Source organism: Sphingomonas faeni (assembly GCF_024273235.1).
Lineage (GTDB): Bacteria > Pseudomonadota > Alphaproteobacteria > Sphingomonadales > Sphingomonadaceae > Sphingomonas > Sphingomonas faeni_A.
On sequence record NZ_JANBVH010000023.1, the window covers coordinates 1 to 57,671 of the forward strand.

Below are 57,671 nucleotides of genomic sequence, written 5' to 3' on the forward strand. Positions count from 1 at the left end.
ACGAAGCGCGGGGGACGGCCGAATCTGCTGCCCTGCGTTCCGATAGCACCACCCCGGCGGAGGCCGGGGCCCAGTTGGGAGCCGGTGATGATGACGGCCGGCACTCCGTTACAGCGACCTCTCCAACTGGGCCCCGGCCTCCGCCGGGGTGGTGCGCGTGCTGGGCAAACGCTCATCCTAAAGCGGCGCAGAGAGCAGCGGCGATAGCGCCCCGACCCGAGCCCAGCGCCACCCCCTCCCGTTTCCCCGCCCGCCGCTGTACAGCAACCCGAATGACACTCCTTCGTCACCTCGCCGCGCTCCTCCTGCTCGCCACCGCGCTACCCGCCCTCGCGCAGGACGAAGCCAAGGTCGCGACCGTCGCCGCCAGCCTCACCAAGGCGTCGGCGGAACTCCAGGCGATCGACGACGCCACCCCCGCCGCGCGCGACGACAAGGCGCGGCAGGTGCTCAGGGATCGCGCGCAGGTCGTGCAGACCACCGCCGCCGATGCGGTCCGCACGCTCACGCCGGAGATGGCGCTGGTCCAGGCGCGCGTCGCGGAACTCGGCGCCGCCACCCCGGGCGTTGTCGAGGCGCCCGAGATCCGCACCGAACGCCGGCTCCTCGCGCAGAGCCAGTCGTCGATCGACTCGGCGATAAAGCGCGCGAAGCTGATCGGGATCGAGGCCAAGCAGCAGATCGACGATATCGGTGCGGCCGAGGCGGAGGAACTCGGCCAGCAATTGTCCGAGAACACCGGATCGCCGCTGTCGCCGACGCTGTGGGCCGCGATCGTCGATCACTTGCCCCGCGACACCGCGCGGCTGACGCGGTTCGCCAATACCGAAATGCGTCAGTTCGGTGCGCGGCTCGATACCCGCGCCGGCACCGGCCTGCTCGTCGGGATGCTCGCCGCGCTGGTGCTGATCGTGCCGCTGCGCCGCTGGCTGCACGGTGTCGGTCGGCGATACGCGACCAACCACGCCCCCGGCGGCCGTCTCCGGCGTTCGGCCTATGCGCTGTGGCTGGTGGTGATCGGGACCGCGCTGCCGGGGCTTGCGGCGTGGGCGATTGTCGCGTCGCTGCGCTGGGGCGGGCTCGTCTCGCCCGCGTGGAGCCGGTTCGGCGCGATCTTCGTCGGGATCTCGTGGTTCGCGGCTTTCGTCTCGTCGCTCGGCGGCGCGCTGTTGCTGCGGACCCAGCCGACCTGGCGGCTGCTGCCGATCGGCGACGCCGCCGCGCAGGCGCTCCGGCCGTATAGCTGGATGGCCGCGGCGTTGATCTTCGGCGGGCAGCTGCTGATCGCGACCAACCTGCTGATCGGCGTCAGCGCGCCCGCGTCGAGCGCCGCCAACGCGCTCGTCGCGCTGTTGCACATCGTCCTGCTCGGCGCGATCCTGGTGACTCTCGGCCGTCTGCGCGCCGCCGCGCTGCCCGATCCGGCCAAGCCCGCGCGCAACACGCTGCTCGCGATCGTCGCTACTCTGGTCTGGCTGGTGCTGGTCGCTGCGTTCTTCGCCGGGCTGATCGGCTATGTGAATTTGGCGCTCAAGGTCGCGACGTGGCTGGTCTGGGGCGCGATCGTCGGCGCGACCTTGTACCTGATGATGACCTTCACCGACGACGCCTGCCGGACGTTGCTGTCGAGCGGCAACCGCCTCGGCCGGTCGGCGAACAGCGGGTTCGGCGTCGACAACAAGACCGTCGACCAGATCGGCGTGCTGCTGTCCGCGGTGCTGCGGCTGTTGCTGATCATGCTCGCGGTCGGCGCGGTAATGGCGCCGTTCGGGGCGGGCGTGGGCTCGGCGTTCGAGCTGTTCGGGACGGTCGCGAACGGCATCACGATCGGCCAGGTCACGATCTCGCCGGGGGCGGTGCTGCGCTCGATCGCGGTGCTGTTCGTCGCGCTCGCGATCATGCGCGGGCTGCAGCATTGGCTGGTGAACAGCTACCTACCGACCACCGCGATGGACGCCGGCGCGCAGAATTCGGTGACGATGGTCGCGCGCTATGCGGGGATCATCGCCGCGGTGCTGTGGTCGCTCGGCGCGCTCGGGATCGGCATGGAGAAACTCGCCGTGGTGCTCGGCGCGCTGTCGGTCGGCATCGGCTTCGGCCTCCAGGCGATCACGCAGAACTTCGTCTCCGGCCTGATCCTCCTCGCCGAGCGCCCGGTGAAGATCGGCGACCTCGTCCGGATCGGCAACATGGAGGGCGACGTCAAACGCATCAACGTGCGCTCGACCGAGATCGAGGTGGCGGACCGCTCGACGCTGATCGTGCCCAACTCGGAGCTGATCACCAAGACGATCCAGAACATGACGCTGGCCGCGCCGATCGGTCGGATCCAGCTGCAATTCTCGGTGCCGCTCGAGGAGGATCTCGATGCGGTGCGGACGATGGTGCTGGCGGCGTTCGCGGAAAAGCACGAGGTGCTCGATCATCCCGAATCCAAGGTGTTCATCGACTCGATCGATGCCGGTCGCGCCAAGTTCAACTGCTTCGCCTATGTGGCTAGTCCCCGCGATGCGTACCCGATCCGCAGCGAACTGCTGTTCACGCTGCTCCGCCAGTTCCGCGAGGCGGGGATCGAAGTCGGCTCGACCGCGACCAAGATGGAACTGGTCGGCTCGCTGCCGGGCTCGCCCGTTGCCGATCAGAGCGTCGATCAGAACCCCGGTCAGAATAGGGCGTAAGGCAGCGACACGATGAATTTCGACCCTGCCGCCATCGTTCCGCGCGGTCTGATCCGCACGTTGGTGACCGATCTGGGTGCAGCGCTTGGATCATAGGTCCAACTGCCGCCGTTGTTCGACGAGAAATCCACATCGTCGGTGGTGCTGGACGGGCTGGTATAGGTGACCGCCAGCGACGAGGCCGGAGACCCTTCCGCCGTCACGACATATGCGGTCGACGCGGTGCCGTCGCCGTCCAGTGCCACCTGGAGGCGGGCAGGGGTGGGCAGCGTGAATGCCAGCGTGTTGCCGTCCAGCGCGAACGGATTGGGGTTCTCGATCTGCATCGTCATGCGCAGCTTCGCACCGGGAATCGCCTTTGGATTGACGGTCGCGGCGGAGGCTTCCCAGGTGGTGCGTTGTGAAACCGTGACGACCGCGTCCCTTGCGACCGTCATCGTCACGTCGACCAACGCGATCCTGCTGTCCTGATCGTTCCTGCCGAGCAGGCATAACCCCAGCGCCCCGACGCCGTCGCAGAATTTCCAGGCCCAACGGACCTGGAAGCTGCCCTTGTAGATTCCAGCGGGCGGGGCGGAGGCGCTCACCGGCTTGATATAGATCGGCACGACGGCCCTGCTGCTGCCCAGCAATGACAGCGTCGTCCCCTCGAAGTACGAACGGCTGGTATTGGCGACCAAAGGCGCGGTGCCGCTCGAATTTGCCGATAGCGAATAGCCGACCGACCCGCCGGTGGGTGCGGTAAGCGTCAGCGTTCCCGTCGTCAGCAGCGTCGCGCGCAGGTAATCGTCGGCGAGCAGCGACAGGACGTCGGCGTTCGCGCAGGTGAAGGATCCGGTCGTCGCGATGAAGCCCGCGGTCGTAACCGCGGCCGGCGACAGGGTGCCGAGCCTGGCGGTCGAGGGCGTGACGACCTCGCAGGCGAACGCTGGCGCCGCGGCGAGCCCGAGGGACAGGACCAGCGCCGCGACCAGCCGCTTCACGCCGCGCGGAGTCTTCATGCCCAGCGCAGTCTTCACGCCCCGCGCCATCGCCAGACCATGTTCGATACCCACCGCATCCCTCGCACCCGTTTCGATAGGCCAGGGCTATTCCCGCAATCGTTAATGCGTTTTGAAAAACCGGAATCGGATGTTTTCGTCCGTCGAAACGGCGAATGTCGGGCGTCGCGGCATGGACGCGGTCTTGCCCGGCGCGCCGAAACACTCGAAACAGCCGGCATGACGATCGCCCCCTCCAACGCCCGCCCCAGCACCGTCCTGATCGCGAGCGTTGCCACCGCGGCGCTGGCGGGGCTGTTGTTCGGCTTCGACACCGCGGTGATCGCCGGCGTCACCGGCGCGCTAAAGGCGAAGTTCGCGCTGAGCGAGGCATGGCTCGGCTTCACCGTGTCGTCGGCATTATGGGGAACGCTGATCGGCGCGCTGTTCGTCGGCATGCCCGGCGATCGCTATGGCAGCCGCAACGTGCTGCGGATGCTCGCCTTCCTGTACGTCGTCACCGCGCTCGGCTGTGCATTGGCGTGGAACTGGCACAGTTTCCTCGGCTTCCGCTTCATCAACGGCATCGCGATCGGCGGCTCGTCGGTGCTCGCGCCCGCCTATATCGCCGAGCTGGCGCCACCTGCTCAGCGCGGCAAGATGGTCGGCGGATTCCAGTTCGCGGTCATTCTCGGCATCCTGCTCGCCTATGTGTCGAATGCGATCATCGGCTCGCTCGGGCTCGGCGATGTCGAATGGCGATGGAAGCTCGGGATCGTCGCGCTGCCGTCGCTGGTGTTCTTCGCGCTGCTGTTCCGCATCCCCAATTCGCCGCGCTGGCTGCTCGCCAAGGGGCGCGATGCGGAGGCGAAGGAGGTGCTGGCGATGGTCGGGATGAGCCCGGACATCGCGCGGCGCGAACTCGATGCGCCGAAGGGTGACGCCAAACTCTCCTGGTCGCGCCACCGCAAGCCGATCACGCTCGCCTTCCTGGTCGCGATGTTCAACCAGTTCAGCGGCATCAACGCGTTCCTCTATTACCTCAACGACATCTTCAAGGCGTCGGGCGGCAGCCTCTCGCCCGATCTCCAGGCGGTGATGATCGGCGTCGCCAACATGGTCTTCACATTGCTAGGCATGCTGCTGATAGACCGGATCGGGCGGCGCACGCTGCTGCTCTGGGGCTCGGCCGGCATGACCGCGGCGCTGACCGTCGGCGGGCTCGCGCTGCTGGGAGTCCTGCCGAACTGGCTGCTGCTGCCGTCGCTGATCGTGTTCATCATGTTCTTCGCCCCCGGTTCGGGCGCGGTGATCTGGGTGTATATCTCGGAGGTGTTCCCGCAGAACGTACGCGCGCGCGGATCGAGCATCGGTTCGTCGAGCCATTGGGGCTGGAACGCGGTGATCGCGCAGGTCTTCCCCGTAGCCGCGGCGTGGTCGGCGGGCGTGCCGTTCCTGTTCTTCGCGGCGATGATGGCGGTGCAGTTCGTGACCGTGTTCTTCTACTTCCCTGAGACCAAGGGCGTGCCGCTGGAAGACATGGACGCGCATCTCGCGCGTTGAACGGGCATAATCCTGCGACAATTGCCCTTTAGTCGAGCCCCCTGATCGACGGCGATCATCGGGAAATAGCGACTATGCGTACATTGGGTCTGGTTCTGGCGGTAAGCGCGCCTGCGATGGCGGCGGCGCAACAGGCCCCGTCGACACCTGCCACGGCCGCGCCCGCCGCGCAGACCGCGGAGCAGGACGAAGCCGCCGATGCCGAGGAGATCGTCGTCACCGGATCGCGCAAACTGCCCGGTTCGGTGATCGGCGACATCCCGCCCGACCAGAGCCTGGGCCAGGCCGAGATCCGCTCCTACGGCGTCAGCTCGATCGCCGACCTGCTCAACGAACTGAGCCCGCAGACCACCAGCGGACGCGGCAGCGGCGGCGCGCCCGTCGTGCTGCTCAACGGCCGTCGCATCTCCAGTTTCGCCGAGATTCGCGACATCCCGACCGAGGCGATCCAGCGCGTCGAGATCCTGCCCGAGGAGGTCGCGCTCAAATACGGGTATCGCGCGGACCAGAAGGTCGTGAACTTCGTCCTGCGCCGCCGCTTCCGCGCGGTGACCGTCGAAGCCGTCGACAAGATGCCGACCGAAGGCGGCAGCAATTCGCCCGATGGCAAGCTCGACATGCTGAACATCGCCCGCGACCGTCGGGTCAATCTGCACGCGGAATACACCTCCACCTCCGCGCTGACCGAGGCCGAGCGCGACATCAACGCGCCAACGGCCACCGCGACCAGCGCGGTCGGTGCGGACAACGCCATCGTCGACCAGCGACCGTTCCGCACGCTCCAGTCCGCGAACAGCACCTTCACGGTGAACAGCGTGTATGCGCGCAACATCGGCAAAGTAGGCGCGACGATCAACGGTCGTCTCGAATCGACCGACAGCCGCAGCCTGAACGGCTTGCCCGTCGCGACGCTGGACCTCGCCGATGGCACGAGGCTCTACCGTGCTCTCAACGACGACGGGTTCCAGCCGCTGACCCAGCGCGCCTCGTCGATCGCCGCGCATCTCGGCACCACGCTCAACGGCGATGTCGGCACGTGGCGCTGGAACGTGACGGGCAATTACGACCGCAGCGACACGCAGACCTTTACCGAGACGGGTGTCGACACGACCGCGTTCCAGGCGCGGTTGAATGCGGGCGATACGACCGCCAACCCGTTCGCCCGCCTCACCGCGAGCGACTTCGGCGCCTCTCCCGCCAATCGGGCTTATGCGACGCAGACCTCGGGCGAAGTCGACGCGGTCGCCAACGGCAACCTCTTCAACCTGCCCGCGGGCGCGGTCTCGACGACGGTCAAGCTCGGCGCCGAAACCGCCGATTTCAAGAGCCGCTCGTACACCGTCATCGACCTTGTCGGGCGCGATACGCAGGGGCAGGTGTCGCGCGATACCGTCAACGGCCAGGTCAATGTCGACGTGCCGATCGCCAGCCGGTCGAAGGGCGTGCTGCCGTTCCTCGGCACCTTGTCGGCGAACTTCAATCTGGCCGAGGACCATCTGTCGGACTTCGGCACGCTGACGACGCTGGGCTACGGCATGAACTGGTCGCCGATCGACGGCGTGCGCCTGATCGCCTCGGTCACCGACACCGACGAGGCACCGACCGCGCAACAGCTCGGCAACCCGTCGATCACCACGCCCAACGTCCGCATCTTCGATTACGTGAAGGGGACGACCGCGACCGTCACGACGATCAGCGGCGGCAACCAGGGCCTGGTCGCGGACAATAATCACGTCCGCAAGCTGGGCCTGACGCTGAAGCCATGGTCGGCCAAGGACCTGTCGATCACCGCCAACTATGTCGACAGCCACACCGACAATCCGATCGCGTCGTTCCCGAGCGCGACCGCGGCGATCGAGGCCGCGTTCCCCGATCGCTTCACCCGCGATGCGGGCGGCAATTTGCTGCAGGTCGATCAGCGGCCGATCAATTACGCGAGCAGCGACCGCTCCGAACTGCGCTGGGGGATCAATTTCTCCGCGCCGCTGAAGTCGAAGATCCAGCGAGAGCTCGAGGCGTATCGCGCGGGGACCGGCCCCAATCCGTTCGAGGGCATGCAGCCCCCGCGCGGATTTCGCCCGCCGCCGGGCGAGGACGGGCCGCCCGGCGGTGCGCGGGGCGGTGCACAGGGCGGTGCGCGTGGCGGCGATTCTGGTGGTCCCGGCGGCGCCGATGGTCCACCCCCGGGCGGGCCGCCGCCGGGTGGAGGCTTTGGCGGTGGTCGCGGTCGCGGTGGTTTCGGAGGCCGCGGTGGCCAGGCCGGTGGACGGATCCAGTTCGCGCTCTATCACACCTGGCACTTCACCGATCGCGTGCTCGTCGCGAACGGCGGGCCGAGTCTCGACCTGCTCAACGGCGACGCGATCGGCAACAGCGGCGGCCAGGCGCGGCACGAACTCGAGGCGCAGGCCGGCTATACCAATAACGGCCTCGGTGCGCGTCTCTCCGCCAATTACGCGACCGGTACGCGCGTGAACGGCGGCACCGCCGCCGCGCCGGAAACGCTCAACTTCGGCGGCCTCGCGACCGCCAATCTCCGCCTGTTCGCCGATCTCGGCCAGCGCCTCGAATGGGTCAAGGCGCACCCGTGGCTGCGCGGCATGCGCGTGAGCTTCTCGGTCGACAACGTCCTCAACACGCGCCAGCGCGTGACCGACGCGACCGGCGCGACGCCGAACAACTACCAGCCGGATTACCTCGACCCGCTAGGCCGCACCGTCCGCCTCAGCATCCGCAAACTGTTCTTCTAAAGCCATCGGCGCGGTGCTTGGCTTGGCGGTCGGCGGCGGACACGGACTGCGCCGGGGCAGGGCGTCGATCCTTCGGAAATCGACCCATCAATCCTGTTGCCCGGCGACGAAGCCCGCTTATGCTGCGACGACATCATTCGAATTCGGGGTATCGTTCGACCATGACACGCAAACTGGGCGCGCTTGCCGGCGTCGCTGCAATCGCCCTCGTCTCGCCCGCGTTTGCGCAGGCGCAGCGGCCGACGCCCGCAGCCAAGCCCGCCCCGGTCGCCGACCTCGTCAAGTCGGTGGATATCCCCTACCAGCAGTTCACGCTGAAGAACGGCCTGCGCGTCGTCGTGCATACCGATCGCAAGGCGCCGGTCGTGGCGGTGTCGGTCTGGTATAATGTCGGGTCGAAGTTCGAACCCAAGGGCAAGACCGGCTTCGCGCATCTCTTCGAGCATCTGATGTTCAACGGCTCCGAGAACGCGCCCGGCGATTTCTTCGAGCCGCTGAAACAGGTCGGTGCGACCGACTTCAACGGCACGACCTATTTCGATCGCACCAATTATTTCGAGACGGTGCCGACCGCGGCGCTCGATCGTGCGCTGTTCCTCGAATCCGACCGGATGGGCTATCTCACCGGCGCGATCACGCAGGGCGTGCTCGACGAGCAGCGCGGCGTCGTCCAGAACGAAAAGCGCCAGGGCGACAACCAGCCCTACGGCCTGACCCAGTACAAGATCACCGAGGGTCTGTTCCCGGCGGATCATCCGTACGGCCACACCACGATCGGCTCGATGGCGGATCTCGATGCGGCGTCGCTGCAGACCGTGAAGGACTGGTTCAAGGATCATTACGGCCCGAACAACGCGGTGCTGGTGCTGGCCGGCGACGTCGATGCGGCGACCGCAAAGACGCTGGCGGAGAAGTATTTCGGCGGTATCCCGAAGGGGCCGGAGAGCATCGTGCCGCCGGCGCCGATCCCGACCCTGCCTGCGCCGGTGAGCGAGACGATCAAGGACCGCGTCGCCGCGGTGATGATCAGCCGCAACTGGGTGGTGCCCGGCCTGAATGACAAGGACGGCACCGCGCTGGATGTCGCGGCGGGCGTGCTCGGCGGGCTCGCCAGCAGCCGGTTCGATACCGCGTTGGTCAAGAAGGAGAAGCTCGTCGTCAGCATCGCGGCGTATAACCGCAGCTTCAGCCAGCTCGGGATGTTCGGTATCCGCGCGATCGTCCGGCAGGGGGTCGACCCCGCGCTCGTGTCGAAGCGCATCGACGAGATCATGGCGGACTTCCTCAAGAACGGGCCGACCGCCGACGAAGTCAGCCGCGTCGCGACGACGACCGCGGCAAACACGATGGAGGGCCTGGAATCGGTCGGCGGCTTCGGCGGCAAGGCGGTGACGCTGGCCGAGGGCGCGCTGTATTCGAACGATCCCGGCTTCTACAAGAAACAGCTCCTGCAACTGGCCGCCGAGACGCCGGCGAGCGTCCGCGCGGCGGCGGCGAAGTGGCTGTCGCGCCCGGCCTATTCGCTGACCGTCGTGCCGGGGCCGCGCGATGCCTATGCCAACGCGGTGGTGCCGCCCAAGGCCGACGTTCCGCCTGCGCCCGATGTCCCGTTCAAGGGTACGCGGGGGCCATTGCCCGCGGTCGGCACCGTCGCAGGCCTCAGCTTCCCGACCGTCGAGCGCACGCGCCTCGCGAACGGCATCGAGGTCGTCTACGCACAGCGCGCCGCCGTGCCGGTGACGCAGGCGGTGTTGAGCTTCGATGCAGGCGTGGCGGCGGACGTGCCGGGCAAGCTCGGTACGCAGCAACTGACGCTGGCGATGATGGACGAGGGCACGCCGACGCGGGATTCGGTCGCGCTGGCAGAGGCCAAGGAGCGGCTGGGCGCGGATATCGGCACGGGCGCGTCGAACGACCGGACCTTCCTGTCGCTCCAGGTGCCGAGTGCGAACCTGGCGCCTGCGGTCGACCTGTTCGCCGATATCGCGCAGAATCCGGCGTTCGCGGATGCCGAGGTCGCGCGCGTCAAGAACCAGCAACTCGCGCAGATCGCGCAGGAGCTGACCAGTCCGCAGGGGCTGGCCACGCGCGTCCTGCCCAAGCTGCTCGGGCCGACCTCGCCCTATGCCAAGGCGCAGGGCAGCGGCGATCCGAAGGCGGTGGCGGCGCTGACGCGTGCCGATCTGGTCGCATTCCAGCAGGCCTGGCTGAGGCCGGACAAGGCGAAGATCTTCGTCGTCAGCGATCGTCCGCTCGCCGAGGTGAAGGCAGCGCTCGATACGCGGTTCGGGACGTGGCGGCCGACCGGCGCGCCCGGCGTGAAGGCCTTCCCCGCGACCGTGACGCCGTCCGCGCCGAAGATCGTGCTGATCGACCGGCCGGACAGCCCGCAGTCGCTGATCCTCGCGGGCGTGCCGACGGGCTTGAAGGGCACGCAGGACCTGTTGCCGATCGCGACCGCGAACGATGCGCTCGGCGGCAGCTTCCTCGGCCGCGCCAACATGGATCTGCGCGAGACCAAGCACTGGTCCTATGGCGTCTCGGGGCGGTTCCAGCAGAACGAGCAGGCCGCGCCCTATGTCCTGTCGGCGCCGGTGCAGGCGGACCAGACCGGCCCGTCGATCGCTGCGCTTCGCGACGACATCGGCGCGTTCCTCGGCAAGGAGCCGATGACGCAGGCGGAGTTCGACCGTGCGATCAACGGCGCGATCCGCTCGCTGTCGGGCAATTTCGAGACGTCCGACGCGGTGCTGGCTGCGATGCAGCAGAACGACCTGCTCAAGCGGCCCGACGATTACTACGCGACGATCACGCAGCGCTATCAAGGGCTTAACCTGCCGCAACTCAACACGGCGATCCAGCAGGCGCTTGATCCGAAGAAGACGATCTGGGTCGTGGTCGGCGATGCGAAGACGGTGCGGCCGCAGCTTGACAGCATCGGCCTGCCGGTCGAGGTCATCCCCGCGGCGTCGGTTGCCGGCGCCAATTAATCGAAAGAGCCCGGGCGTTCCGGGCGGTAATCGGAGAGAGAGCAATGGCAAACGTCGATGGCAGCTGGGATTGCGTGGTCAAATCGCCGCTGGGCGACCAGAAGATGACGCTGACCGTCAACAGCGCCGGCAGCAATTTCACCGGCGCGGTATCGGGCGCGATGGGCGGCATGGACGTCACCGGCGAGGTCGATGGCGACACGATCACCTGGAAGCAGAGCATGACCGTGCCGATGCCGATGACGCTCGACTGCAAGGCGACCGTCGAGGACGACGTCCTCAAGGGCAGCGTCGCAGCCGGCGCCTTTGGCAGCTTCCCGCTGACCGGCACGCGGACGGCGTAACGGTCTGGCGTGGCGACCGTGAACCTCTGTCTGCCCCGCCTGCCTTCGTCCGTCTCGCGACCGTCATCCCAGCGAGAGCCGGGATCTCACCGAGCGGCCACCGGCGCTCGCCAAGCGGGAGACCCCAGCTTCCGCTGGGGTGACGATATTTGGCGGAGGGTGATCACGCGATCGATACACTAGCTACACTATGGGAGGGGCTCGTCTTTCCGACACGGCAAGGCGAGCCTTTTTCTTTTTCAGTCCGGGAGGGAAGGAAGAAGAAAATGAAGTTTACGCCCCGTTTGCTCAATGCCTGCGCGATCGCCGCGCTTGCTGCCGCTACAATCACCCCCGCGACCGCGCAGAATTACGACGAACGCCCCGCCAAGATGGCGCCGCGCGACGTCGGCTACGACTATGTCCGCAAAGTCGTCGAGATCCCGATGCGCGACGGGGTGAAGCTGCACACCGTCATCATCGTGCCCAAGGGCGCGAAGGACGCCGGCATCCTGATGACGCGCACGCCCTATGACGCCGACGGCCAGACCAAGGTTGACAGCGGCACCTATGCGGGCATCCTCGCGCACGGCGATGGCGCTGGCGACGTGATCGCCGCGGCGGGCTATATCCGCGTGATCCAGGACGTCCGCGGGATGCACGGGTCGGAGGGCATCTACATGATGAACCCGGCGCGCGCCGGCACGGCCCAGAACCCGACCAAGACCGACGACTCCACCGACACCTACGACACGATCGACTGGCTGGTTAAGCACGTCCCGGAATCGAACGGCCGCGTTGGGATCAGCGGGATCAGCTATGACGGCTTCCTCCCGCTGATGGCGCTGATCAACCCGCATCCGGCGCTGAAGGTCTCGGTGCCGATGAACCCGATGGTCGATGGCTGGCGCGGCGACGACTGGTTCCACAACGGCGCCTTCCGCGAGGGGATGATGCCGTACATCCTCGGGCAGGAGGCGACCAAGGACGCCGGCACGCCGTGGATCACCGACACCGCCGACGATTACGACTATTACCTCAAGGGCGGCTCGGCGGGCGCGATCGGCAAGGCGCAGGGCCTCGACCAGCTCGGCTTCTGGCGCAAGATCACGCAGCATCCCGCCTATGACTCGTTCTGGTCGACGCAGGCGATGGACACCGTGCTCGCCGGCCAGCCGCTGAAGGTGCCGACGCTGATCGTCGGCGGCCTGTGGGATCAGGAGGATATCTACGGCGCGCCCGCGGTGTATCGCGCGCTCGAGCCCAAGGACACCGCCAACGACATGGTCTATCTGTCGATGGGCCCCTGGTATCACGGGCAGGAGGTCGGCAACGGCAGTGCGCTGGGCGCGATCAAATGGGATGCAGACACCGCCAAATGGTGGCGCTGGCACGTCCTCGCGCCGTTCCTCGCGCATTATCTGAAGAGCGACCAGCCGGCGATGGACGTCGCGCCGGTGACGATGTTCCAGTCCGGGCGCAACGAGTGGCAGAAGCTCCAGAGCTGGCCGACCGCGCAGACTCTGGGCACGCCGCTCTACCTGAAGCCCGGCGGCGCGCTCGGCTTCCAGGCGGCGGCGGGCGCGGCGACGACCGCGGACTATATCTCCGATCCGGCAACCCCGGTCAGCTACCGCGTGCGCCCGACGCTGCCGACCTATGCGAGCGGATCGACCTGGAAACAGTGGCTGGTCGACGATCAGCGCGCGGTGTCCGGCCGTCCCGACGTGCTGACCTTCACCACCGACGCGCTGACTGCGCCGACGACGATCGCCGGCGTTCCGGAAGTGAACCTGACCGCCTCGACCAGCGGCACCGACAGCGACTGGGTGGTGAAGCTGATCGACGTGTATCCGGACGTCTATCCCGGCGACAAGGCGATGGCCGGCTATCAGTTGTCGGTCGCGATGGACATCTTCCGCGGGCGCTACCGTGAGGATCTGGCCGTTGCCAAGCCGATCGCCGCCAATGTGCCGCTCAAGTACAAGTTCGCGCTGCCGACGACCAATCACGTGTTCCTGCCGGGGCACAAGATCATGGTGCAGGTTCAGTCGAGCTGGTTCCCGCTCTACGATCGCAACCCGCAGACCTTCGTCCCGAACATCTTCTTCGCGCAACCCAAGGATTACGTGAAGGCGACGCAGAAGATCACCGTCGCGGGCCCCGATGAGAGCTATATCAGCCTGCCCCTGGTACGCTGAAACTCCTGCATCGCACCGGGTGCGATCCGGGGTGATGTAAGGAAATGACTATCCTGCATATATTGGCGTTTGCTCGCGTAACTGGTTCTTAGGAGGCGGTGGGGCATGGACCTGTCGTACAACAGACCGGATCGCCGATGAAACGCCTCCCCCTGATCGCGCCGAACCCGCCGCGGCTGAGCGAGCATCTCGATGCACTGCGCCGGGTCGAGGCGTCGGGGGTGTTCAGCAACAACGGTCCCGAGGTTCGCAAGTTCGAGGCCGGGGTGACGGACGCACTGTTCGGCGGGCACGGTGCGTGTCTCGCGGTCGGCAACGCCACATTGGGGCTGATGCTCGCGATCCGCCACGCATCGGGGATGCGGACGGGCGGACTGGACCCCAAGCAGGGCACGTTGGCGCTGATGCCCGCACTCACCTTCGCCGCGACCGCGCAGGCGGCGGCGTGGGCGGGGCTGACGCCGCTGGTCTGCGATATCGATCCGGACGACTGGGGTGCCTGCGCGCTGGAGGAGGAGCGGTTGCTCCAGCGTCATGGTGAGCGGATCGGCGTGGTCGTGCCCTATGCGACGTTCGGCAATGCGATCGACCTCGACCGCTACGTGCATTTCCAGCGGCGCTACGGCGTCGGCGTGGTCGTCGATGCGGCCTCGTCGCTCGGTACGCTCGACGATGCGGGGCTGGGCTTCGGTGCCCGTGCGCCGTTCGCGGTGGTCCATTCGATGCACGCGACCAAGACGTTCGCGGTCGGCGAGGGCGGGCTGATCCACAGCGGCGACGTCGACCTGATCGCGACGCTGCGCTCGATGGGCAATTTCGGGTTCGAGGGCAGCCGCAACGCGACGCTGCCGGGGATCAATGCCAAGCTGCCGGAGATCACCGCGATCATCGCGCAGGCCAAGCTCGCCGAGATCGACGCGATCGCCGATCACCGCGCGGTGCTGGACGACACCTACCGCGCGACGCTGCCCGATTTCCAGTTCCAGGCGGTCTCGGGGCGGCGGCGCGCGATGCAGTTCATGCCCGTTCTCCTCCCCGAGCATATCGCGCATCACCGCGACGCGATCGTCGAGAGCATCGAGGCGGACGGCATCGGCTGTGGCCGCTATTTCAGCCCACATCTCGGCGAACAGCCCTGGTTCCAGGCGACCGCGATGATCGAGCCGACCCCGGTTGCGGACAGGATCGCGGGGCGGATGCTGTCGCTGCCGATCACCGACGCGATGTCGATCGAGGACGCGCGGCGGGCGGCGACCGCGCTGGCCTCGGCGTGCGCGGCGATTCTCCGGCCGCGCGATCGGCGGGCGTCGGTGCGCGGCCCTGGTGGCGCCATCGCCTCGGTCGTCGTGATCGGCGGCGGTCCCGCGGGGACGGCGATGCTGACCTCGGCGACCAAGCGCGGCCTGCTCCCCGATCTCGCCGCGTCGGGGCTGATGGTGATCGAGCGCGGCAACGCGATCGGTGGCGGGCGGCTCGGGCGCTATGCGATCACCTCCGATTCGACCGCGCAGACCTTCCTGACCGCGGTGCGCGCCAACGTGCATCCCGAACTCGCGCGGCTGGTCGATCACCCCGCCGGGCGTGCGGTCGCGGCGCATGAGGGCGCATTGGGCGTGCCGCTGACCGAGGTCGGGCCGCTCTTGCGCGCGACCGGCGACCGGCTGACCGACATCGTCCGCGAGAATGGCGGCACCGTGCTGACCGGGCACGAGGCGCTGGGTGCGAAACGTGTCGGCGACGGCTTGTGGAGCGTCCAGGTCCGCCGGCTGGCCGATGGCCACGTCTTCGACCAGCTCGCGCGCAACGTCGTCGTCGCGACCGGCGGTCACCAGCCGCTCGACCGGCTCGCGACGCAGCGCGTTGCGGGGGCCAGCCTGGTCGATCTCGCGAGCGGACGGCTGCTCCAGTCGGACGACGTGCTGACCGTCGGCGGGTTCGAGAAGGTCGCGGATATCCTGACCGGCAGGCGCAACCCGAAGATCGCGGTGATCGGCGGCTCGACCAGCGCGCTGACGACGATCGCGCTGCTGCTGAAGAGCCAGCCGGCGCTGCCGCTCGGGGCAGGGGCCGTCACGCTGTTGCACCGCCGGCCCCTGCGCCCCTTCTATCATTCGGTCGAGGCGGCGCATGCCGAGGGGTTCACCGATTTCGGCCCCGACGACATCTGCCCGGTGTCGGGGTTCGTCTACCGCCTCGCCGGCTTCCGCCTCGAGGCGCGCGATCTGGTGCTGCGGATGCTCGGCATCGACGGTCGCGCGCCCGATCCCCGCGTGACGCTGCACCGCATTTCGGGCGACGACGACGCTCGCGCACGGGCGGCGATCGAGGAAGCGGATCTGGTCGTTGCCGCGCTTGGCTATCGCCCGATCGGCATGCCCGTAGTCGATCGCGACGGGACCCAGATACCGCTCGCAGCGCATGACGGTCAGCCGATGGTCGATCGCCATTGCCGCGTGGTCGATGCCGACGGCGCACCGATCCCCGGACTCTACGGGCTGGGACTGGCGGCGGGTTTCGTGCCATGGGGACCGCTTGGCGGCGAGAGCAGTTTTTCGGGCCAGGCCAATGGCTTGTGGCTATGGCAGAACGATGTGGGGCTGATGATCATCGATCAGGTGATGGCGTCGAAGGCACTGGCGGCAGCGTGACGTCGCGCGATCGAAACGCCGATCCCGCGGTCAGCGTGGTCATGGCCGCGTATAATGGCGCAGGGTTGATCGAGGAGACGCTCGCCAGCCTCCAGGCGCAGATTTTCGGCGATTTCGAGGTGATCGTGGTCGACGACTGCTCGACCGACGACACGCGCGAGGTGGTGCGCGCCTGGCCGGATCCGCGCGTGCGACTGGTCCAGATGGCGAAGAACGGCGGCCCGGTGCTCGCGCGCAACCGCGGTTTCGCGGAGGCGCGCGGGCGCTACATCGCCGCGCTCGACCATGACGATATCTGCCGCCCCGATCGCTTCGCGCGGCAGGTGGCGTATCTCGACGCGCATCCCGACACCGTGCTGCTGGGCACCGCTGCCGAACTTCTGACCGCAGGCGTGGTCGGCCCGTCCAGCTATGCGCCGACCACCACGCCCGCGCTGGTCGCGTGGCTGACCTGCATCGAGAATCCGCTGGTCTGGTCGTCGACGATGATGCGGACCGAGGTGGCGCGGCGGCTCGATCCGGTGACACGGCCCGAGCTCCTGTATGCCGAGGATTTCGACCTGTATCAGCGGATCCAGCATTTCGGCGCGATCGCGCGGCTCGACGAGGCGCTGGTGCTGTACCGCGTCCATCCCGGCGGCGTCTCGAAGCGCTTCGTCGATACGATGGAGGCGGCCTCGGTCCGCGTCCTAACCGAACGCTATGCCCGGCTGTTCGACGATCGCGCGGAGCGGGTGGCGCGGCTGATCATGCTGCACAACATGGCCAAGCGCCCGGTCCCCGATCGCGCTGCGCTGGCGACGCTCGGCAGTGCGCTGAGCGTGATCCAGGCGGACTTCCTCGCAACGCACGACTGTTCCGCACACGACATCCGCCTGATCCGTTGGGAAACCGCGCGACGCTGGGGCGATATCGGCCGGGCGGGTCTGCGCGCGGGAACGGTGCGGCTGGCGGACGTGCTGGCGGTGCGGCCCGATCATCTCGGGCTGGGCTATGCCGGACTGGAGGCGCTGCTCTGGTCGGGACTCATCGGCGGCGTCCGCCGCGCGCGCCGGCGGATGGAGCGGAGCCGGATGGCGGAGACTGCGGGGTAGCAACCGCTCCAAAATCCCGTCACCCCAGCGAAGGCTGGGGTATCTCACGTGTCAGGTGACGCCCACCAAACCGAAATATCCCAGCGTCCGCTGGGATGACGGTGACGGGCCTTGGGTACGCGGCGTTATTCCAAATCCCGACATCCTCGCCAAGATCGTCACCCCAGCGAAGGCTGGGGTATCTCACGTGTCAGGCGACGCCCGCCAAACCGGGATATCCCAGCGTCCGCTGGGATGACGGGCCTTGGGTAGGGCGCGTTATTCCAAATCCCGACATCCTCGGCAAGATCGTCACCCCAGCGAAAGCTGGGGTATCTCACGTGTCAGGCGATGCCCGCCAAACGGAAATATCCCAGCGTCCGCTGGGATGACGGGCCTTGGGTAGGGCGCGTTATTCCAAATCCCGACATCCTCGCCAAGATCGTCACCCCAGCGAAGGCTGGGGTATCTCACGTGTCAGGCGACGCCCGCCAAACCGACATATCCCAGCGTCCGCTGGGATGACGGCTAAACGCTCAGACCTTCGCCGCGTAGATCATCCGGCCGGCACCGAGCCGGGCGAACACCTGGTCCAGATCGCGCTCGCCGACTGCGAAGCAGCCCTGGCTGCGGCCGAGCATGCCGTGGGTCTCGATCATGTCCTTGTTCGCATACCAGGCCGAATGCACGACGATCGCACGGTCCAGCGCGTTGTCGTTGGTCGGATCGAGCCCGATCAGGCGCTGCGAGCGGCCATGCTTGCCGACATAATATTCGTCGGTGACGAACGCGCCCTCCGACGAGGCGTTCGAGCCGAAGCGGTTGGAAAAGCGCTCCAGATACCCGGTATGTGCCGGATCCGATCCGCTGCCGTGCGCGACCAGCAACGACGTGCTGCGTCCACTGGCTAGATCGATGAAGTGAAACCGCGGCTTGCCCGACGGCGCCGCGAAATCGGCGATCGCGATGCGGTCATGATGCTGGATGCGGCTGCCGTGGCGGCTGAGCGACGCCATCGCCTGGCGCAGCAGGTCGGGGCGAACCACCTTCGGCGACGTCACCGCAACCGTCGTGCGTGGCAGCGGTGGCTGCGACATCGGCTTCAGGTCGCGCGCCGTCAGCGGGCGGCCGAGCCGTGTGGTCGCGGAGACGGCACCCGGTACCGCCAGAGCCCCCGCCAGTACCAAACCGTTCTTCAGAAGCGCGCGTCGCTCGCGCACAAGACCTTCGTCGTGCATCGATTTTCCCGTAATTGCCCCAGTTCCCGTGAACCGGGTATAGCCGATTTTCGGTCAATATTCTGCAACCATTTCCACTGGTTGTGGGTCTGTTCCCTCGAACTACCCCGGCTTGGGGTCGGTTCGTCGACTCAATCCGCCGACGGCACGTTTTAGAGAATCGCGCGTTGGGCGGATTATCGAGACGGATCTGAAGACTCAGGGGCAGACGGTAGGATGAGCAGGGTGGTACGGTCGGTTGCGGCAATGGGGCTGGCCTTCGCGCTGTTGGCGGGCGCAAACCCCGCTCTGGCCGCGTCTGCTGCCGCGATCGCTGCGCTGCCGATCGAGCAGGCCGCGACCGAACTTTCGCCCAACCAGTTCGTCTGGAGGGACAATGGGTCGAGCGAGCCCGTCAGCATCGTCATCAGCCTGCTGGAGCAGCGCGCGTTCGTCTATCGCGGCTCGACGATGATCGCCGCGACGACGATCTCCAGCGGCAAGGACGGCAAGGATACGCCGCTCGGCACCTATCCGATCCTGCAGAAGAACGCGGTCCACAAGTCGAACCTGTATAACGATGCGTCGATGCCGTTCATGCAGCGGCTGACCTGGGACGGCATCGCGATCCATGCCGGCCGGAACCCGGGCTTCCCCGATTCGCACGGCTGCATCCGGGTGCCGCTCGGCTTTGCGAAGCAGCTGTTCGGGGTGACGACGCTGGGGACGACCGTGACGGTGACGGACGATTTCGAGGGCGGCGTGATGCCGGAGCCGCCGGTCCCTGATCAAGAGACGGCAATCGCCAATTTGCGCCAGTCGGTCTCGCTCGATCGGTGATTGGAGAGATGCGAGGGCAGTAATCCCTTCCTTGTTCTCCCGCGAAGGCGGGAGCCCAGGCTGGGTCCCCGCCTTCGCGGGGAAACAAGTTACGCCGCGATCGGGAGCCCGAGCTCGACCAATCGTGCACGAAAATCCGCCGCGTCCGTGAACAGCACCGATTCGATCCCCAACGCCTGCGCCGCCGCCACGTTCGCGGCATTGTCGTCGACGAACACCGCGTCCGCCGCCGCCAACCCGAATCGCGCCAGCGCCAGTCGATAGATCGCCGCATCCGGCTTCACCATCTTCTCCTCGCCCGACACCACGATATCGCGGAACCGGTCGAACAGCCGTGCCTCACGCGCGCGGAAGGGTGGCCAGAACTCGTGGCTGAAGTTCGTGATCGCGAACAACGGGACGCCGGCCGAATCGAGCTCCTCGACGATCTCGTGCATGCCCGCGATTCGCGCACCGATGCTGTCGTTGAATCGCGGCCCCCAGGCGGCGATCAGCGCGGCATGCTGCGGATACAGCGCGGCCAGCTCCGCCGAGGTGTCGGCGAAGTCGCGGCCAGCGTCGTGCTGGAAATGCCAGTCGATCGTCACGACATCGTGCAGGAACGCGTCGAGCGCCCGATCGTCATCGATCAGGCGCTCGTACAGGATCCGCGGATCCCAGTCGTAAAGGACGCGACCGACGTCGAAAATGACGGCGGTCTTCAGGAGTTTAGCCCTGGCGTGCCTTGAAGCGACGGTTGGTCTTGTTGATGACGTAGGTACGGCCACGACGACGGATCACGCGGTTATCGCGGTGACGATCCTTGAGCGACTTCAGGGAATTGCGGATCTTCATGATCGATTCGCTTCTTTTCAAATCTAGGTGTGCGGAAAGACGGGATCGCCTAATGGCGGGGTGTGTCCAAGTCAAGCAACGGACACGCTTCTGCCAGCAGAGGGCCTCCCATCCGGGAACCCACTCGGCTGGTCGAAGCGTTACTATAGCGCAACATTCTAAGGAAGTCCCGATGGCGGTACGTTCGATCCTGGTCCTGGCGCTGGCAGGCGCATCCCTCACCGCGTGCGCGACCGGCCCGTCGCTGCCGCCGACCGAGGTGCTGCGCTATCATCTCGGCGAACCGATCGACCGCGGGACGATCGCGGTCCAGCCGCTGACCTCCGGCGGCCCGGCCAGCATCGAGTTCAAGACCTATGCCGCCGCCGTGCAGGGCCAGTTGCTCCAGGCCGGTTACAGCGTCCCCGCACCCGGCGCGAAGCCGCTGCTCGTCGCGACCGTCGGCTTCACCCGCACCACGCAGGCTGGCCCACCCAAGCGCTCGCCGATCAGCATCGGCCTGGGCGGCGGCGGCTTCAGCGGCGGTCGTGGCGGTGGCGGCGTCGGTCTCGGCGGCGGGGTCGGCTTCCCGATCGGCGGCGGCGGCAGCACCGCGATCCTCGTGTCCGAGCTGTCGGTGACGATCAAGCGTACCGCGGACCAGTCGCCTGTCTGGGAAGGGCGCGCACAGTCGTTCGCCGACGCCCGCAAGGAGGACGCACGCACCGATATCCAGGCCGACAAGCTCGCGCGCGCCTTGTTCATGGGGTTCCCCGGCGAGTCCGGTCGCACTATTCAGGTGAAATGACCGCAGAAACCATGAGTCCCGCCGCTACTCCCGTTACCATCAACGCAGCCTTCGATGGCGGCAACATCCGTGTTGTCGCCATCGAAGGGGACCGAATCGACCTGGAGATCGTCACGGATCACCAGTCCGACTTCTTCCAGTGGTTCTATTTCCGCGTGGCGGGAGCGGCCGGGCGGACGCTGACCTACCGCATCCTGAATGCGGGCAAGTCGGCCTATCCGTTCGGCTGGCCGGGCTACAAGACGCGCGCCAGCACCGATCGCCAGGCGTGGCGGATGATCGAGACGCGCTATGCCGCCGGCGTGCTCGAATTCGATTTCACCGCGGATACCGATCTCGCCTGGTTCGCCTATTTCGCGCCGTACACGATGGAGATGCACGAGGCGCTGGTGGCGCGCACCGCGTTGCTGCCCGGCGTCACGCACCGCGAACTCGGCCAGTCGCTCGACGGGCAGGCGATCGACTGCTTCACGATCGGCAATGGCCCCAAGCAGGTCTGGATCTACGGGCGCCAGCATCCCGGCGAATCGATGACCGAATGGTGGATGGAAGGCGCGCTGGAGCGTCTGACCGATTTGGCCGATCCGATCACCGCCGCGCTGCTGGCGAAGGCGACCTTCAACGTCGTCCCGAACATGAACCCCGACGGCACGCGTCGTGGTCATCTGCGCACCAATGCCGTGGGCGTGAACCTCAACCGCGAATGGGATACGCCCAGCCTCGAGAAGAGCCCCGAAGTCCTCTGCGTCCGCAACGCGATGGACCAGACCGGCGTCGACGTCGCGATGGACATCCACGGCGACGAGGCGATCCCCGCGAACTTCATCGCCGGCTTCGAAGGCATTCCGTCCTGGACCGACGCGCACGGCGAGAAATTCTACGAATACGGCCGGCGGCTCGCGGCGCACACGCCCGATTTCCAGACCGAGAAGGGCTATCCGAAGTCAGCGCCCCGGTCTGCGAACCTGTCGATGTCGACCAACCAGGTCGCCGAGCGCTTCGGCGCGGTGTCGATGACGCTGGAGATGCCGTTCAAGGATCACGATGCGAACCCCGATCCCGAGTTCGGCTGGTCGCCCGAACGCTCGAAACAGCTCGCGCACGCGATGCTCGAGACGCTCGCCGACATGATAGACGATATCTGACCTTCGAAATCCTCCCCCGCCTGGGGGAGGTGGCAGGCGCAGCCTGACGGAGGGGGCGGCAGGCGAAACCTACGTTGCGTGTCCTCCCCCTCCGTCACCTCCGGCGACACCTCCCCCTGGCGGGGGAGGATTGCTGGAGAGGCGGTCCGTCCCAATGTTAAAACAAGGAGCCCGCATGCCGACCCTAGTCCTGATCCGCCACGGCCAGTCCACCTGGAACCTCGAGAACCGCTTCACCGGCTGGTGGGACGTCGACATGACCGCAAAGGGCGAGGCCGAGGCCAAGGCCGCGGGCGAGCTGATGGCCGCCAAGGGCCTCGACTTCGACCAGACCTTCGTCAGCCTCCAGACGCGCGCGATCAAGACCCTCAACATCGCGCTCGAAGCGATGGGCCGGCTCTGGCTCCCTGTCGAGAAGGACTGGCGCCTGAACGAGCGGCATTATGGCGGCCTCACCGGCCTCGACAAGGCTGAGACCGCGGCCAAGCATGGCGACGCGCAGGTCCACACCTGGCGCCGCAGCTTCGACGTCCCGCCGCCTGTCCTGGAGGACGGCAGCGAGTTCGACCTGTCGAAGGACCGGCGTTATGCCGGCATCGCGATCCCGAAGACCGAGAGCCTGAAGGACACGATCGCCCGCGTCCTCCCCTACTGGGACGAGCGCATCGCCCCGGCGCTCAAGGACGGCCAGCGCGTCCTGATTTCCGCCCACGGCAATTCGCTGCGCGCGCTGGTCAAGCACCTCTCCAACATCCCCGACGACGAGATCACGAGCCTGGAGATCCCGACCGGCCAGCCGATCGTCTACGAACTCGACGCCGAGCTGAACGCCACCGACCGGTATTACCTCAGCGAACGCTGACGCCACCGTCCCCTACTTCACCCCTCCCTGAAAGGGAGGGGCCGGGGGTGGGTCGGCCAGTTGGCGCGCGTGTCGGATCCCAACAAACCAACCCACCCCCAACCCCTCCCTTCCAGGGAGGGGAGCAGGGAAGGGGGCGATAGCCACGAAGAGCCCGCCATCCATCCACCAAAACATTGCCCTAGCCCCCGCCCATCGCTAGGCACGGCGCTCCTTTGATCCGGGGACGGAAATGGCTCTAGTCGGCATCATCATGGGCAGCACTTCCGATTGGGAGACGATGCGCCACGCCGCCGAGACGCTCGACGCGCTCGACGTCGCCTACGAGACCAAGGTCGTCTCCGCCCATCGCACCCCGCAACGCCTCTACGACTATGCGACCACCGCCGCCGACCGCGGCCTGAAAGTCGTGATCGCAGGCGCAGGCGGCGCGGCGCATCTCCCCGGCATGGCCGCCTCGATGACGCATCTCCCGGTGCTCGGCGTGCCCGTCGAATCGAAGGCGCTCAAGGGCATGGATAGCCTGCTCTCGATCGTCCAGATGCCCGGCGGCATCCCGGTCGGCACGCTGGCGATCGGCAAGCCCGGCGCGATCAACGCCGGCCTGCTCGCCGCGGCGATCCTCGCGACGTCGGACGATGCGCTGGCCGAACGCCTGAAGGCATGGCGTGCCGCGCAGACCGACGCCGTCGCCACCGACCCCGCCTGAAAGACCAGAGCATGACGCCGCTTCCCCCCGGATCGACCATCGGCATCCTTGGCGGAGGCCAGCTCGGCCGTATGCTCGCCACCGCCGCGGCGCAGCTCGGCTATCACACGCATATCCTCGCGCCCGACCAGGAGAGCGTCGCCGCGCAGTCCGCCTCGACGATGACGCGCGCGGACTATCACAACCGCATCGTGCTCGCCGACTTCGCCGATGCCTGCGACGTCGTGACCTACGAGTTCGAGAACATCGACGTCGACCCGGTCGAATGGCTCGCAGACCGCGTTCCCGTCCACCCGAGCCCGCGTGCCCTCCGCGTGGCGCAGGAGCGGATCGGCGAGAAACGCTTCGTGGAGAGCGTCGGCGGCCGTCCGGCACCATGGGCTGCGGTCGACAGCCTCGAAAGCCTGCAGGTGGGCCTGAAGGCGATCGGCACCCCCGCCATCCTCAAGACCGCCCGCTTCGGCTATGACGGCAAGGGGCAGGTCAAGATCGACGCTCCGGACGGCGCGCGAGCCGCGTGGGACGCCATCGGCGGCCCCGCGGTGCTCGAAGCGTTCGTCCCTTTCGAGCATGAATTCTCGATCCTGATCGCGCGCGGCCACGACGGGCGCACGGCACGATATGATTCGCCGCTCAACGTCCACCGGGATGCGATCCTCCGCCACTCCACCGTCCCCGCACCCGCTGCCGTGCTGGCCCAGGCCGACGAAGCCGCAGCGCTCGCCGAACGGATCGCCGCCGAACTCGACTATGTCGGCGTGCTGGCGTGCGAGTTCTTCGTCGGCGCCGACGGCCCGGTCTTCAACGAGATGGCACCGCGCGTGCACAATTCGGGGCATTGGACGATCGAAGGCGCCGAATGCTCGCAATTCGAAAACCACATCCGCGCGATCTGCGGCCTTCCGCTGGGCGCGACGACGCTGACCGGACGCGAAGCGACGATGGAGAACCTGATCGGCGACGATGCCGATCGCTGGGCGGAAGTGCTGGCCGAACCCGGCGCGCACCTGCACCTTTACGGCAAGGGCATTGCCCGACCGGGACGGAAAATGGGCCACGTCACGCGGGTCCGCCGCTAAAGGCTCCCCATCAGAGGGCTACCCCGCCCATTTCGTTCGAGACTCCCTCCGTTCGCCCTGAGCGAAGTCGAAGGGTGTGCCCCAAGTGAAGGTGCTTCGACTACGCTCAGCACGAACGGGTTGGGGGGCGGTAAGCGCCTATGCGGATGAACCCGCACTCAAATCATATGAAGAGAAATGGTGCCCGGAGACGGGGTCGAACCGCCGACACTGCGATTTTCAGTCGCATGCTCTACCAACTGAGCTATCCGGGCACGTCCGGTCTGGGACCGGAGAAGCGTCCGACCTTGCGATCGGAAGGGCGCGTTTAGTCGGGGTCTTCGGCGCTGTCCAGCCCCGTTTGCGAGATTGGCCGCCCGGGAATGCGATAGCCTTCGCCGAGCCACTGCAACAGGTCGCGGTCGCGGTGTCGGCTTGAGCAGAACGGCTTGTATTCAGGCACTGCGGGCTGGTCGCAGATCGGGCATTTGACGGTTGTCATCGGGCACTCTCCAGTTCGTGGACGACGCCCGTGCGACGCGCGAGTTCCGCCAGCCAGTCGGCGCGCGTCATCAGGCGTGCATGGACGGCCACAGGCAAAGTGTGGCGCCGCGAGGCGGTCGGTGGGGTGCGTTCGAGCGTGCGGAGCGCTGCACGGGTCGCTGCACCGACCGGATCGCTGCGGAGGATCTCGGGGATCGACGCGCGGGGGCGGGGGCGGACGATCTGCAGGAAGCCGAAGCCGTTCATCGCGGTGCGCTCGAACGGCTGCGGCAACGATTCGTCGATCGCGGCGGCGACGGCGTTGCGCTGAGCCTTGCCCTGCAACGTCGGGAAATCGATGCCGATCGAGCCACCGATGCCGTGTCGGCGAAGCGCGCGGGCGACGGCATGCGCGGCGGCGATCGCGAGCGTGTCGAGCGGCGGCGCGCCATCGACGTCGAACAGAGTCATCGCCGGCGTCGGCGAGAGGCGGAGCGCGCCGAGCGGGAAGACGATCTCGCCACTCACGGCCTCGTCGAGCAGCTCGGACCAGCCCGCCGCCTCCAGCGCGTCGGGTTCGTGCGCACGGGGGCTGCGGACGGGCAGGCCGGTCGCGATGAGGCGCTCGTACAGCGTCGGAGCCGGGCACGGCGGCAGATCGCTGGGAACGGCCTTGGCGAATTTCGCACGGCCGGCTTCGGGGAGGGCCTCCCGGACGATCTCGACGGTCAGGCTCGCGCCCTGCGTGATGCCGGGGGGGAGATGGTTGATCAACGCCTCGCCGCCTTCGAGCGCGACGCGACCACGACGGCCGGGCAAGAGTTCGACCAGTCGCGCGCGGGCGATCAGGCCGACCTTGAGCGCGTCACTGTCGAGTTCGATCGCGGCTTCGATAATCCGATCGTCGTCCACCAGCGCGGCGCGCGCTTCGCCGATGCCGGCTTCGTAGAGCCATTCAGGCCCCGTATCAGGCAAGCGCGACGCCAGCCGTTTTCAGCAATGCGCGCGTCTCGAACAGCGGCAGGCCGACGACTCCCGAATGACTGCCCGACAGGAAGCGGACGAACGCCTCCGCGCGGCCCTGGATCGCGTAGCCACCGGCCTTGCCCAGCCCCTCGCCGCACGCGAGATAATCGTCGATCTCGGCGGGGGAGAGCGGCTTGAACGCGACGATCGTGTCGGAGATGCGGGTGCGGACCTTGCCGGCCGCGTCGATCACGCAGACCGCGGACAGACAGTGGTGACGCCGGCCCGACAGCTTGCCGAGCAGGTCGCGCTGAATTTCCAGCGTGTCGGCGGGCGGCAGGATGCGGCTGCCGAGCGCGATCGTCGTGTCGCCGGCAAGCACGATCTCACCCTCGGCACGCGCAACGGCGCTGGCCTTCTCGACCGCGAGGCGAAGCGCGTAGGCGCGGGGCGGTTCGGCCTTGCGCGGCGCTTCGTCGATGTCGGGAGATTCCACGCGCGACGGCACGACGCCGAGCCGCACGAGCAGATCGCGGCGGCGGGGCGAGGAAGAGGCTAGGACCAGCACAGGTGCCTCGTGATAAGAAGCGGCGAGCGCCGAGACGCCCACGTCTTGATGTAAAGCAGTGGGCGCCGAGACGCCCACGGGCTTATTTGAAGCGGTAGGTGATGCGACCCTTGGTCAGATCGTACGGGGTGAGTTCGCACAGCACCTCGTCGCCGACCAGCACGCGGATGCGGTTCTTGCGCATCTTGCCGGCGGTGTGACCGAGAATCTCGTGGTCGTTTTCGAGCTGAACCCGGAACATCGCGTTGGGGAGGAGTTCCACCACGCGGCCGCGCATCTCGAGCAGTTCTTCCTTGGCCAAATATAATCTCTGAATTGGGGGAATTTCGGGACGAGCGCCCTTACCGCAGGTTCGCGAAAAAGGAAAGCACGGCCGAAGCGCGGTCAAAGGCGTCATGCCCGTGGCCGTTGATCGAGACGTGGATATCGTCGTCCGACATGATGGAAACAAGAGCGCTGTGCTGCGCTCCGTCATCCTGACTTTCGTCAGGATGACGGGCGGTGGTTCGATCACGGCATTCACGCGCGGTCACAGCAAGCTCGGCTGATGGGCCGTCGCCTCGCGCGCCGCACGGCGGAAGGCGGCGCGGTCGACGTTGGGGATGCGCGGTCGCTTGCCCTGGAACAGGTCGGCGAGCGTCAGGATCTGGAGCTTCGGAAACGTCTCGTCGACACCGGCGCGATAGATCCCGACCGCGGCCGCGCGGCGCTCCATCTCGCGGGTGGGCTTGGCGTTCATTATGAGGATGCCGATCGGTGCCTTTTCGCGCGCGATCGTCGCGGCCAGCGTCTCGACCATCGCGGTGTCGGGATTGAGCCCGCCCTTCACCGAGACGATCGCGCGGTGCGTCACCATTTTGCCCGACGCGGGATCATGGTCGTTGAAATAGATCAGCCCGTCGATCCCGCCGTCCGCGCCCTTCTTTTTTCCGCCGAACGGCAGCGCGTCGACCATCGATACCGCCCACCACTGGAACTGGTATTTGTCGCGCAATGCCAGGTCGCACGCCGAGGCGAGATCCTTCGGCGTGCCCTCGACCGTAAAGGTGACCGCAGGAAACGCGTCCTTCATGCGCTTCTCGATCAGCGAGATGGCGAGATGCGTGACGTCGATCCCGATCCATTGCCGCTTGAGCTTTTCCGCGGCGTGCACCGCGGTGCCGCATCCGCAGAACGGGTCGAGCACGACATCGCCTTCGTTCGACGACGCGGCGATGATCCGTTCGAGCAGGGCCACCGGCTTTTGCGTGGGATAGCCGAGCCGCTCCTTCGAGACCGGTGCGATGATCGGGATGTCCCAGACGTCGTTCATCGCGACGCCCAGCGAGATCCCCGATTCCTGGGTCGGATTGCGCGCGCCCTCCGCGGTGAAGGTCACCTTCTGCATCGCACCCTTCCACCGCTTTAGCGAACTCGGCGAAGGCGGCACGGTGAGCGTATTGAACAGGTTGCCGGTCTCCCGCTTCGTGTAGAACAGCAGGCAGTCGTGCATCCGCTGGAATCGATGCGATACCGAGGGCCAGCGGCGATAGCTCCAGATGATCTCGTTCTGGAAATGGCGTTTGCCGAAGATCGCGTCGAGCAGCAGCTTCAGGTAATGGCTCGCGGTCGGATCGCAGTGGAGATACAGGCTGCCGGTAGGCTTGAGCACGCGGTGCAGTTCGAGCAGGCGGACCGCCATCATCGCCAGATACGCCATCATGTCGTTGTCGCCGAGGAACCCGCGCATCGCGTTCAGCAGGTCGAACGCCTTGATGTTGCCGCTGCGCGCGACCTGGTCGAAGGCGTCCTCGGCGGTGTCGTTCCAGTGCCAGGTGTCCTCGAACGCCTCGATCTGCGCATTCGAGGATTTGCCGTCGGGCTCCTTGAACAGGATGCCGTAATTGGCGTTCGAGTTGAACGGCGGATCGAGATAGATCAGGTCGATGCTCTCGTCGGCGATTTCCTTGCGGAGGACGGCGAGGTTGTCGCCGTAGAAGAGGTGGTTTTCAGGACGGTTGCGCATCCGTGGACGATGCGGGGGCGGCGGCGCACGCGTCCAAGCCAGATGCATCCGGCGGCAGGAAATCAGCTCCGTTCCGGAGCTCTTGCCCGAACACCGCCGCCGAAGCGACCGTCGTCCCGAGGCCTTATGGTCTAGGGACGACGGATCGTTTCCATGCGGTCACCCCACGCCGCCGCCGGCCAGCGCCGCGAGCAGCAGCAGTGCGACGATGTTGGTGATCTTGATCATCGGGTTCACCGCGGGACCGGCGGTGTCCTTGTAGGGATCGCCGACGGTGTCGCCGGTGATCGCGGCCTTGTGCGCCTCGGATCCCTTGCCGCCGTGATGGCCGTCCTCGATGTATTTCTTCGCATTGTCCCACGCGCCACCGCCGCTCGTCATCGAGATCGCGACGAACAGGCCGGAGACGATCACGCCCAGCAGCATCGCGCCAAGTGCGGCGAAGCCGGCGGCTTGGCCCGCGACCGCGGTGATGATGAAATACACGGCGAGCGGCGACAGCACCGGCAGCAGCGAGGGCACGATCATCTCGCGGATCGCCGCCTTGGTGACGAGGTCGACGGTGCGCGCATAGTTGGGGCGACTGGTGCCGAGCATGATGCCGGGGTTGTTGCGGAACTGCTCGCGGACCTCCTCGACGACCGCGCCGGCCGCGCGACCGACGGCGGTCATGCCGAACGCGCCGAACAGGTACGGGAGCAGCGCGCCCAGCAGCAGCCCAACGATGACGTACGGGTTGGACAGGCTGAAATCGACCGTGACGTCGGGGAAGTACGTCGCGAGATCGGTGGTGTACGCACCGAACAGGACAAGCGCGGCGAGCCCGGCCGAGCCGATCGCATAGCCCTTGGTGACCGCCTTGGTGGTGTTGCCGACCGCATCGAGCGCATCGGTGCGCTGGCGGACGTCGTCGGGCAGGCCGGCCATCTCGGCGATCCCGCCGGCATTGTCGGTGACGGGGCCGTACGCATCGAGCGCGACGACCATGCCGGCCTGCGCGAGCATCGCGGTGGCGGCGAAGGCGATGCCGATGATCCCGGCAAGCTGGTACGCGACGATCACCGCGACGACGATCACCAGCGTCGGCAGCGCGGTGGATTCGAGGCTGATCGCCAGCCCCTGGATGACGTTGGTGCCGTGGCCGGTCTCGGACGCCTTGGCGATCGACTGGACCGGGCGGTGGTTGGTGCCGGTGTAATATTCGGTGATCCACACGATCAGCCCGGTGACGACGAGGCCGATCATCATCGACCAGAACAGGTCCATGCCGGTGAAGCTTTGCGTCAGCGACGGTGCGGCCTGCGTCGTGAGGTCGTCGGTGGCCGGATCCAGGAAGCCTGCGCCGCCGATCACGCGGTGGAGGTCGCCGAGCACGTACTGCGTGGCGAGGTAGATCGCCGGGATCGACAGGATCGTCGAGGTGAAGAAGCCCTTGTAGAGCGCGCCCATGATCGAGCCCTTGCCGAGCCGCACCATGTAGGTGCCGATGATCGAGGTGACGATGCACACCCCGCCGACGAGCAGCGGGAGCGTCATCAGCCGCATCAGCTCGGCGCCGCTCGCCTGGATCAGCAGCGCGATCGAGATCATCGTGACGCCGAGCGTGACGACGTAGGTCTCGAACAGATCGGCGGCCATGCCTGCGCAGTCGCCGACATTGTCGCCGACGTTGTCCGCGATCACGGCGGGGTTGCGGGGATCGTCCTCGGGAATGCCGGCCTCGACCTTGCCGACCAGATCCGCGCCGACGTCCGCCGCCTTGGTGAAGATGCCGCCACCGAGCCGCGCGAAGATCGAGATCAGCGACGCGCCGAACGCGAGGGCGGTGAGCGCCTCGACGATGATCCGGTCGTTGGGCGCGTGGCCTGCGGGACCGGTGAGGTACCAGAAGAACGCACTGATCGCGAGCAGGCCGAGGCCCGCCACGAGCATGCCGGTGACCGCGCCCGAGCGGAACGCCAGCGTCAGCCCGGCCTGCAGCGACGTCCGCGCGGCCTCTGCGGTGCGGACGTTGGCGCGGACCGAGATGTTCATGCCGACATAGCCCGCGACGCCCGACAGGACCGCGCCGATGACGAAGCCGATCGTCGAGATCATGCCGAGCGTGAAGAGAAGGATCGCCGCGACGATGACGCCGACGATCGCGATCGTGGTGTATTGCCGCCCGAGATAGGCCTTCGCGCCCTCCTGGATGGCGGCGGCGATGTCCTGCATCTTGTCGTTGCCGGGGGACGCGGCGAGCACCTGTCGACTGGTGACGAAGCCGTACAGGACGGCAATCACGCCGCAGATCATGGCCAAATAGACGATCGTCATACGGCGCTATCCCTCTTTTCAGGTCCTCTCCGGTCTCGACTTTGCCGAATCCCGATACGGGGAACCTATCAGTGCAGGGGCATTGCGCAAGTTATCCGCGCGGCGCGTGCTCGTAGCCTAGACTTGGCGGGAGCGGGACGGGCTTGCCCGAGTCGTGGAGCGTGAGCCCGGAGCCGGCCGAGAACGTACCGACGAGGGTCGCGTCGGTGACGAAATCTTGCGGTGCAGCGAAGAGGAGCTGGTAGTCGTCGCCGGCCGTCGCCGCGGCCAGCCGGTCGCCCGAGAAGGCGCGGTAGGCGTCGGAGAGGGGAATGCGGGCTAGGTCGATCGTGACCGCGACGCCGCTGGCGCGCGCCATGCGGGCGGCGTCGATAAGCAGGCCATCGGACACGTCCATCATCGCGTGGACGTGGGGGGCGAGGAGGCGGCCGTCCGTCAGGCGGGGTTGCGGGCGGCGGTAGGCGGCGAGCAACTCCGGCGGACCGTCCTTGCCTCGCGCGATCGCGAGTCCCGCGCCTGCGTCGCCGATCGTCCCGGTGACGTAGAGCGCATCACCTCCTCGCGCGCCGTTGCGGGCGGGGGCGGCGGCGTCGCTCCCGAATGCGGTGACGGTGAGGATGCGGGGCGCGTTCGGGGGTAGCGTGACGGTGTCGCCGCCGATAATTTTTGTGTCGAAGGCCGTCAGGACATTGGCCAGGCCTTCGAGGAACGCCCGGTCCCATGCGTCATCGCCGAGCGGATAATTGAGGAGGATACCCTCGGGTTTCGCGCCCTTGGCAGCGAGATCGGAGAGGTTGGTCGCGACCAGCTTCCACGCGACGTCCTGCGCGGGGTCGGTCGGGAGGAAGTGCACGCCCTCAACGAGGGTGTCGGTGGTGACGACGAACGGGCCACAGTCCAGTAGCGCGGTGTCGTCGGCCAAGCTACGCGCGGCCGGATGAAGCGGGAGGCGGCGTAAGGCAGCAATGAACTCGGCTTCGGTCATTCTACTGCTCCCTCTCCCCTCCGGGGAGAGGGCTGGGGTGAGGGGCTGTTCCGGGCGGAGCACTGCTTGGCTGCCCCTCACCCCGACCCTCTCCCCGGAGGGGAGAGGGAGTCCGTCAGGCGCGCACCTCTTTCGCGATCCCGTCGAGCAATCCGTTCACAAACCCCGACTCGCGCTTGTCGTAGAACGCATGCGCGACATCGACATATTCGCTGATCACCGCGGCGACCGGCACGTCCTTGCGCGCCAGCAGCTCGTACGTGCCGACGCGGATGATCGCCTTCATCGGCTTGTCGAGGCGGGCGAGCGTCCAGCCCTTGGCGAGCTTGCCCTCGATCAAAACATCGATCTCCCCGGCGCGGGCGTTGGCGCCGGTGACCAGGTCGTCGAAGAAATCGACGTCGGCCTCGGCATATTCGACGTCTTCGATGGTCGCGCCGAGGCGGTGCTGGTGGAATTCGTTCAACAGGACGGGCATCGCGGTGCCCTCCATCTCGTGCTGGTAGGTCGCCTGGACGGCGGCGAGGCGAGCGGCGGCACGCGCCTTGGTGCGGGGGGCGGTTCGAGTCATAAGCGGTTGCCTGTAGGCGCGGGGGGCGTGTGTGTCAGCCCTTTGCGTTTCGCGCGGAACGGGAAGAAGGTTTGTTCACGCGAAGGCGCAAAGGCGCGAAGATGATGCGCCTTCCGCGTAGCGGTCTTATTTACAACGCTGGATATGATTGCGCAGCGGCTGCGCCGCAGGACAACATCTTCGCGCCTTTGCGCCTTCGCGTGAACAACTTTAACTGTTGAGCCGAAGCCGCAACGCCACTGATTTTGCGTGTGCTGGAAGACCCTCGGCATTCGCGAGCGCGACCGTGGCGGGGCCGAGTTCGCGCAACGCCGCTTCGTCCAACGCCAGGAAGCTGGTGCGCTTCATGAAGTCGAGCACCGACAGCCCGCTGGCAAACCGCGCACGACGGCCGGTGGGGAGGACGTGGTTGGGACCCGCGACGTAATCGCCGATAGCTTCCGGAGTGTACCGGCCCAGGAACACCGAGCCCGCATGACGGATGCGGTCGAAGAATCCTTGCGGGTCGGGGATCGCCAGTTGGAGATGCTCGGCGGCAAGGCGGTCGACCAGCGGGATCGCGTCGGCGAGCGTATCGACGACGATGATCGCGCCGTTGTCGTCCCACGCGACGCGCGCGACCGCTTCGGTGGCGAGGTCGCGCAACTGGCGATCGACCGCGGCAACGACCTTGTCGGCGAACGCTGCGTCGTCGGTAAACAGGATCGATTGTGTCGAAGGGTCATGCTCGGCCTGGCTGAGCAGGTCGGCGGCCGTCCATTCGGGGTCGTTGAGCGCGTCCGCGACGACGACGATCTCGCTCGGCCCTGCGACCATGTCGATGCCGACGACGCCGTAGACCTGGCGCTTGGCTTCGGCGACCCAGGCGTTGCCGGGGCCGGTGACGACGTCGACCGGCTCGATCCGGCCGGCGCCATAGGCCAGCGCGGCCACCGCCTGCGCGCCACCGACACGCCACACTTCGTCGACGCCGGCGAGATGCGCGGCGGCGAGGACCAGCGGGTTGATCTGGCCGTCCGGGGTCGGCGTGACCATCGCGAGGCGGCCGACACCGGCGACCTTGGCGGGGATCGCGTTCATCAGCAGCGACGAGGGATACGCGGCACGCCCACCGGGGACGTAAATGCCGGCAGCGTCGACGGGCAACCAGCGTGCGCCGAGCCGCACGCCCGCTGAGTCGACCGAGTCGCTATCGAGTGGACGCTGTTTCTCGTGATAGGCGCGGATGCGGGTGGCGGCGAGTTCGAGCGCGCTGCGCAGGTCGGGGTCGAGCGCGTCGAACGCGGCCTTGCAGTCGGCCGCGTCGATCTGCCAGCCGGTGGTCTCGAGATCGTGGCGATCGTGCTTCTGCGTGAGATCGCGGAGCGCGGTTTCGCCGTCGCGACGGACGGCGGCGATGATCGCGGCGACGTCCTGCGTGACGCCGGCGTCGGACTCGCGACGGTCCTCGACGAGCGCGGTGAAACGGTCTGCGAAGTCCGCGTCGGTGGTGGAAAGGCGAATCACATTCCCCTCCCGCTTGCGGGAGGGGTCAGGGGAGGGGATGACATAGCCTCGCACGTCACGATCGGGGCGGGCGTGCCCTCCCCCGACCCCTCCCGCAAGCGGAAGGGGAGCAGAAGGTTGGTCATCATGCGGCGATCTCCTGCGTCTCGACGGCGCGACGGAAGGCCTCGACCAGCGGGACCACCCGGCTGCGGGTCTTCATCGCGGCGCGGTTGACGACCAGGCGGCTGGTGACTTCCATGATCGTCTCGACCTCCACCAGGCCGTTTTCCTTCAGCGTGCGGCCCGACGACACGAGGTCGACGATCCGCGGCGCCAAACCCAGCGTCGGTGCCAGTTCCATCGCGCCGTTGAGCTTCACGCACTCCGCCTGGACGCCACGGCTAGCAAAATGCGCCGCCGTCACATGCGGGTATTTGGTGGCGACGCGGACATGGCTCCAGCCGCGCGGATCGTCCTGCGCCGCCATCTCGGCGGGCTCGGCGACCGACAGGCGGCAATGGCCGATGCCGAGGTCGACCGGCGCATACAATTCCGAATAGCCGAACTCTGCGATCACGTCCGAGCCGACGATGCCGAGTTGCGCAGCGCCGTGCGCGACGAAGGTGGCGACGTCGAACGCGCGCACCCGGATCAGCGAGATCGCCGGATCGTTGGTCGCAAACCGCAACGCACGCGAATTTTCGTCCGAGAACGACGCTTCGGGATGCACGCCGGCGCGCGCGAGCAACGGCAGGGCCTCGGCGAGGATGCGTCCCTTGGGGACGGCGATGATGATTTGGGGGATGATCTGGGAATCGGACACGCGCCGGGCTTTACGGGTGGGGCCCGGCGGGTGCAACAACATGGCGCATGGCCGATGAAACCGCGAACCGCGACTGCTTCCGTATCCAGGCGGGCTATTGCACCGCGATGGACGCGCCTATCACCGCGCGCGTCTGCACCGCGCTGGCCGAGGCGCTCGATCGAGACAGCGAGACGGGGCGAAAGGCGCTCGACTGGCCGGGTGAGCCGGTCGCGGACGCGCTGGCGTTGCGGCTGGTGGGCGGGCTGCACGCGTTGCACCGGGCCGGCGCGGATCCGCGACTGTCGGCGGTGTTCTCCGGGCAGGAAACCGATCCGACGGTCGTAACCGCAACGCTGAAGGCGACCCTCGTCAGGCACGATGCGGCGTTGCTGCCGTGGCTCGACGGCCCGCCGCAGACCAACGAGGCGGGGCGGTCGGCCGGATTGATGACCGGGCTGCTGCATCTCGCGCAACGCTACGGGCCGAAGATCGACGTGCTGGAAATCGGATCGAGCGCCGGGCTCAACCTGCTGATCGATCGCTATCGGTTCGATCTGGGCGGTGTGACGGCCGGGCCGAGCGAGTCGCCGGTGGCGATCCGGCCCGAATGGCGCGGTGAGACGCCGCCTGTCGCGCCGGTCGAGATCGTGTCGGCCCGCGGGGTCGATATCCACCCGCTCGATCTGTCCGATCCAGCGGCAGGGGTTCGGCTGGAGGGGTATGTCTGGGTCGATGCGGTCGAGCGGCAGGCGCGGCTAGCGTCGGCGATCGCGATGGTGCGCGAGGGCGGCGTCGATCTCGTCGAAGGTGATGCGGCGGACTGGGTCGAGGCGCGATTGGCCGAGCCGCAGCCCGAGGGCGTCACGCGCGTGCTGATGCATTCGGTCGTGTGGCAGTATCTGCCGGCGGCCTCGCGCGAGCGGATCCGCGTCGCGATGGAGGCGGCGGGGGCGCGGGCGACGGCCGAGCGGCCGCTCGGCTGGGTGATGATGGAGCCGAACCGCGACCTGCATCGCCACGAGGTCCGTGTCCGCGGCTGGCCGGGCGATCGGCCGATGGAACTGGTCGCGCTGACGCATGCGCACGGCGCCTGGGTCGAGGGCCTCGCGCCGCCCTACGAGACGCGCGATTACGTCATGCGGCGCGGGGCGTACGAGAAGGAGTGAGCCGACTTATTTCGCCGTTCTCCCGCGGAAGCGGGAGCCCAGGGTAACGCGCGATAGCGTTTGTGATCCTGGGCCCCCGCCTGCGCGGGGGAACCGGAAGGCCCGGGATTGCTCCCGGGCCTTCCAAGCTCAGTAGAAGAAGCCGTTGTTGACCTGCACCACGCGACCCGAGCGGGTGTCGACCAGGACGACGTCGCGGCCATACCGCACCCAGCGCTGGTAACCGAAGCCCGGGCGGGGCAGGCGATACGTCTGATAGTCGTTGATCCAGTAGTTGCGGCCGTAATAGACGGGTGCGAAGCGATAGCCGACGGTCACCGGACGATAGCGATAGCCGCGCGGGCCGACATAGGCGGGGCGGCGATAGAGGTTGCCGTGGGTGCGGCGATAGTCACGCCAGTCCTCGCGCGCTTCGCGGCGGTCTTCGCGCAGTTCCTGGCGGGCTTCGCGGATGTCGCCGCGGTCGCCGTAGCGGCGGGCGCGCTGCAGGTCGCGCTGGCTTTCGCGGATCTCGCGCTGGTCGCGGCGGACTTCGCCATAGCTCTGCGCGGTGGCGAAGGTGGGGACGAGGGTGGCTGCGGCAACCGCCGCGAGGATCATCTTACGCATGACTGCTCTCCTGTGTTCGGTGCCGAATCAACGGCATGCAAGGGGTTTTGCTCCCGCGCCGCTGAACGATCGCGGAATGTGGTGGTCAGGATTCAGACAGGTGGCGAAGGTTCGCTCGTGGTTCGTTACGCGACATAGCTCACGCGGTTCGGCGTCCGCGTAAATGCCCTGCCAGTCCCGTCCCCGCCTCATCCGTCACCCAGCGAAAGCTGGGATCTCCCCATTCGGGTCGCAGCACCCGCCACCATGAGATCCCAGCTTTCGCTGGGATGACGGTTGGGCGGGGTGGGGCGCCAACCCCGGTTCCGTGTCCTCCCCCTCCGTGTGGCAAGAGCCAGCCACCTCCCCCTGGCGGGGGAGGATCGAGAGGGTGGTCAGATTCCCCAGCGGCGCATTGCGGCGATCACCGCGTCCGGTTTCTGCCACGGTACGAAATGGCCCGCGTCGATCTTCTCGATCGTCAGGTCCGGCACATACGCGGCAAGGTCGAGCTGGCTGGGGAGCAGCGCGCTGTCCTGCATCCCCCAGATCACCAGCACCGGCATCGCGGTCGGCGGAAACGGTGCATCCAGAAACGCGGGGCGGGGGGGCGTCTCGTCCATTGCGGGGACGACGATCGCGCTGGCGCGGTACCAGTTGAGCATCGCGGTGATCGCGCCGGGCTGGCCCCATTCGTCGAGATAGGCGGCCTTGTCCTCGGCCATCGCGGCGAGATCGGCGTGCTTCGAGAAGCTCGTGTCGAAGAAGGTTTCGAGGCCGATCGACTCGATGTGCTGTTCGAGATCGGGGTTGCGGAAGGCGCGGATATACTGGCTGGCGGCGCGCTGTTCGAGGTCGTCGAACATGGTGCGCTGGAAGACGAGCGGGTGGGGGGCGTTGATGATGACGAGCTTGGCGACGCGCTCGGGGTGGCGCAGCGCCGCCATCCACGCGACCGCGCCGCCCCAGTCGTGGCCGACCAGCGTGAAGCGGTCGATGTCGAGGTGATCGGCGAGCGCGATCAGGTCTGCGACGATCTTGTCGGGGGTGTAGCTGTCGACGCCCTCGGGCTTCGACGATCGGGCGAAGCCGCGCTGGTCGGGGGCGATCACGTAATGGTCGCGGGCGAGATCGGGGGCGATGGCGCGCCAGGTGCGGTGCGATTCGGGGAAGCCGTGGAGGAGGATGACGGGCGGGTTCGCCGGGTCTCCCGTGATCGCGACGTCGAGTTCTATGCCCGTGGATAACGCGATGCGTTGCAGGTTCGACATCATTCCCCTCCCGCTTGCGGGAGGGGTTAGGGGAGGGCCTACCCGTCGCGCTGCCCGTGGATCATGCCCTCCCCCGACCCCTCCCGCAAGCGGGAGGGGAGCAGAAGATCTGTTCTCCCCTCCCGCTTGCGGGAGGGGTCGGGGGTGGGCTCGCGGCCAGTCGCAAGCGGATCGCTCGTCGATGGCGCGTGCCCACCCCCTACCCCCTCCCGCAGGCGGGAGGGGAGAGATCACGGATAGCTGACCGTCTTCGGGATCGCGGGAATTTCGATCCATTCCTTCTCATCCCCGGGCACTTTCGGGAAATTGCCCGCGTTCCAGTCGCGTTTCGCCTGTTCGATGCGGTCTCGGTTCGAGCTGACGAAGTTCCACCAGACGTGGCGCGGCGTCGTGAACGCATCGCCGCCGCACAGCATCGCGCGACCGCCATGCGCGGACCGCAGCGTTGCCGCGATACCGGGGCGGAGGACGTACAGCACCTGCGGCTCCAGCGTCACGCCTTCCAGCGTCGCCTCACCCATCGCAAGATAGATCGCACGCTCCTCGGCCGCGGCATCGATCGGCACGCTCGCGCCCGGATCGAGCGCGATGTCGGCGTAGATCGTCCCCGAATAGGTCGTGGTCGGCGCGGTCTGGCCCCACAGGCTCCCCATGATGATCCGCGAGCGTGCGCCGTGCGCCTCGATCGTCGGCAGTTGCGCCTTGGTGATGTGCTCGAACGCGGGGTCGATCTCCTCGACCGCCTCGGGCATCGCCAGCCAGGTCTGGATGCCCGACAGGTTCGGCCCCTCGGCGCGCTCGTCGCCGGGCGAGCGTTCGGAATGGACGATGCCGTGGCCCGCGGTCATCAGATTGACCGCGCCGGGCTCGATCCGCGCCTGCGTGCCGAGCGAATCGCGGTGGTCGATCGCGCCGTCGAACAAATAGGTGACGGTCGACAGGTTGATGTGCGGATGCGGGCGCACGTCGATGCCTTGCCCGACATCGAGATGCGCCGGACCCATCTGGTCGAAGAACAGGAACGGGCCGACCATCGTCCGCTCCTTGTTCGGCAGCGTGCGATGGACCTTGAACCCGCCTAGATCGTGCGTCGACGGCAGGATGGTCTGGAGGAGGAAATCATCGAGCATGCGCGTTATCCCTTGGCAGGTTCCGTGGCGTCGAGGAGTTCGACCAGGTCTGCTGGATAGAGCGTTTCGTGAAAGCCCGCGATCTCGTTTCGGGAAAACCAGCGGTGACCGACGAGCAGTTGTTTCTCCTGGTCGGTGAGATTGCCCGCTTTCACCTCGCAGGTGTCGACGTCGATCCGGAAATAGCGCTCGTCGGCGGTGACCTCGACGCCGTCGAAGGTCACGAAATCGATGGTGCGTTGCGCGACCTCGGGGCCGCAGTCGATGTCGAGCCCGACTTCCTCCCAGAGTTCGCGGCGGGCGGCGGCGGCATAGCTCTCGCCCGGATCGACGGCGCCGCCCGGGGTGCACCAGAGTGGCGGGCGATCGGTGGGGGTGAAGCGGAACATCAGGACGCGGCCCTCGCGGTCGACGAGCAGGATGCGCGCGGCCGGGCGTGGGGTTCGCACTGATCCTCCCCCGCCAGGGGGAGGTGGCGCCGTAGGCGACGGAGGGGGAGGACACGGAACGCCGGTCATCGCTTCCCGCCCCCTCCGTCTCGCTGCGCGATCCACCTACCCCTTGCGGGGGAGGATCGAAGGTGCGTCATTCGGCGTCGAGCTCGGGATAGGCGCGGAAGATGCCGTCGGTGTTGAAGGCGAGGCGGCGGTCGCTCTTCAGATACGCCTTGATCCCCGGCAGTTCGGCAACCTGATCGTGCAGGCGGACGAGGTTCGGATACGTGGGCTCGAGCGTCTTCATCCGCTTGGGGAACATGTACCGCAGCCCCTCGACCAGCTGGAACAGCGACGTGTCGGCATAGGTCCAGCGATGATCGATCAGCCAGTCGCCCGGATTGGCCTGCGCCGCATCCTCGAAATGCCCGAGATATTTCGGCAGGCGTTCCTCGCGGAATTGCTTGGCGGCGCGTGCGGCCTCGGGCTTCTGGTCGTCGTAATAGTCCATCATCGCGACCGGATGGTGGACGTTGTGGACCTCCGCGACGAGGTCGGCGATCGTCAGCTGGAGCTGGTTGAGCCACAGCCGGTCGGCCATGTTGGATGGCGCAAGGCCATGGCGCTCGCCGAGATACATCAGGATGTTGGCGACCTGGGCGATGACCAGGCCGTCGAGTTCGAGATAGGGCGGCGCGAACGGGGTGCGGCCGGTGCGGTCGTTGAGATCAGCCATCAGGCCTTCCTCGCCCACACCGCGCGCGCAATCCTCATACGGAATTTCAGCAGCTTCGAGCGCGAGCCGGACGAACTCGCCGCGCCCCTGCAAGGAGGGCCAGTACCAGAGCTTGTACGCCATCAGATTTCCCCGGGTGCGCGGGCCTTGATGGCGAGCGCGTGGATCTTCGTGCTCAACAGATCGGCGAGCGCCTGGTTCACGAGGCGTTGACGGGCGACGCGGCTAAGCCCTTCGAACCGTGGCGTTTCCACGTCGACGCGAAAATGCGTCTCGCCGGTGCCGTCGTCGCCCATATGGCCGGCATGGAGCCCGCTCTCGTTGACGACGGTCAACTGCGTGGGGCTAAGCGCCGTGGTGAGGCGCGCGGTGATCTGGTCCTGTACGGAGCCGGTGGCGAGGTCTGTCATGCGCCCTATATAGCCCGTTTTGGAAGCGCGGGGAGCCGGTGGCGGACGACGGACACACAGACGATCGGCGGAAAGAGCGCAAGGAACGCCCCAGCCCACGGTTTCACGGCCGCGTGGAAGGGACCGGTCGCGTCTGCATGTGGCGCGACTGCGAGGAGCCCGGCGAATTTCGCGCGCCACCGTTGGAAGGCCCGAGCGACAGCGGCCCGCCGCAGTTCCGCTGGTTCTGCCTCGAGCATGTCCGCGCGTTCAACTCGGGCTATAATTTCTTCGACGGCATGACCGCGGACGAGATCCACCACGCGCAGCGGCCGATGGCGGGCTGGGAGCGCGAGACGCGGGCGTTCGCGCATGGCGGTGGCGACACGCCACCCAAATGGGCCGACTTCGCGGACCCGATCGATGCGATCGGTGCCCGGTTCGGCGAGCGGATGGCGGCGGCGCGCAAGGACGGCCGGGTGCTTTCCGACGGCGAGCGCCGATCGTTGCGCGTGCTCGGGCTCGGAACGGACACCGACCGGACGGCGCTGCGAAAACGCTACAGCGAACTCGTCCGCCGCTATCACCCCGACCGCAACGGCGGCGACCGGGCGCATGAATCGGAATTGCAGAAGGTGATCGCGGCCTACCAGCACCTGAAGGGCGCCGCCGCGTTCGCCTGACCGCTCCGCCGCCTGACACCCTTCCGTCATCCTGGGCTCGACCCAGGACCCAGAGCCAATCAGGATCTCGATCGTGGCTCTGGATCCCAGCCTTCGCTGGGATGACGGAGAAGGGGCCCCATATTACTGTGATCGATAATTCGCCGCCCTCTGCGGGGGAACTCGTCCTCGGCCGGGCGGTTCGTCCAGTTCATCCACGTTACTCATCCGCGCATTCGTACAGCGGGCGGTTGAGTAACAGCCCGCGCTTGGCCTAGAGCTACCGGGAACACGAGGCCAACATGACCGATATCCCGAATACCCAGCCTGATAGCCGCGAGACCACGATCCTCGACGCACCAGACCGCATGGTGAAGGTGCGCGAGATGTTCGGGATCGATTCCGACATGGAAGTGCCGGCGTTTTCCGAAGCCGACGAGCGCGTGCCCGATCTCGATCCGGCCTACGTCTTCGATGCTGATACCACGCTCGCCGTGCTGGCGGGCTTCGCACATAACCGCCGCGTGATGGTCCAGGGCTATCACGGCACCGGCAAGTCGACGCATATCGAGCAGGTCGCGGCGCGCCTGAAATGGCCATGCATCCGGATCAACCTCGACGCGCATATCAGCCGCATCGACCTGATCGGCCGCGATGCGATCGTCCTGAAGGACGGCCAGCAGATCACCGAGTTCCGCGAAGGCCTGCTCCCCTGGGCGTTGCAGACCCCAACCGCTTTGGTGTTCGACGAGTACGATGCCGGTCGCCCGGACGTGATGTTCGTGATCCAGCGCGTGCTGGAGACCGAGGGCAAGCTGACGCTGCTCGACCAGAACCGCGTGATCCGCCCGAACCCGTGGTTCCGCCTGTTCGCCACCGCCAACACGGTCGGCCTCGGCGATACGAGCGGGCTGTATCACGGCACGCAGCAGATCAACCAGGGCCAGATGGACCGCTGGAACATCGTCGTCACGCTCAACTACCTGCCCGCCAAGGTCGAGGCGCAGATCGTGCTCGCCAAGTCGGGCGAATACGACAAGCCCGAGGGCAAGAAGACCGTCGAGAACATGGTCCGGGTGGCGGACATGACGCGGAAAGGCTTCGTCAACGGCGACATCTCGACCGTGATGAGCCCGCGTACGGTAATCACCTGGGCGCAGAACGCGCTGATCTTCGGCGACGTCGGCTTTGCGTTCCGGTTGAGCTTCCTCAACAAGTGTGACGAGGCCGAACGGCCGCTGGTAGCCGAATATTACCAGCGCGTGTTTGGCAAGGACCTTCCCGAGAGCGTGGTGGGTAAGGCGTAAGCCTTTGGCCAACGAAACCCCTCTCGATCGCTTCAAGGCGGTCCTTGCCGGCACGGCGCGCGCGATCGCGGAGGAGCCGGAGGTCGAGCTCGCGTTCACCGCGGATGCGCCGGCGCAGTCGGGCAAGCACATCAAGGTGCCGATGCCCGCGCGTGCTCTACCGGCGGAGCAAGTCGCGGAGGCGCGCGGATTTGCGGATGGCTTTGCGCTCCGGTTGAAGCTGCACGATATCGCGCTGCATAATCGCGCGGCACCGATCGAGGCGGTGGCGCGCGCGGTGTTCGATTCGGTCGAGACTGCGCGGGTCGAGGCGCTCGGGTCGCGCGGCTATGCGGGGATCACCGAGAATCTCGAACGTGCGCTCGACGTGCGTCTGCGGGCGGATCCGATCACGCGCGCGCGCAACCGTGACGAGGTGCCGTTGTCGACCGCGCTTGGCCTGATGGTGCGCGAGCGGCTGACCGGGCAGGAATCGCCCGCGATCGCCGCGCCCGGCCTCGCGCTCGTGCGCGAGTGGATCGAGAGCAAGACCGATCTCGATGCGCTGGCCTACGCGCTCGACGACCAGAAGGCGTTCCAGGGTCTCGCGCGGAAGATGTTGCAGGAGTTGGAGCTGGTCGAAGGCGATCAGGTCCCCGAGGAGAGCGACGAGGGCGGCTCCGAGGACGAGGGCACCGACGAGCAGCAGCAGGATGAGGGCGACGAAGGCGACGACCAGGGCGAGGACGGCCAGGGCGAAGTCGAGGCGCGCGGCGAACAGGCCGAGCAGCAGAACGAGGAAAGCGACGGCCAGGAGCAGAGCGACGAGTCGATGGACGACATCGACGGCGAGCCCGGCGACGACGGCGAGGAAGGCATGCAGCCGGTCCGCCCGAACCGTCCGTTCGCGGACATGGGCGGCGCGTTCGACTACAAGCCGTGGACGACGCAGTTCGACGAGGTGATCGCTGCCACCGAGCTGTGCGACGCCGACGAACTGGCGCGGCTGCGCGGCTATCTCGACCAGCAGCTCGTGCATCTGCAATCGACCGTGTCGAAGCTCGCCAACCGGCTCCAGCGGCGGCTGATGGCGCAACAGTCGCGGTCGTGGGATTTCGACCAGGAGGAGGGCATCCTCGACGCGGCGCGCCTCGCGCGCGTGATCGTCAACCCGACCTTGTCGCTGAGCTACAAGGCCGAGCGCGAGACCGATTTCCGCGACACCGTGGTGACTCTGCTGATCGATAATTCGGGATCGATGCGCGGTCGCCCGATCTCGATCGCGGCGATCAGCGCGGACATCCTCGCGCGCACGCTGGAGCGGTGCGGCGTGAAGACCGAGATCCTCGGCTTTACCACGCGCGCCTGGAAGGGCGGGCAGAGCCGTGAGACATGGCTGGCCGCCGGTCGTCCGCCGCAGCCGGGCCGGCTCAACGACATCCGTCACATCGTCTACAAGCGTGCCGACGAGCCGTGGCGCCGCGCGCGCAACTCGCTCGGACTGATGATGCGCGAGGGGTTGCTGAAGGAGAATATCGACGGCGAGGCGCTGATGTGGGCGCATGCGCGGCTGGTCGCGCGGCCCGAGGAACGTCGCATCCTGATGGTGATCAGCGACGGCGCGCCGGTCGACGATTCGACGCTTTCGGTAAACTCGGGCTCGTATCTGGAGCGCCACCTCCGTCAGGTGATCGGCTGGATCGAGAGCAAGTCGCCGGTCGAGCTGGTCGCGATCGGCATCGGCCACGACGTCACCCGCTATTACGCGCGTGCCGTGACGATCATGGACGTCGAGCAACTCGGCGGCACGATCATCGAACAGCTGGCCTCGCTGTTCGATACCGAGTGACGCGCCGGTGACCGCGGGCGGCGTCATCGCGGCGCCGGCGAGCGGGTTTCACGGGCCCGTCAAACGCTCGATCACGATCGCCGGCCACCAGACCTCGATCAGCCTCGAACCCGTCTTCTGGCAGGCGCTGGAAGCTGCGGCCGTGCGCCTCGCCCTGCCGCTGTCCGCGCTCGTCGCGGAAATCGACGCGCTCCGCATCGTGGCGGACGATCCACCCAACCTCGCTAGCGCGTTGAGATCATGGCTGTTCGATAATCCAGTTTGAGAACTACTCGCATTAGCGTTGACAGTGCGAACGACTCTCAATAGCGAACCCCTCAAGAACAAAGGGGTTTTGTCCATGTCGCTATCTTCGCCGCGCGCATCGTTGCCGCGTTCGTCCTCCGTGCCCGCGTTTCTTGCCCTGTCGTGCGTCGGCGCGTTCGCCACGGCGCCGGCCTATGCCGCTGAGACGGACAAGGCCCCGGCCCCGCTCACGGACGAGCAGCAACGCGATGAAATCCTGGTCAACGGTCAGCGCGAGCGCGATTCCGGCCCCAAGCAGGTCGCGCCGCTGGTGAACACGCCGCGTTCGGTGATTGTGCTGCCAAAGGAAGTGATCGAACAGACCGGATCGAACAGCCTCGCCGACGCGCTGCGCACCGTGCCCGGCATCACCTTCGGCGCCGCCGAGGGCGGCAATCCGATCGGCGACCGCCCCTTCATCCGCGGCTTCGACAGCCAGGGCAGCATCTTCGTCGACGGCGTCCGCGATCTCGCCTCGCAGACGCGCGAAGTGTTCGCGGTGGACTCGGTCCAGATCGTCCGCGGCTCGGATTCGACGCTCGGCGGACGCGGTTCGGCGGGCGGCACGATCAACATCCTGTCGCGCCTGCCGCAGCTCGAGAATTTCGGATCGGCGAGCGCCAGCTACGGCGAGGCCGACTACAAGCGCGTCACCGGCGACGTGAACCTCAAGGTCTCGGACACCGCCGCGTTCCGGATCGAGGGCATGTGGCACGACCAGGACGTCGCCGGCCGCGATGCGATCTGGCAGAAGCGCTGGGGCATCGCACCGTCGTTCGCGGTCGGGCTCGGCACGCCGACCCGGCTGACCGCGAGCTTCTATCATATGGAAAGCTCGGAACTGCCCGACAGCGGCATCCCGTATCTCTACACGATCGCCAATCATCCCGGCACCGGCAACGTCACGACCCAGCCCGCGCTCGGCACCGTGACGACGGCGGGCGGCCAGACCGGCTACGTCTCGCGCAAGAACTTCTACGGGCTTGCGGCGCGCGACTTCCGCGATGCGACCACCAATCAGGCGACGCTCCGCGTCGAGCATGATTTCGGCGGCATCACGCTGCGCAACACCGCGCGCTACACGCACAGCGACCAGAGCTACATCTTCACGCTGCCGGACGACAGCCAGGGCAATGTCTATGGCACCACCGCGGCCAACACCGGCGCGAACGTGACGACCGGCGGCTATGTCTGGACCCGCGGCAACACGCGCTACGGCTATAGCGAGAGCATCGTCGACCAGACCGACCTGTACGGCAAGTTCAACACCGGCGGGATCGAACACAGCTTCTCGCTCGGCACCGAAATCTCGTGGGAGAAGACGCGGCGCGGGACGTTCGTGTCGGCGAACGGATCGACGATCTCGCCACGCTGCAATACCGCGACGATCGCGCGGTCCTATTGCACCAGCCTGTTCGATCCAGACCCGTATGCACCATGGGTCAATTACACGAGCGACACGTCGACCACCGCGACCCCGATCGTAAAGGGCGCGCCCTCGACCGAAACGCAGAACGACGCGAATACCAAGGCGGTCTACGCGTTCGATTCGATCACGCTGATGCCGTCGCTGATCCTGAACCTGGGCGCACGGTACGACCGGTTCGAGTCCACCATCACGCTGCCCGGCGCGACGCAGACCAAGGTCAAGCGCGTCGACAATCTGTTCAACTGGCAGGCCGGACTCGTGTTCAAGCCGACGTCGGAGACCAGCCTGTATGCGAGCTATGCGACCGCCGCGACGCCGCCGAACAGCCTGCTCGGCGAGGGCCGCGAGGACAATGCGATCACCGCCGCCACGCTCGACCTGCTGAAGCCGCAAAAGACCAAGTCGTATGAGGTCGGCGCCAAGGCGAGCCTGTTCGGCGAGAGGCTCCAGCTCGGCGCGGCAGCGTTCCAGACCGAAATCTCCAACGCGCGCGTGCTTGACGACACCAACACCGCGTCGTTCATCGGCGAGACGCGGATCCGCGGCTTCGAGTTCAACGTCAGCGGCACGATCCTGCCCGGCTGGACCGTGTTCGGCGGGTTCACGCATCTCGATCCGAAGATTCTCGACGGCGGCTTCACGACGCTGACCGCCGCCGCGATCACGACGACCGCTAACGGCGTCACCACGGTCGTTCAGCCAGCGCGGACGATCGGCGTCGTGTCGGTCAACACCGGCAAGCAGGTCCCGCAGACCGCCAGGAACAGCTTTACCGCGACGACCAACGTCAATGTGACCAAGCGGCTCCAGATCGGCGGCACGGCCTTGTACATGGACGAGCAGATCGGTGGCTATGCGGACAACCGCACCGCGACGCAGAACGCCGCGGGCGTGGTCACGGTCAATGCCGCGACCAAAACCCTGACACGCAGCATCCCCGATTACTGGCGCTTCGATGCGCGCGCGAGCTACAAGCTGACCGACAATATCGACCTCAGCGTCAACGCGCAGAACGTCACGAACAAGACCTATTTCTCGCAGACCTATACCAGCCACTTTGCGTCCATCGCCGCCGGCCGTACGGTGTTCGGCACGGTAAACCTGCGTTTTTGAGGATGGCATGACGGCGATCGATACCCTCACGCCCGACGCCATCGCCGCGCGCCTCTCCGGACGTCCGGAGGAGCGCGCGGCGTTCGTGCGCGAGGCGGCGGACGCGGGCGTGGCCGAGGCGCAGGCGGTGTACGGGCAGATGTTGCTCGACGGGGTTGGCGTCGTCGCCGACCGACAAGCAGCGCTCGGCTGGTTCATGAAGGCCGCGGCGCAGCATCACGTGATGGCGCTCAACATGGTCGGGCGCTGCTACGATCTCGGCTGGGGTACGCGTGTCGACAAGGCGCGCGCGGCCGAATGCTACCGAATCGCGGCCGAGCGCGGGCTCGACTGGGCGATGTATAATTACGCAACGCTGCTCGCGCTGGGCGACGGTGTTGCCGAGGACAAGCCGGCTGCGCTGGCGCTGCTGGAGAAGGTCGCGGCGATGGACTCCGGGCTCGCCAGTGCGAAGGCGATCAATTTCGTCGGGAGTTTCGCGGAGGATGGCTGGGCCTGCGAGCGCGACGTGGCGCGCGCGGCGGCATGCTATGCGACCGCGGCGGAGGGCGGCGATTTTCGCGGCTGTTTCAATCACGCGCGCATGCTCGGCGCGGCGGGGGAGATCGAAATGGCGTTGGCGTGGCTGAAACAGGCGGGCGCACGTGGCAACGCGGCATTTCTGGCCAAGGCCGAAGCATGGCTGGCGGCGAGCGATATCCCGGCGTTCCGGACGTCCGGCGTGGCGGCATTGCGCGAGGGGGCGGCATGCTGATCGCCATCCCCGACGTGCTCGATCCGGCCGAGGTCACACGCGTCCGAGCGCTGATCGATGCGGCCGAGTGGATCGACGGCAATGCGACCTCCGGCCAGCAATCCGCACTCGCCAAGCGCAACGAGCAATTGCCCGAGGACTCGGCTGCCGCGCGCGAGGCCGGAGGGATCATCCTCGACGCGCTCGGCCGCTCCGCGCTGTTCGTCGCCGCCGCGCTGCCGCTGAAAGTGTTTCCGCCGCTGTTCAACCGCTATGCCGGCGGGCAGGATTTCGGGCTGCACGTCGACACCGCCATCCGGATCAAGCGCGGCTCCGACTTCCGCATCCGCAGCGACCTGTCGGCGACGCTCTTCCTCGCCGATCCCGAAACCTATGACGGCGGCGAACTCGTGATCGAGGATCAGTTCGGCCCGCAGTCGGTCAAGCTGCCCGCCGGCCATATGGTGGTGTATCCCGCCTCCAGCCTGCACCGCGTCGCGCCGGTGACGCGCGGCGTGCGCGTCGCGTCGTTCTTCTGGCTGCAGTCGATGGTCCGCGACGACGGTGCGCGACGGATCCTGTTCGACCTCGACCAGGGTGTGCAGGCGGTCGCCGCCGCGCAAGGGCAGGGCGATCCGGCAACAGTACGGCTGACGGGGGTGTACCACAATCTGCTGCGCCGCTGGGCGGATGCGTGACCTTCTGCTCCCCTCCCTGGAAGGGAGGGGCAGGGGGTGGGTGGGTTTCCGCATACCCAGTCGGTGTGACTCAAGTCGGCCGACCCACCCCCACCCCCTCCCTTCCAGGGAGGGGAGCATGTCGCGCGCTGTCTCCCGTGTGGACTTGCACCGCCCCCCCATGCCACGCTCCCCGTACAGGGAGTAGATGATGAGCAAGCTGGCGATGCGACGGGCGTGGTTTCAGGTCCACAAGTGGATCGGGCTGATCCTGGCGATCCTGATCATTCCGCTGTCGCTCAGCGGCGCGGCGTTGGTGTGGCACGGTGCGCTCGACCGGATCGTCGATCCCAGTCGCTATGCCGTGTCGGGAACGACGGTGCTTAGCCCGGACGCCTATGTCGCGGCAGCGACGGCCCGGCTCACGCACGGCGAACGGATCGCGCAGCTTACGATGCCCGAGGATGGGGGGCCGGTCGTGATCGCCGCCGCTGCTGCCGGGAGCGCGCCCAAGCGGCCCGGTCCGCCGCAGCGCACCATGGTATATCTCGATCCGCCGACCGCGCGCGTGCTGGAGGTGTCGCCGTCGAACGGCGGGCTCGTCCGGTTCCTGCACGTCCTGCACGGGAGCCTGCAACTGCCCGGGGTCGGGCGCTCGATCGTCGGCTGGATCGGCGTGGCGATGATGGTGTCGTGCTTTACCGGGCTGTGGCTGTGGTGGCCGACGATCGGCAAATGGACGCGCGGGCTGCGGTATCGGCGGCATCGTGATGTCGATACCAACCTGCATCACCTGTTCGGCTTCTGGATCGCGCTGCCGCTGTTCGTGCTGTCGCTGACCGGGGCGTGGATCTCGTTTCCGCAATTCTTCGGGAAGATCACGGGGGAGGCCTCGCGGGCGAGGGGCGGTCCCGATCGCGGGGCGATGATGCGTGCGAAGCCATTGGCAAAGCCGGCTCAGCCGCTCGACGTGGCGATCGGCAAGGCGCGGGCGCTGGCGGGTGGCGCACCGTTGCGGAGTGTCGCGTGGCCGACCGACCTCAGCGCCGACTGGACCGTGACGTTCGCGCGCGGCGGGACGCCGGTGGGAGTGAAGATCGCCGACGATACCGGTGGCGCGACCGCGGCGCCGGCGCGGCCTCAGGGCGGCGTGGCGCGGTGGATGCGGCGGATCCACGACGGCACCGACATGGGTGGGTTGTGGCAGTTCGTGATTTTCCTCGGTGGGATATTGCCGGCGGTGCTGGCGGTGACCGGGGTGATCATGTGGTGGCGTGCGCGTGGCTGGAAGGCGGAGCTGGCAGCACGACGCGCGGCGTAAGCTTTCCCTCTCCCCGCCGGGGAGAGGGAAGGAGGAGCCTCTTGCCGACGGGAGGGTGAGGGCACGTGCTTTGGCTGGCGTGCCCTCACCCTCCCACGCGCAAGCGCGCGCGGGCCCCTCCCTCTCCCCTGAAGGGAGAGGGTTAAGCGTTACCGCCCCAGCAGCACGCGCGCTTGGCCGGCGATTTGCGCCAGCATCGCCGCGTTCGGAACCGCCGCATGCCGCGCGCGGTCGATGACTGCCTTGAACTGCGCGACGCGGGTGGCGTTCGCGAGCAGCCAGGCCTCCACCGCACCCTGCGGATCCTGCGCCCCGCGGCGCGCCAGGAACTCCAGCCGCAACTGCTGGAAATCGCGCGCGAGACCGGCGATCAGCAGGCGCTCCCACGGATCGGTCGGGCTGATCCGCGCAGCGTTCGCCTGCGCCCAATCGAGCCCCAGCGCCTGCCCGAGATGCGTGAACGCACGCGTAAGGACCGCCTCGTCGAGCGCCATCCGCTCGCCGAGATCGGCCAACCCGACCGCGCCGTCCATTTCGAACAGGCGGACGACCTTGCGGACCAGGTCACCCGGCGCACCGACCGCTTCGAGCTGGCCCGCGATGCGGCTGCTCTGTGCGCTCGCCTCTTCGAGCAACAGCGCCGCCGTCTGGCTGTCGAGCTGCGTGATGCCCTTCGCCAGCCGCGCGAGCACGTCGCCCGGTGCGGTTCCCGGCGCCGACACGCGCAACAGGTCGGCGATCTGCGAGCGGGTCGCGACCGCCACCTCGTCGAACAGCGCGATCCGTGCCGCCTCGGGCATTACCGCGGTCTCGATCTCCGCCCATAGTGCCGGCAGGTCGAACAGGCGCTCGGCGACGACGAACATCGCCGCAATATCGCCCATCGCCGCACCTTCCTCTTCCGCCAGCTCGAACGGGTAGAGGATGCCCAGTCGGTTGACGATCCGGTTGGCGAGCTTGGTCGCGACGATCTCGGGCCGCAGCCGGTGCTCGTCGATCGCCGTCGCAAAGCGCTCACGCATCGCTGCGGGGAAGGCGGCGTGGAGGTCGGGCTTGAGCGCGTCGTCCTTGGCGATGTCGCCATGTTCGATCGCATCCTGCAACCCGAGCTTGGCGGTTGCCAGCAGCACGGCGAGTTCGGGGCGCGTGAGCCCCAGCCCGTCCTGACCGCGACGGAGCAGGATGTCGTTCGACGCCAGCCCCTCGACCGCCCGATCGAGCCGCCCGGCGCCCTCGAAGATCTCGATCACGCGGACATAGCTCGGCACCGCAACCGCGCCATCGGCTTCGGCGATCGACAGCGCCAGCGTCTGGAGCCGGTTGTCCTCCAGCACCAGGTGCGCGACGTCGTCGGTCATGCTGGCGAGCAGCGTGTTGCGGTCCTCATAGTCGAGCCGCCCCTCGATCATCTCGCGGTTGAGCGCGATCTTGATGTTGACCTCGTTATCCGAACAGTCGACGCCTGCCGAATTGTCGATGAAGTCGGTGTTGATCCGCCCGCCACGCGCGGAGAACGCGATGCGTGCGGCCTGCGTGACGCCCAGGTTCGCGCCTTCGCCGATCGCGATCACGCGCAAATCCTCGGCATTGACGCGCAGGCGGTCGTTGGCCGGATCGCCGACCGCGACGTTCGCCTCGGACGCCGCCTTCACATAGGTGCCGATGCCGCCGAACCAGAGCAGGTCGGCGGGCGCCTTGAGGATCGCCGAGATCAGCGCGCCGGGCTCCATCTCGCTCGCCGTCACGCCGAGCGCGGCCTGCACCTCGGGCGACAGCTTCACGACCTTGTCGGTGCGCGCGAACACGCCGCCGCCCTTCGAGATCAGGCTGGCGTCGTAATCCGCCCAGCTCGACCGCGGGAGTGCGAACATCCGGTTGCGCTCCTCCCAGCTGGTCGCGGGATCAGGATCGGGATCGAGGAAGATATGGCGATGATCGAATGCCGCGATGACCTTCAGCGTCTTCGACAGCAACATGCCGTTGCCGAACACGTCGCCCGACATGTCGCCGCAGCCGACCACGGTGATGCTCTCGCTCTGCACGTCGAGCCCGCGCTCGGCGAAGTGCCGCTGGACGCTGAGCCACGCGCCCTTGGCGGTGATCCCCATCGCCTTGTGATCGTACCCGACCGACCCACCGGAGGCGAACGCGTCGCCCAGCCAATAGCCGCGTTCGAGCGCGAGCGCGTTGGCCACGTCGCTGAAGGTCGCGGTGCCCTTGTCGGCGGCGACCACGAAATACGGGTCCTCGCCGTCGAGGATCGTCACGCCGTCCGGGTGCACGACCTTGCCCTCGACGATGTTGTCGGTGATCGACAGCAAAGTGCGGATGAAGATCCGATAGCTTTCGGTGCCCTCGGCCAGCCATGCGTCGCGGTTCGAGGGGGCAGGGAGTTGCTTCGGATAGAATCCGCCCTTCGCACCGGTCGGGACGATCACCGCGTTCTTGACGCGCTGCGCCTTCATCAGCCCGAGGATCTCGGTGCGGAAATCGTCGCGACGGTCGGACCAGCGCAGGCCGCCACGTGCGACCGGGCCGGCGCGAAGGTGGATGCCCTCGACGCGAGGCGAATAGACCCACACTTCGCGCCACGGCACGGGGGCGGGGAGGCCGGGAATCAGGTGGCTGTCGAGCTTGAACGCGAGCGCTTCCGACGCGGCGGGCGTGAATGCGTTGGTGCGCAGCGTCGCCGCAATCAGGTTGCGATAGGCACGCAGGATACGATCGTCGTCGATCGCCGTGACCGCATCGAGCCCGGCCTCGATCGCCTGGTCCGCCTCGATCGCATTGCCGGGATGTTCTGGATGATGAACCGCGGTGAAACGCGCGATCAGGGCCGCGGCGACCTTCGGCGCACGTCGCAGCGCGTCGACCACGGTGGTCAGCCCGTACGGCAGCCCCGCCTGGCGCAGATACCGGAACCACGCGCGGAACAGCACGATGGCTTCGGGACGCATGCCGAGTTCGACGATCAGCCGGTTGAACGCGTCGTTCTCGGCCGCGCCTTCCAGCACCGCCGCGATCGCGCCTTCCAGGATGCTCGCGTCGCTCTGCTGCGCGGCGGCGTTCGCCTCCAGCACGAAATCATGCACGAACGGCACGCTGTCGTCGCGCAACCGCGTCGGCAATTCGCCGATCACGCGGAAGCCGAAATTCTCCAGCACCGGGACGGCGTCGGACAGCGGCAACGCGCCGCCGAGCTTGTAGATCTTCAGCTGCGGATCGGCACCGGCTTCACCCGGAACCAGGCGTACGCCGCGTGCATCCGGGTCGGTCAGCGCGGCGATCCGCTGGATATCCTCGGCGGCCTCGGCAGGCGTGCTGAGGTTGCGGTAATTCTGCGGGAACGCGGCCGCCCATTTCAGTGCAAGCCGTGCGGCGCGTGGTGGCGGCAACGTCTCGATCAAGGCCGCCTCGACGTCGGACACCCAGCCGCGCACCATCCGCTGCAACCGCAGCGCGAGCGGCGCGGCGTCGGGCATCCGGCCCTCACCGCGCAGATCGAGCGTGTAGCGGATCATCGCGACCTCGCCGTCCTCCAGCGCGATCGACCAGTTCAGGATGCTCGCATTCGCTGCCTCCGCCAGCATGTCGCCGATCGCGACGCGGCGGCTGGTGGTGACGTCGTCGCGCGGCAGCCAGACGAAGCCGAACAGGTGACGACCGAGCGCCGATTGGACCAGGACGAGCGCGGGCCGCGGCCGATCCGCCAGGCTCATCGCGGTCAGCGCGAGGTCCTCCAGCGCATCGGGCGCGAACGCGATCACCAGGTCGTGCGGCAGCGCGGTGAACGCATGCGTCAGCGCCTTGCCCGCATGACCGCGCGGATCGAACCCGAACTTGGCTTTCATCGCGGCCAGGCGCGTGCGCAATACCGGCACGTCGCGCGGCATCGCGGCCAGCGCGGCGCTGGTCCACAACCCGCTGTAGATCGACAGGCCGGCAACCGTCGCGCCCTCCATCACCGGCACGACGACGAGGTCGAGCGGCACGGCGCGGTGCACCGTCGAGATCAAATTCGACTTCAGCAACAGCGGCGCGTCGTTGCCCGCCTCGAACCACTCGATCGCCAGCGCACGCGAGGCGGCGGCGAGGATCGGCACGCGGTGTTCGTTTCGCGCGATGCCCAGCGCTGCGCCGCTGCTGCCGTCGCGATGCCAGACCTGATGGCCGAGCAGCGTCAGATGCCCGTCGAGGAACCACTGCAGCAACGCCGCGCCTTCGCCCTCGGGCAGCTTGGCGATATCGTCGTCGAGCGCGGCCTGCATGGCGCGCCAGTCGGTCACCGCCGCACGGACGTCGGCCAATACGGCCGTGAGGTCCTCGATCAGCCCGCGACGGTCGCGCGCGTCGGCGCGCTCCATCTCGAGATAGATCATCGATTCGGGGCGGCCCGCGCCCTGGCCGTCCGCGTCGATCGCGTGCAGCGTGCCATCGGGCGTCCGCGTGGTGCGGACGACGGGGTGGATGATGCGATCGACCGCGATATCCTGCGCGCCGATCGCCGCTGCGATCGAATCGACCAGGAACGGCATGTCGTCGTTGACGATCGCGAGCCGCATGCGCCGCCGCGTGTCGTCGGCGCTGATCGGCTCGATCGCGATCGCCGGCGCACCGTCGTCGCGGTGCGCGGCGGTCGCGGCCACGAACGCCGCGGCCTGCGCGACCTCGCTCGCACCGAAGTCCTTGAGTTCGCCCGGAAGGGCCCGTTCGGTCAACCGGCCCGCAAGGGTTTCGGTGAGCGTTTTCAACGATTGGTTCGCCATAGGTCCGGGCCTATGCGCCCGCTATTCGCCTATCTCAAGGCTTGTGGCAGGTGCGAAGGGATATGCTGCGCCGCACCTAAGCCTCGCCTAAGCCGGGGCGTGCTCGGCAGCGGCGATCGCGGTCAGGTCGCCGTCATAGCCATCCAGAAAGCTCGGCAGCCCGCCGATCGGCACTTGATGGCGCTGGGCATGCCGCAGCACGTCGGCGAACGTCGCGAGTCGGCCTGCATCGAAATTGGCGCCGAAGACGAGTTTGACGATCTGCGCCATCGCCACAGCCTCGCCCGGCAGGCAGTCGGTGGACAGCAGGGCGGCGAGATCGTCGCCTTCATGTTCGGCCGCGACGGCAAAATCATGCGCCCGACCCAATGCTCGGTGCAGCGCGGCGCGGCTGCGGGCTTCGGCGGCACGGAAATGCGCGGCGCTCTCGCGCGCCATCGCCAGGTGCTCGCCCAGCGGGCCGGTCGGCACTATCCCGGAGGACAGCGTATCCGAGGGCAGGGGTTCGTCGAGCACGAGCTCCTGCATGACCGGTGCCGCGCTCGCGAACCCGCCGCTCGGACCATCGGCCCAGACCTGCGCAACCTCGCCCGAGACCTTCGGCGTCGCGCGGACGGCGGCGTCGAGTTCGGCCGCCAGCGTCGCCTGCATGTCGGCGTCCGCGAGTTCCTTCCAGTTGATCACGCCGAAGATGAAGTCGATCGTCGCGCCGCCCGATGCGAACGGCATGAGGATGCCGCGGTACAGCGTCGTCCGCCCCCGGCTGCTGACGAATTCCGCCTCGAACCCGATCGGCGCGCGATTGGCGATGATCTGGAGATAATGGTCGGTGAGGCGCGACAGCAGAGACCGGCTCGGCACGTCGGCGATCGTCGCGATCGGCCCCTCCAGCCCGCATTCCTCGCGCAGGGCACGACCGAGATACGCGATCTTCGGGTCGCCCATGCCGTGACTGAAATCGAGCAGCACGCTGTGCGGGCCGAAATCGGTGATCGTCTCGGGCTCGAGGTTCGCGATCGACGGATAGGGGCGTCCGTCGAGCAGCGATACCCAGTGATTATAGGCGCGCACGTGCATCCGCCGCTCGTCGCCGCCGAGATCGAACATCACGTCGTTGACGCCGGCATCCGCCGCGTCGTGCGCGGGGGGCGTAGCGCCGGTCCGCCCGTCATCTCGCCCGCGTACCGTATCCATGCCAAGCGCCCCCAAATTCACGGTCAGGCATATACGCAGCCATGGTAAAAGACCCGTAAACACGCAAACCGCTTGTCAGCGCGAAAACCCCCTGTTATGCGCCGCCCCCTCGACCGGAGACATCCGTCGTCGGGCCGCTTTAGCTCAGCTGGTAGAGCATCGCATTCGTAATGCGGGGGTCACAGGTTCGAGTCCTGTAAGCGGCACCAGTCCATATAGAGAACATCTCTAGAAAACCGCAGAAATCTGCGGTAAACTGCTCATCAGCGGTCCCACGAAATCTCACTTTGTTCCGCCGTGGCCCACCCAAAAGGGGCCACGAATCATGGGGCCACGAACGATGCAGGAGGCGTGGCCCCATGCTTACGGTTGTGCAGATTCGGGCGCTGAAACCGGCAGAGCGTCCCTATAAAGTTGCTGATGTTGACGGGCTGTATCTGCTGGTGCAGCCGTCCGGCGCGCTGCTCTGGCGCTTTCGCTACAGATGCTGCGGTATCGAGCGGAAGCTTTCACTCGGCAGTTTCCCGGACGTCAGTCTGGTGCTCGCTCGCCGAAAGCGCGACGAGGCCAAGGCGGAGCTCGACGACGGGATCGATCCGGTCGAGGAGAAGCGCCAGCGGCGTCTGAAGGCCGAGCTGGCCGCGCAGACGACCTTCGAGCTTGTCGCGGAAGAATATATCCAGAAGATGGAACGTGAAGGGCGTTCACCTGCAACCCTCAAGAAGGCGCGCTGGTTTCTCGAGCTCCTCGCCGGCATCGCCAAGCGTCCGATCGCGTCGGTAACGCCCCACGAACTGCTCGACGTTTTGAAGCGCGTCGAACGTCGCGGTCATCACGAGACGGCCCTTCGGCTACGATCCTTTGCAGGACGGGTCTTTCGCTATGGCTTTGCTACCCTTCGGACCGAGCGCAATCCCGCCGACATCCTACGCGGGGCGCTCACCGTGCCGCGGGTCAAACATCATGCAGCGATCGTCGAGCCCAAGAAGGTTGGCGAACTGCTGCGCGCGATCGACGGCTATACCGGGCGGCCGGAAACGCTGCATGCGTTGAGGATCGCTCCGCATGTCTTCCTTCGCCCCGGTGAGCTGAGGCAGGCGAAATGGAGCGAGATCGATTTCGCGGAGAAGGTGTGGCGGGTGCCGGCCGAGCGGATGAAGATGAAACAGCCACACGCCGTGCCGCTATCTCGACAGGTGCTGTACCTTCTCCAGGATCTGCGATCGCTCGCGCGCGACAGCGAGTATCTGTTTCCGGCGCTTCATACGACCAAGCGCCCCCTCTCCGATAACACGTTGAATGTCGCACTCCGACGGCTCGGGTTCGAACACGACGAAATGACCAGTCACGGTTTTCGCGCGATGGCCAGTACACTGCTCAATGAGTCAGGGCTGTGGCATCCCGACGCGATCGAACGGGCGTTGGCACATGGCGAAAAGGACAAGGTTCGCGCTGCCTACCATCGCGGCGCCCACTGGGCGGAGCGAGTGAGGATGGCCCAGTGGTGGTCGGATCATCTCGATCAGCTTCGCGTCGGCGGCGAAGTCGTCAAGGGCAAATTTCGCAAACGCGCATAGAGCAATTACTCAAACTGCCGGTCTCCGAGGATCGGCGTTCTGCATTATTTGTCTCGCTTATCTGACCAAAGGCATCGCTAGCGAGAGCAGTTTCGAGGAGATAAGGTCGACGGACCGGAACAGTGACAATCTGTATCTCCTGCTCCGAGGATACAAACTCCGCTTCGAGATCAGCCTGATTGCCAAAGTGCCGCCCCCGATGCGCGAAGCCTCACGCGGC

At 67.1% G+C, this 57,671-nt stretch carries 47 protein-coding genes and 2 tRNA genes (1 of these 49 running past the window's edge); 25 read left to right on the forward strand and 24 right to left on the reverse strand.

Features of this window, described 5'->3' with window-relative positions; translation table 11 throughout:
- The first annotated feature begins 272 nt into the window (after positions 1-272).
- Positions 273-2,678 (forward strand): DUF3772 domain-containing protein, encoded by a 2,406-nt coding sequence (locus NLI89_RS13295; RefSeq protein WP_254687450.1) that lies wholly within the window; start codon positions 273-275, stop codon positions 2,676-2,678.
- Here the strand turns inward: NLI89_RS13295 and NLI89_RS13300 are convergent.
- Positions 2,663-3,733 (reverse strand): spore coat protein U domain-containing protein, encoded by a 1,071-nt coding sequence (locus NLI89_RS13300; RefSeq protein ID WP_254687451.1) that lies wholly within the window; start codon positions 3,731-3,733, stop codon positions 2,663-2,665. The two genes, NLI89_RS13295 and NLI89_RS13300, sit on opposite strands and share 16 nt — an antisense overlap.
- 165 nt (positions 3,734-3,898) lie before the next feature.
- Between NLI89_RS13300 and NLI89_RS13305 the strand changes: the two genes are divergently transcribed.
- The 7 genes from NLI89_RS13305 (at position 3,899) to NLI89_RS13335 (ending at position 17,227) form a co-directional block, all read left to right on the forward strand.
- Positions 3,899-5,221, forward strand: coding sequence for a sugar porter family MFS transporter (locus tag NLI89_RS13305; RefSeq protein WP_254687452.1), 1,323 nt, complete (start codon positions 3,899-3,901; stop codon positions 5,219-5,221).
- A gap of 74 nt (positions 5,222-5,295) precedes the next feature.
- Positions 5,296-7,971, forward strand: coding sequence for a TonB-dependent receptor (locus tag NLI89_RS13310; RefSeq protein WP_254687453.1), 2,676 nt, complete (start codon positions 5,296-5,298; stop codon positions 7,969-7,971).
- A 161-nt stretch (positions 7,972-8,132) separates the two neighbouring features.
- The gene (locus NLI89_RS13315; protein WP_254687454.1) at positions 8,133-10,961 is read left to right on the forward strand and encodes a M16 family metallopeptidase; all 2,829 of its coding nucleotides are present in this window, start codon (positions 8,133-8,135) and stop codon (positions 10,959-10,961) included.
- Positions 10,962-11,005: 44 nt separating this feature from the next.
- Entirely contained in the window at positions 11,006-11,305 is a 300-nt protein-coding gene (locus NLI89_RS13320; protein WP_254687455.1) for a hypothetical protein, read from the forward strand.
- Positions 11,306-11,571: 266 nt separating this feature from the next.
- Complete coding sequence (locus NLI89_RS13325; RefSeq protein WP_254687456.1) at positions 11,572-13,485, forward strand: CocE/NonD family hydrolase; 1,914 nt, start codon at positions 11,572-11,574, stop codon at positions 13,483-13,485.
- A 137-nt stretch (positions 13,486-13,622) separates the two neighbouring features.
- Positions 13,623-16,133: a DegT/DnrJ/EryC1/StrS family aminotransferase gene (locus NLI89_RS13330; RefSeq protein WP_254687457.1), complete on the forward strand. Its 2,511-nt coding sequence runs from the start codon at positions 13,623-13,625 to the stop codon at positions 16,131-16,133.
- Positions 16,130-17,227, forward strand: a complete 1,098-nt coding sequence (locus tag NLI89_RS13335) for a glycosyltransferase family 2 protein (protein ID WP_254687458.1) — start codon at positions 16,130-16,132, stop codon at positions 17,225-17,227. Before NLI89_RS13330 ends, NLI89_RS13335 begins: the two co-directional genes overlap by 4 nt.
- Before the next feature lie 515 nt (positions 17,228-17,742).
- Here the strand turns inward: NLI89_RS13335 and NLI89_RS13340 are convergent.
- Positions 17,743-18,444: a murein L,D-transpeptidase catalytic domain family protein gene (locus tag NLI89_RS13340; protein ID WP_254687459.1), complete on the reverse strand. Its 702-nt coding sequence runs from the start codon at positions 18,442-18,444 to the stop codon at positions 17,743-17,745.
- 216 nt (positions 18,445-18,660) lie between these two features.
- Here NLI89_RS13340 and NLI89_RS13345 point away from each other — a divergent pair, with 216 nt between their 5' ends.
- Entirely contained in the window at positions 18,661-19,263 is a 603-nt protein-coding gene (locus NLI89_RS13345) for a L,D-transpeptidase family protein (RefSeq protein WP_254687460.1), read from the forward strand.
- Between the two features lie 89 nt (positions 19,264-19,352).
- On the opposite strand, the gene NLI89_RS13350 is transcribed toward NLI89_RS13345, so the two are convergent.
- Both NLI89_RS13350 and ykgO read right to left on the reverse strand, forming a co-directional pair.
- Complete coding sequence (locus NLI89_RS13350) at positions 19,353-19,967, reverse strand: HAD-IA family hydrolase (RefSeq protein ID WP_254687507.1); 615 nt, start codon at positions 19,965-19,967, stop codon at positions 19,353-19,355.
- A gap of 4 nt (positions 19,968-19,971) precedes the next feature.
- The gene (gene ykgO, locus NLI89_RS13355; RefSeq protein ID WP_003046794.1) at positions 19,972-20,097 is read right to left on the reverse strand and encodes a type B 50S ribosomal protein L36; all 126 of its coding nucleotides are present in this window, start codon (positions 20,095-20,097) and stop codon (positions 19,972-19,974) included.
- A gap of 172 nt (positions 20,098-20,269) precedes the next feature.
- Between ykgO and NLI89_RS13360 the strand changes: the two genes are divergently transcribed.
- The 5 genes from NLI89_RS13360 (at position 20,270) to NLI89_RS13380 (ending at position 24,679) form a co-directional block, all read left to right on the forward strand.
- Positions 20,270-20,884, forward strand: a complete 615-nt coding sequence (locus NLI89_RS13360; protein ID WP_254687461.1) for a DUF4136 domain-containing protein — start codon at positions 20,270-20,272, stop codon at positions 20,882-20,884.
- Positions 20,881-22,029, forward strand: a complete 1,149-nt coding sequence (locus tag NLI89_RS13365) for a M14 family metallopeptidase (protein ID WP_254687462.1) — start codon at positions 20,881-20,883, stop codon at positions 22,027-22,029. Before NLI89_RS13360 ends, NLI89_RS13365 begins: the two co-directional genes overlap by 4 nt.
- 175 nt (positions 22,030-22,204) lie before the next feature.
- Positions 22,205-22,891 carry a 2,3-diphosphoglycerate-dependent phosphoglycerate mutase gene (gene gpmA / locus NLI89_RS13370; RefSeq protein ID WP_254687463.1) on the forward strand — a complete coding sequence of 229 codons (687 nt, stop codon included), beginning with the start codon at positions 22,205-22,207 and terminating at the stop codon, positions 22,889-22,891.
- 232 nt (positions 22,892-23,123) lie between these two features.
- Entirely contained in the window at positions 23,124-23,600 is a 477-nt protein-coding gene (gene purE / locus NLI89_RS13375; RefSeq protein WP_248524056.1) for a 5-(carboxyamino)imidazole ribonucleotide mutase, read from the forward strand.
- A gap of 11 nt (positions 23,601-23,611) precedes the next feature.
- Positions 23,612-24,679 carry a 5-(carboxyamino)imidazole ribonucleotide synthase gene (locus NLI89_RS13380; RefSeq protein ID WP_254687464.1) on the forward strand — a complete coding sequence of 356 codons (1,068 nt, stop codon included), beginning with the start codon at positions 23,612-23,614 and terminating at the stop codon, positions 24,677-24,679.
- Between the two features lie 178 nt (positions 24,680-24,857).
- Here the strand turns inward: NLI89_RS13380 and NLI89_RS13385 are convergent.
- From NLI89_RS13385 to hisG, 11 genes are all read right to left on the reverse strand, one after another.
- Positions 24,858-24,933 (reverse strand) — tRNA-Phe (locus NLI89_RS13385).
- Between the two features lie 53 nt (positions 24,934-24,986).
- Positions 24,987-25,160: a DNA gyrase inhibitor YacG gene (locus NLI89_RS13390; protein ID WP_254687465.1), complete on the reverse strand. Its 174-nt coding sequence runs from the start codon at positions 25,158-25,160 to the stop codon at positions 24,987-24,989.
- On the reverse strand, positions 25,157-26,116 hold the full coding sequence (locus NLI89_RS13395) for a ribonuclease (RefSeq protein ID WP_254687466.1): 960 nt from the start codon (positions 26,114-26,116) through the stop codon (positions 25,157-25,159). The genes NLI89_RS13390 and NLI89_RS13395 overlap by 4 nt, the downstream gene beginning before the upstream one ends.
- Complete coding sequence (locus NLI89_RS13400; protein WP_254687467.1) at positions 26,109-26,675, reverse strand: Maf family protein; 567 nt, start codon at positions 26,673-26,675, stop codon at positions 26,109-26,111. Before NLI89_RS13400 ends, NLI89_RS13395 begins: the two co-directional genes overlap by 8 nt.
- 82 nt (positions 26,676-26,757) lie before the next feature.
- Complete coding sequence (gene infA / locus NLI89_RS13405) at positions 26,758-26,976, reverse strand: translation initiation factor IF-1 (RefSeq protein WP_031441079.1); 219 nt, start codon at positions 26,974-26,976, stop codon at positions 26,758-26,760.
- Between the two features lie 228 nt (positions 26,977-27,204).
- Positions 27,205-28,680, reverse strand: coding sequence for a DNA-methyltransferase (locus tag NLI89_RS13410; RefSeq protein WP_254687468.1), 1,476 nt, complete (start codon positions 28,678-28,680; stop codon positions 27,205-27,207).
- 159 nt (positions 28,681-28,839) lie between these two features.
- Positions 28,840-30,996, reverse strand: a complete 2,157-nt coding sequence (locus tag NLI89_RS13415) for a sodium-translocating pyrophosphatase (RefSeq protein ID WP_254687469.1) — start codon at positions 30,994-30,996, stop codon at positions 28,840-28,842.
- Positions 30,997-31,087: 91 nt separating this feature from the next.
- Positions 31,088-31,981: a thiamine-phosphate kinase gene (gene thiL / locus NLI89_RS13420; protein ID WP_254687470.1), complete on the reverse strand. Its 894-nt coding sequence runs from the start codon at positions 31,979-31,981 to the stop codon at positions 31,088-31,090.
- A 115-nt stretch (positions 31,982-32,096) separates the two neighbouring features.
- A complete protein-coding gene (gene nusB, locus NLI89_RS13425; protein ID WP_056488135.1) occupies positions 32,097-32,552 on the reverse strand; it encodes a transcription antitermination factor NusB in 456 nt (151 codons plus the stop codon).
- A 210-nt stretch (positions 32,553-32,762) separates the two neighbouring features.
- Complete coding sequence (gene hisD / locus NLI89_RS13430; RefSeq protein WP_254687471.1) at positions 32,763-34,058, reverse strand: histidinol dehydrogenase; 1,296 nt, start codon at positions 34,056-34,058, stop codon at positions 32,763-32,765.
- A gap of 124 nt (positions 34,059-34,182) precedes the next feature.
- Positions 34,183-34,848 (reverse strand): ATP phosphoribosyltransferase, encoded by a 666-nt coding sequence (hisG, locus tag NLI89_RS13435; RefSeq protein ID WP_254687508.1) that lies wholly within the window; start codon positions 34,846-34,848, stop codon positions 34,183-34,185.
- Positions 34,849-34,910: 62 nt separating this feature from the next.
- Here hisG and NLI89_RS13440 point away from each other — a divergent pair, with 62 nt between their 5' ends.
- A complete protein-coding gene (locus NLI89_RS13440) occupies positions 34,911-36,011 on the forward strand; it encodes a DUF2332 domain-containing protein (RefSeq protein ID WP_254687472.1) in 1,101 nt (366 codons plus the stop codon).
- A 129-nt stretch (positions 36,012-36,140) separates the two neighbouring features.
- Here NLI89_RS13440 and NLI89_RS13445 read toward each other — a convergent pair whose 3' ends face one another.
- From NLI89_RS13445 to NLI89_RS13470, 6 genes are all read right to left on the reverse strand, one after another.
- On the reverse strand, positions 36,141-36,620 hold the full coding sequence (locus tag NLI89_RS13445) for an RcnB family protein (protein WP_254687473.1): 480 nt from the start codon (positions 36,618-36,620) through the stop codon (positions 36,141-36,143).
- Between the two features lie 374 nt (positions 36,621-36,994).
- Complete coding sequence (locus NLI89_RS13450; protein WP_439144513.1) at positions 36,995-37,873, reverse strand: alpha/beta fold hydrolase; 879 nt, start codon at positions 37,871-37,873, stop codon at positions 36,995-36,997.
- 227 nt (positions 37,874-38,100) lie between these two features.
- Positions 38,101-39,000, reverse strand: coding sequence for a pirin family protein (locus NLI89_RS13455; RefSeq protein WP_254687475.1), 900 nt, complete (start codon positions 38,998-39,000; stop codon positions 38,101-38,103).
- Positions 39,001-39,005: 5 nt separating this feature from the next.
- Positions 39,006-39,389: an NUDIX hydrolase gene (locus NLI89_RS13460; RefSeq protein WP_439144514.1), complete on the reverse strand. Its 384-nt coding sequence runs from the start codon at positions 39,387-39,389 to the stop codon at positions 39,006-39,008.
- Positions 39,390-39,585: 196 nt separating this feature from the next.
- Complete coding sequence (locus NLI89_RS13465) at positions 39,586-40,293, reverse strand: glutathione S-transferase (protein ID WP_254687477.1); 708 nt, start codon at positions 40,291-40,293, stop codon at positions 39,586-39,588.
- Complete coding sequence (locus NLI89_RS13470) at positions 40,293-40,580, reverse strand: BolA family protein (protein ID WP_254687478.1); 288 nt, start codon at positions 40,578-40,580, stop codon at positions 40,293-40,295. The genes NLI89_RS13465 and NLI89_RS13470 overlap by 1 nt, the downstream gene beginning before the upstream one ends.
- 137 nt (positions 40,581-40,717) lie before the next feature.
- Between NLI89_RS13470 and NLI89_RS13475 the strand changes: the two genes are divergently transcribed.
- The 8 genes from NLI89_RS13475 (at position 40,718) to NLI89_RS13510 (ending at position 49,914) form a co-directional block, all read left to right on the forward strand.
- On the forward strand, positions 40,718-41,242 hold the full coding sequence (locus tag NLI89_RS13475) for a J domain-containing protein (protein ID WP_254687479.1): 525 nt from the start codon (positions 40,718-40,720) through the stop codon (positions 41,240-41,242).
- Between the two features lie 281 nt (positions 41,243-41,523).
- The gene (gene cobS / locus NLI89_RS13480) at positions 41,524-42,528 is read left to right on the forward strand and encodes a cobaltochelatase subunit CobS (protein ID WP_056052421.1); all 1,005 of its coding nucleotides are present in this window, start codon (positions 41,524-41,526) and stop codon (positions 42,526-42,528) included.
- A 4-nt stretch (positions 42,529-42,532) separates the two neighbouring features.
- Positions 42,533-44,356 carry a cobaltochelatase subunit CobT gene (cobT, locus tag NLI89_RS13485; RefSeq protein ID WP_254687480.1) on the forward strand — a complete coding sequence of 608 codons (1,824 nt, stop codon included), beginning with the start codon at positions 42,533-42,535 and terminating at the stop codon, positions 44,354-44,356.
- A 7-nt stretch (positions 44,357-44,363) separates the two neighbouring features.
- On the forward strand, positions 44,364-44,621 hold the full coding sequence (locus NLI89_RS13490) for a ribbon-helix-helix domain-containing protein (RefSeq protein ID WP_254687481.1): 258 nt from the start codon (positions 44,364-44,366) through the stop codon (positions 44,619-44,621).
- A gap of 75 nt (positions 44,622-44,696) precedes the next feature.
- The gene (locus tag NLI89_RS13495; protein WP_254687482.1) at positions 44,697-47,183 is read left to right on the forward strand and encodes a TonB-dependent receptor; all 2,487 of its coding nucleotides are present in this window, start codon (positions 44,697-44,699) and stop codon (positions 47,181-47,183) included.
- Positions 47,184-47,190: 7 nt separating this feature from the next.
- Positions 47,191-47,937 carry a tetratricopeptide repeat protein gene (locus NLI89_RS13500; RefSeq protein ID WP_254687483.1) on the forward strand — a complete coding sequence of 249 codons (747 nt, stop codon included), beginning with the start codon at positions 47,191-47,193 and terminating at the stop codon, positions 47,935-47,937.
- Complete coding sequence (locus NLI89_RS13505; protein WP_254687484.1) at positions 47,931-48,614, forward strand: Fe2+-dependent dioxygenase; 684 nt, start codon at positions 47,931-47,933, stop codon at positions 48,612-48,614. Before NLI89_RS13500 ends, NLI89_RS13505 begins: the two co-directional genes overlap by 7 nt.
- A gap of 190 nt (positions 48,615-48,804) precedes the next feature.
- Entirely contained in the window at positions 48,805-49,914 is a 1,110-nt protein-coding gene (locus NLI89_RS13510; RefSeq protein ID WP_254687485.1) for a PepSY-associated TM helix domain-containing protein, read from the forward strand.
- A gap of 149 nt (positions 49,915-50,063) precedes the next feature.
- Here NLI89_RS13510 and NLI89_RS13515 read toward each other — a convergent pair whose 3' ends face one another.
- Positions 50,064-54,680 carry an NAD-glutamate dehydrogenase gene (locus NLI89_RS13515; RefSeq protein WP_254687486.1) on the reverse strand — a complete coding sequence of 1,539 codons (4,617 nt, stop codon included), beginning with the start codon at positions 54,678-54,680 and terminating at the stop codon, positions 50,064-50,066.
- Between the two features lie 87 nt (positions 54,681-54,767).
- The gene (locus NLI89_RS13520) at positions 54,768-55,874 is read right to left on the reverse strand and encodes a PAS domain-containing protein (RefSeq protein WP_254687487.1); all 1,107 of its coding nucleotides are present in this window, start codon (positions 55,872-55,874) and stop codon (positions 54,768-54,770) included.
- Between the two features lie 133 nt (positions 55,875-56,007).
- On the opposite strand from NLI89_RS13520, the gene NLI89_RS13525 reads away from it, so the two are divergent.
- A tRNA-Thr gene (locus tag NLI89_RS13525) sits at positions 56,008-56,083 on the forward strand.
- A 150-nt stretch (positions 56,084-56,233) separates the two neighbouring features.
- Positions 56,234-57,451: a tyrosine-type recombinase/integrase gene (locus NLI89_RS13530; protein WP_254687488.1), complete on the forward strand. Its 1,218-nt coding sequence runs from the start codon at positions 56,234-56,236 to the stop codon at positions 57,449-57,451.
- 211 nt (positions 57,452-57,662) lie between these two features.
- Here NLI89_RS13530 and NLI89_RS13535 read toward each other — a convergent pair whose 3' ends face one another.
- A protein-coding gene (locus tag NLI89_RS13535; protein WP_254687489.1) for a response regulator crosses the window boundary here: on the reverse strand, positions 57,663-57,671 show its final stretch. Its footprint extends 345 nt past the window's final position; the window shows 9 of its 354 coding nt (coding positions 346-354); its start codon lies beyond the right edge, outside the window; its stop codon occupies positions 57,663-57,665.

Excerpts from the sequence above, each read along its gene's own strand:
- NLI89_RS13295 (WP_254687450.1), top strand. The coding sequence starts at position 273 with ATGACACTCCTTCGTCACCTCGCCGCGCTCCTCCTGCTCGCCACCGCG.
- NLI89_RS13305 (WP_254687452.1), top strand. The coding sequence starts at position 3,899 with ATGACGATCGCCCCCTCCAACGCCCGCCCCAGCACCGTCCTGATCGCG.
- NLI89_RS13310 (WP_254687453.1), top strand. The coding sequence starts at position 5,296 with ATGCGTACATTGGGTCTGGTTCTGGCGGTAAGCGCGCCTGCGATGGCG.
- NLI89_RS13315 (WP_254687454.1), top strand. The coding sequence starts at position 8,133 with ATGACACGCAAACTGGGCGCGCTTGCCGGCGTCGCTGCAATCGCCCTC.
- NLI89_RS13320 (WP_254687455.1), top strand. The coding sequence starts at position 11,006 with ATGGCAAACGTCGATGGCAGCTGGGATTGCGTGGTCAAATCGCCGCTG.
- NLI89_RS13325 (WP_254687456.1), top strand. The coding sequence starts at position 11,572 with ATGAAGTTTACGCCCCGTTTGCTCAATGCCTGCGCGATCGCCGCGCTT.
- NLI89_RS13330 (WP_254687457.1), top strand. The coding sequence starts at position 13,623 with ATGAAACGCCTCCCCCTGATCGCGCCGAACCCGCCGCGGCTGAGCGAG.
- NLI89_RS13340 (WP_254687459.1), bottom strand. The coding sequence starts at position 18,444 with ATGCACGACGAAGGTCTTGTGCGCGAGCGACGCGCGCTTCTGAAGAAC.
- NLI89_RS13345 (WP_254687460.1), top strand. The coding sequence starts at position 18,661 with ATGAGCAGGGTGGTACGGTCGGTTGCGGCAATGGGGCTGGCCTTCGCG.
- ykgO (WP_003046794.1), bottom strand. The coding sequence starts at position 20,097 with ATGAAGATCCGCAATTCCCTGAAGTCGCTCAAGGATCGTCACCGCGAT.
- NLI89_RS13360 (WP_254687461.1), top strand. The coding sequence starts at position 20,270 with ATGGCGGTACGTTCGATCCTGGTCCTGGCGCTGGCAGGCGCATCCCTC.
- NLI89_RS13365 (WP_254687462.1), top strand. The coding sequence starts at position 20,881 with ATGACCGCAGAAACCATGAGTCCCGCCGCTACTCCCGTTACCATCAAC.
- gpmA (WP_254687463.1), top strand. The coding sequence starts at position 22,205 with ATGCCGACCCTAGTCCTGATCCGCCACGGCCAGTCCACCTGGAACCTC.
- purE (WP_248524056.1), top strand. The coding sequence starts at position 23,124 with ATGGCTCTAGTCGGCATCATCATGGGCAGCACTTCCGATTGGGAGACG.
- NLI89_RS13380 (WP_254687464.1), top strand. The coding sequence starts at position 23,612 with ATGACGCCGCTTCCCCCCGGATCGACCATCGGCATCCTTGGCGGAGGC.
- NLI89_RS13390 (WP_254687465.1), bottom strand. The coding sequence starts at position 25,160 with ATGACAACCGTCAAATGCCCGATCTGCGACCAGCCCGCAGTGCCTGAA.
- NLI89_RS13410 (WP_254687468.1), bottom strand. The coding sequence starts at position 28,680 with ATGCGCAACCGTCCTGAAAACCACCTCTTCTACGGCGACAACCTCGCC.
- NLI89_RS13415 (WP_254687469.1), bottom strand. The coding sequence starts at position 30,996 with ATGACGATCGTCTATTTGGCCATGATCTGCGGCGTGATTGCCGTCCTG.
- thiL (WP_254687470.1), bottom strand. The coding sequence starts at position 31,981 with ATGACCGAAGCCGAGTTCATTGCTGCCTTACGCCGCCTCCCGCTTCAT.
- nusB (WP_056488135.1), bottom strand. The coding sequence starts at position 32,552 with ATGACTCGAACCGCCCCCCGCACCAAGGCGCGTGCCGCCGCTCGCCTC.
- NLI89_RS13440 (WP_254687472.1), top strand. The coding sequence starts at position 34,911 with ATGGCCGATGAAACCGCGAACCGCGACTGCTTCCGTATCCAGGCGGGC.
- NLI89_RS13445 (WP_254687473.1), bottom strand. The coding sequence starts at position 36,620 with ATGCGTAAGATGATCCTCGCGGCGGTTGCCGCAGCCACCCTCGTCCCC.
- NLI89_RS13450 (WP_439144513.1), bottom strand. The coding sequence starts at position 37,873 with ATGATGTCGAACCTGCAACGCATCGCGTTATCCACGGGCATAGAACTC.
- NLI89_RS13455 (WP_254687475.1), bottom strand. The coding sequence starts at position 39,000 with ATGCTCGATGATTTCCTCCTCCAGACCATCCTGCCGTCGACGCACGAT.
- NLI89_RS13460 (WP_439144514.1), bottom strand. The coding sequence starts at position 39,389 with ATGTTCCGCTTCACCCCCACCGATCGCCCGCCACTCTGGTGCACCCCG.
- NLI89_RS13465 (WP_254687477.1), bottom strand. The coding sequence starts at position 40,293 with ATGGCGTACAAGCTCTGGTACTGGCCCTCCTTGCAGGGGCGCGGCGAG.
- NLI89_RS13470 (WP_254687478.1), bottom strand. The coding sequence starts at position 40,580 with ATGACAGACCTCGCCACCGGCTCCGTACAGGACCAGATCACCGCGCGC.
- NLI89_RS13475 (WP_254687479.1), top strand. The coding sequence starts at position 40,718 with ATGTGGCGCGACTGCGAGGAGCCCGGCGAATTTCGCGCGCCACCGTTG.
- cobS (WP_056052421.1), top strand. The coding sequence starts at position 41,524 with ATGACCGATATCCCGAATACCCAGCCTGATAGCCGCGAGACCACGATC.
- NLI89_RS13495 (WP_254687482.1), top strand. The coding sequence starts at position 44,697 with ATGTCGCTATCTTCGCCGCGCGCATCGTTGCCGCGTTCGTCCTCCGTG.
- NLI89_RS13500 (WP_254687483.1), top strand. The coding sequence starts at position 47,191 with ATGACGGCGATCGATACCCTCACGCCCGACGCCATCGCCGCGCGCCTC.
- NLI89_RS13505 (WP_254687484.1), top strand. The coding sequence starts at position 47,931 with ATGCTGATCGCCATCCCCGACGTGCTCGATCCGGCCGAGGTCACACGC.
- NLI89_RS13510 (WP_254687485.1), top strand. The coding sequence starts at position 48,805 with ATGAGCAAGCTGGCGATGCGACGGGCGTGGTTTCAGGTCCACAAGTGG.
- NLI89_RS13515 (WP_254687486.1), bottom strand. The coding sequence starts at position 54,680 with ATGGCGAACCAATCGTTGAAAACGCTCACCGAAACCCTTGCGGGCCGG.
- NLI89_RS13520 (WP_254687487.1), bottom strand. The coding sequence starts at position 55,874 with ATGGATACGGTACGCGGGCGAGATGACGGGCGGACCGGCGCTACGCCC.
- NLI89_RS13530 (WP_254687488.1), top strand. The coding sequence starts at position 56,234 with ATGCTTACGGTTGTGCAGATTCGGGCGCTGAAACCGGCAGAGCGTCCC.